General features: G+C 38.1%; 49 protein-coding genes and 1 pseudogene (1 of these 50 running past the window's edge). 35 read left to right on the top strand and 15 right to left on the bottom strand.

Annotated features, from left to right (window positions below):
• Positions 1-666, bottom strand: the 5' end (the start) of a protein-coding gene (glnE, locus tag GAB14E_RS03785; protein WP_033083942.1) for a bifunctional [glutamate--ammonia ligase]-adenylyl-L-tyrosine phosphorylase/[glutamate--ammonia-ligase] adenylyltransferase. It extends 2,193 nt beyond the left edge of the window; only the first 666 of its 2,859 coding nucleotides appear in the window; it begins with the start codon at positions 664-666; its stop codon lies beyond the left edge, outside the window.
• Positions 667-807: 141 nt separating this feature from the next.
• Between glnE and GAB14E_RS03790 the strand changes: the two genes are divergently transcribed.
• From GAB14E_RS03790 to GAB14E_RS03825, 8 genes are all read left to right on the top strand, one after another.
• Positions 808-1,785, top strand: coding sequence for a hypothetical protein (locus GAB14E_RS03790; RefSeq protein WP_033084091.1), 978 nt, complete (start codon positions 808-810; stop codon positions 1,783-1,785).
• A gap of 41 nt (positions 1,786-1,826) precedes the next feature.
• Complete coding sequence (locus GAB14E_RS03795; protein ID WP_033083941.1) at positions 1,827-2,729, top strand: DUF350 domain-containing protein; 903 nt, start codon at positions 1,827-1,829, stop codon at positions 2,727-2,729.
• Positions 2,730-2,839: 110 nt separating this feature from the next.
• Positions 2,840-4,546 (top strand): polyamine aminopropyltransferase, encoded by a 1,707-nt coding sequence (locus GAB14E_RS03800; protein WP_033083940.1) that lies wholly within the window; start codon positions 2,840-2,842, stop codon positions 4,544-4,546.
• Positions 4,547-4,729: 183 nt separating this feature from the next.
• On the top strand, positions 4,730-5,143 hold the full coding sequence (locus tag GAB14E_RS03805; RefSeq protein WP_033083939.1) for a YjfI family protein: 414 nt from the start codon (positions 4,730-4,732) through the stop codon (positions 5,141-5,143).
• Between the two features lie 60 nt (positions 5,144-5,203).
• On the top strand, positions 5,204-5,893 hold the full coding sequence (locus GAB14E_RS03810) for a PspA/IM30 family protein (protein WP_033083938.1): 690 nt from the start codon (positions 5,204-5,206) through the stop codon (positions 5,891-5,893).
• A 132-nt stretch (positions 5,894-6,025) separates the two neighbouring features.
• Positions 6,026-6,667 carry a hypothetical protein gene (locus tag GAB14E_RS03815; RefSeq protein WP_033083937.1) on the top strand — a complete coding sequence of 214 codons (642 nt, stop codon included), beginning with the start codon at positions 6,026-6,028 and terminating at the stop codon, positions 6,665-6,667.
• Positions 6,668-6,728: 61 nt separating this feature from the next.
• Complete coding sequence (locus GAB14E_RS03820; RefSeq protein WP_033083936.1) at positions 6,729-7,070, top strand: hypothetical protein; 342 nt, start codon at positions 6,729-6,731, stop codon at positions 7,068-7,070.
• 113 nt (positions 7,071-7,183) lie between these two features.
• Positions 7,184-7,441, top strand: a complete 258-nt coding sequence (locus GAB14E_RS03825; protein WP_033083935.1) for an Lpp/OprI family alanine-zipper lipoprotein — start codon at positions 7,184-7,186, stop codon at positions 7,439-7,441.
• 334 nt (positions 7,442-7,775) lie between these two features.
• Here the strand turns inward: GAB14E_RS03825 and GAB14E_RS0123400 are convergent, their stop codons facing one another.
• Together GAB14E_RS0123400 and GAB14E_RS03830 are read right to left on the bottom strand one after the other, a co-directional pair.
• Complete coding sequence (locus tag GAB14E_RS0123400) at positions 7,776-8,558, bottom strand: L,D-transpeptidase family protein (protein WP_231562099.1); 783 nt, start codon at positions 8,556-8,558, stop codon at positions 7,776-7,778.
• A gap of 134 nt (positions 8,559-8,692) precedes the next feature.
• A complete protein-coding gene (locus GAB14E_RS03830; RefSeq protein WP_033083934.1) occupies positions 8,693-10,297 on the bottom strand; it encodes a CYTH domain-containing protein in 1,605 nt (534 codons plus the stop codon).
• A gap of 306 nt (positions 10,298-10,603) precedes the next feature.
• Between GAB14E_RS03830 and GAB14E_RS03835 the strand changes: the two genes are divergently transcribed.
• Positions 10,604-11,209, top strand: a complete 606-nt coding sequence (locus GAB14E_RS03835) for a TIGR04211 family SH3 domain-containing protein (protein WP_033083933.1) — start codon at positions 10,604-10,606, stop codon at positions 11,207-11,209.
• 61 nt (positions 11,210-11,270) lie between these two features.
• Here the strand turns inward: GAB14E_RS03835 and GAB14E_RS03840 are convergent, their stop codons facing one another.
• The gene (locus GAB14E_RS03840; RefSeq protein WP_033083932.1) at positions 11,271-12,359 is read right to left on the bottom strand and encodes a glycosyltransferase; all 1,089 of its coding nucleotides are present in this window, start codon (positions 12,357-12,359) and stop codon (positions 11,271-11,273) included.
• A 14-nt stretch (positions 12,360-12,373) separates the two neighbouring features.
• Positions 12,374-13,450 (bottom strand): glycosyltransferase family 9 protein, encoded by a 1,077-nt coding sequence (locus tag GAB14E_RS03845; protein ID WP_033083931.1) that lies wholly within the window; start codon positions 13,448-13,450, stop codon positions 12,374-12,376.
• A gap of 231 nt (positions 13,451-13,681) precedes the next feature.
• Between GAB14E_RS03845 and GAB14E_RS03850 the strand changes: the two genes are divergently transcribed.
• The 8 genes from GAB14E_RS03850 to leuD all read left to right on the top strand — a co-directional run bounded on the left by GAB14E_RS03850 (position 13,682) and on the right by leuD (position 24,626).
• Positions 13,682-15,244, top strand: a complete 1,563-nt coding sequence (locus GAB14E_RS03850) for a capsule assembly Wzi family protein (protein ID WP_052094002.1) — start codon at positions 13,682-13,684, stop codon at positions 15,242-15,244.
• Positions 15,245-15,387: 143 nt separating this feature from the next.
• Positions 15,388-16,281: a glycosyltransferase gene (locus GAB14E_RS03855; protein ID WP_033083930.1), complete on the top strand. Its 894-nt coding sequence runs from the start codon at positions 15,388-15,390 to the stop codon at positions 16,279-16,281.
• Between the two features lie 12 nt (positions 16,282-16,293).
• Positions 16,294-17,409 (top strand): non-hydrolyzing UDP-N-acetylglucosamine 2-epimerase, encoded by a 1,116-nt coding sequence (wecB, locus tag GAB14E_RS03860; RefSeq protein WP_033083929.1) that lies wholly within the window; start codon positions 16,294-16,296, stop codon positions 17,407-17,409.
• A gap of 61 nt (positions 17,410-17,470) precedes the next feature.
• Positions 17,471-19,120 (top strand): glycosyltransferase family 2 protein, encoded by a 1,650-nt coding sequence (locus GAB14E_RS03865; RefSeq protein ID WP_033083928.1) that lies wholly within the window; start codon positions 17,471-17,473, stop codon positions 19,118-19,120.
• A gap of 563 nt (positions 19,121-19,683) precedes the next feature.
• Positions 19,684-21,252, top strand: a complete 1,569-nt coding sequence (leuA, locus tag GAB14E_RS03870; RefSeq protein WP_033083927.1) for a 2-isopropylmalate synthase — start codon at positions 19,684-19,686, stop codon at positions 21,250-21,252.
• Positions 21,253-21,336: 84 nt separating this feature from the next.
• Entirely contained in the window at positions 21,337-22,434 is a 1,098-nt protein-coding gene (gene leuB / locus GAB14E_RS03875; RefSeq protein WP_033083926.1) for a 3-isopropylmalate dehydrogenase, read from the top strand.
• 43 nt (positions 22,435-22,477) lie between these two features.
• Positions 22,478-23,893: a 3-isopropylmalate dehydratase large subunit gene (gene leuC / locus GAB14E_RS03880; RefSeq protein ID WP_033083925.1), complete on the top strand. Its 1,416-nt coding sequence runs from the start codon at positions 22,478-22,480 to the stop codon at positions 23,891-23,893.
• Between the two features lie 136 nt (positions 23,894-24,029).
• On the top strand, positions 24,030-24,626 hold the full coding sequence (gene leuD / locus GAB14E_RS03885) for a 3-isopropylmalate dehydratase small subunit (RefSeq protein ID WP_033083924.1): 597 nt from the start codon (positions 24,030-24,032) through the stop codon (positions 24,624-24,626).
• A 111-nt stretch (positions 24,627-24,737) separates the two neighbouring features.
• Here leuD and GAB14E_RS03890 read toward each other — a convergent pair whose 3' ends face one another.
• On the bottom strand, positions 24,738-26,549 hold the full coding sequence (locus GAB14E_RS03890) for an AAA family ATPase (RefSeq protein ID WP_033083923.1): 1,812 nt from the start codon (positions 26,547-26,549) through the stop codon (positions 24,738-24,740).
• 628 nt (positions 26,550-27,177) lie between these two features.
• Here GAB14E_RS03890 and GAB14E_RS03895 point away from each other — a divergent pair.
• Together GAB14E_RS03895 and GAB14E_RS03900 are read left to right on the top strand one after the other, a co-directional pair.
• Positions 27,178-28,524, top strand: a complete 1,347-nt coding sequence (locus GAB14E_RS03895) for a multifunctional CCA addition/repair protein (protein WP_033083922.1) — start codon at positions 27,178-27,180, stop codon at positions 28,522-28,524.
• A 259-nt stretch (positions 28,525-28,783) separates the two neighbouring features.
• Positions 28,784-29,353, top strand: a complete 570-nt coding sequence (locus tag GAB14E_RS03900; protein ID WP_033083921.1) for a hypothetical protein — start codon at positions 28,784-28,786, stop codon at positions 29,351-29,353.
• 53 nt (positions 29,354-29,406) lie between these two features.
• On the opposite strand, the gene GAB14E_RS0123395 is transcribed toward GAB14E_RS03900, so the two are convergent.
• From GAB14E_RS0123395 to GAB14E_RS03910, 3 genes are all read right to left on the bottom strand, one after another.
• Positions 29,407-29,589 (bottom strand): hypothetical protein, encoded by a 183-nt coding sequence (locus GAB14E_RS0123395; RefSeq protein ID WP_033083920.1) that lies wholly within the window; start codon positions 29,587-29,589, stop codon positions 29,407-29,409.
• 224 nt (positions 29,590-29,813) lie between these two features.
• Positions 29,814-30,446, bottom strand: coding sequence for an alpha-ketoglutarate-dependent dioxygenase AlkB family protein (locus GAB14E_RS03905; RefSeq protein ID WP_033083919.1), 633 nt, complete (start codon positions 30,444-30,446; stop codon positions 29,814-29,816).
• A gap of 34 nt (positions 30,447-30,480) precedes the next feature.
• Positions 30,481-30,891, bottom strand: a complete 411-nt coding sequence (locus tag GAB14E_RS03910) for a VF530 family protein (RefSeq protein WP_033083918.1) — start codon at positions 30,889-30,891, stop codon at positions 30,481-30,483.
• A gap of 543 nt (positions 30,892-31,434) precedes the next feature.
• Between GAB14E_RS03910 and GAB14E_RS03915 the strand changes: the two genes are divergently transcribed.
• From GAB14E_RS03915 to GAB14E_RS03935, 5 genes are all read left to right on the top strand, one after another.
• A complete protein-coding gene (locus GAB14E_RS03915) occupies positions 31,435-31,908 on the top strand; it encodes a TIR domain-containing protein (protein ID WP_033083917.1) in 474 nt (157 codons plus the stop codon).
• A 225-nt stretch (positions 31,909-32,133) separates the two neighbouring features.
• On the top strand, positions 32,134-32,976 hold the full coding sequence (locus GAB14E_RS03920) for a class I SAM-dependent methyltransferase (RefSeq protein ID WP_033083916.1): 843 nt from the start codon (positions 32,134-32,136) through the stop codon (positions 32,974-32,976).
• Positions 32,977-33,185: 209 nt separating this feature from the next.
• Positions 33,186-34,073: a hypothetical protein gene (locus tag GAB14E_RS03925; protein WP_033083915.1), complete on the top strand. Its 888-nt coding sequence runs from the start codon at positions 33,186-33,188 to the stop codon at positions 34,071-34,073.
• A 287-nt stretch (positions 34,074-34,360) separates the two neighbouring features.
• The gene (locus tag GAB14E_RS03930; protein ID WP_033083914.1) at positions 34,361-35,449 is read left to right on the top strand and encodes a hypothetical protein; all 1,089 of its coding nucleotides are present in this window, start codon (positions 34,361-34,363) and stop codon (positions 35,447-35,449) included.
• A gap of 101 nt (positions 35,450-35,550) precedes the next feature.
• Positions 35,551-35,904: an MmcQ/YjbR family DNA-binding protein gene (locus tag GAB14E_RS03935; RefSeq protein WP_033083913.1), complete on the top strand. Its 354-nt coding sequence runs from the start codon at positions 35,551-35,553 to the stop codon at positions 35,902-35,904.
• Between the two features lie 289 nt (positions 35,905-36,193).
• On the opposite strand, the gene GAB14E_RS03940 is transcribed toward GAB14E_RS03935, so the two are convergent.
• Positions 36,194-37,297 carry a hypothetical protein gene (locus GAB14E_RS03940; RefSeq protein ID WP_033083912.1) on the bottom strand — a complete coding sequence of 368 codons (1,104 nt, stop codon included), beginning with the start codon at positions 37,295-37,297 and terminating at the stop codon, positions 36,194-36,196.
• A gap of 197 nt (positions 37,298-37,494) precedes the next feature.
• Here GAB14E_RS03940 and GAB14E_RS03945 point away from each other — a divergent pair, with 197 nt between their 5' ends.
• From GAB14E_RS03945 to GAB14E_RS03955, 5 genes are all read left to right on the top strand, one after another.
• Positions 37,495-37,776, top strand: coding sequence for a GNAT family N-acetyltransferase (locus tag GAB14E_RS03945; RefSeq protein WP_052094000.1), 282 nt, complete (start codon positions 37,495-37,497; stop codon positions 37,774-37,776).
• Positions 37,777-37,827: 51 nt separating this feature from the next.
• Entirely contained in the window at positions 37,828-37,974 is a 147-nt protein-coding gene (locus GAB14E_RS24935; RefSeq protein WP_156115782.1) for a hypothetical protein, read from the top strand.
• A gap of 237 nt (positions 37,975-38,211) precedes the next feature.
• Complete coding sequence (locus tag GAB14E_RS03950; RefSeq protein ID WP_033083911.1) at positions 38,212-38,418, top strand: hypothetical protein; 207 nt, start codon at positions 38,212-38,214, stop codon at positions 38,416-38,418.
• A gap of 65 nt (positions 38,419-38,483) precedes the next feature.
• Positions 38,484-39,146 carry an NAD(P)H-dependent oxidoreductase gene (locus tag GAB14E_RS0123390; RefSeq protein ID WP_052093999.1) on the top strand — a complete coding sequence of 221 codons (663 nt, stop codon included), beginning with the start codon at positions 38,484-38,486 and terminating at the stop codon, positions 39,144-39,146.
• A gap of 75 nt (positions 39,147-39,221) precedes the next feature.
• Positions 39,222-39,437 (top strand): transporter suffix domain-containing protein, encoded by a 216-nt coding sequence (locus GAB14E_RS03955; RefSeq protein WP_033083910.1) that lies wholly within the window; start codon positions 39,222-39,224, stop codon positions 39,435-39,437.
• Positions 39,438-39,504: 67 nt separating this feature from the next.
• Here the strand turns inward: GAB14E_RS03955 and GAB14E_RS03960 are convergent, their stop codons facing one another.
• The 3 genes and pseudogenes from GAB14E_RS03960 to GAB14E_RS25375 form a co-directional block, all read right to left on the bottom strand.
• Entirely contained in the window at positions 39,505-40,380 is an 876-nt protein-coding gene (locus GAB14E_RS03960; RefSeq protein WP_197061238.1) for a DMT family transporter, read from the bottom strand.
• Between the two features lie 173 nt (positions 40,381-40,553).
• On the bottom strand, positions 40,554-40,742 hold the full coding sequence (locus tag GAB14E_RS0123385) for a hypothetical protein (RefSeq protein WP_033083909.1): 189 nt from the start codon (positions 40,740-40,742) through the stop codon (positions 40,554-40,556).
• Between the two features lie 179 nt (positions 40,743-40,921).
• Positions 40,922-41,332: pseudogene (locus GAB14E_RS25375) on the bottom strand (TonB-dependent receptor plug domain-containing protein).
• Between the two features lie 627 nt (positions 41,333-41,959).
• Here GAB14E_RS25375 and GAB14E_RS03970 point away from each other — a divergent pair.
• The 3 genes from GAB14E_RS03970 (at position 41,960) to GAB14E_RS03980 (ending at position 49,857) form a co-directional block, all read left to right on the top strand.
• Positions 41,960-45,634 carry a PKD domain-containing protein gene (locus GAB14E_RS03970; RefSeq protein ID WP_052093997.1) on the top strand — a complete coding sequence of 1,225 codons (3,675 nt, stop codon included), beginning with the start codon at positions 41,960-41,962 and terminating at the stop codon, positions 45,632-45,634.
• A 116-nt stretch (positions 45,635-45,750) separates the two neighbouring features.
• Positions 45,751-46,299 carry a PEP-CTERM domain protein gene (locus GAB14E_RS03975; RefSeq protein WP_033083907.1) on the top strand — a complete coding sequence of 183 codons (549 nt, stop codon included), beginning with the start codon at positions 45,751-45,753 and terminating at the stop codon, positions 46,297-46,299.
• A gap of 216 nt (positions 46,300-46,515) precedes the next feature.
• On the top strand, positions 46,516-49,857 hold the full coding sequence (locus tag GAB14E_RS03980) for a collagenase (protein WP_052093996.1): 3,342 nt from the start codon (positions 46,516-46,518) through the stop codon (positions 49,855-49,857).
• A 170-nt stretch (positions 49,858-50,027) separates the two neighbouring features.
• Here the strand turns inward: GAB14E_RS03980 and GAB14E_RS03985 are convergent, their stop codons facing one another.
• Entirely contained in the window at positions 50,028-52,016 is a 1,989-nt protein-coding gene (locus GAB14E_RS03985) for a RecQ family ATP-dependent DNA helicase (RefSeq protein WP_033084083.1), read from the bottom strand.
• Between the two features lie 304 nt (positions 52,017-52,320).
• On the opposite strand from GAB14E_RS03985, the gene GAB14E_RS03990 reads away from it, so the two are divergent.
• From GAB14E_RS03990 to GAB14E_RS04000, 3 genes are all read left to right on the top strand, one after another.
• Entirely contained in the window at positions 52,321-54,201 is a 1,881-nt protein-coding gene (locus GAB14E_RS03990; protein WP_052093993.1) for a CIA30 family protein, read from the top strand.
• Positions 54,202-54,587: 386 nt separating this feature from the next.
• Positions 54,588-55,367: a sensor histidine kinase gene (locus GAB14E_RS03995; RefSeq protein WP_231562098.1), complete on the top strand. Its 780-nt coding sequence runs from the start codon at positions 54,588-54,590 to the stop codon at positions 55,365-55,367.
• The gene (locus tag GAB14E_RS04000; RefSeq protein ID WP_231562097.1) at positions 55,364-56,191 is read left to right on the top strand and encodes a LytR/AlgR family response regulator transcription factor; all 828 of its coding nucleotides are present in this window, start codon (positions 55,364-55,366) and stop codon (positions 56,189-56,191) included. Before GAB14E_RS03995 ends, GAB14E_RS04000 begins: the two co-directional genes overlap by 4 nt.
• 84 nt (positions 56,192-56,275) lie before the next feature.
• Here the strand turns inward: GAB14E_RS04000 and GAB14E_RS04005 are convergent.
• A partial coding sequence (locus tag GAB14E_RS04005) for a protein adenylyltransferase SelO (RefSeq protein ID WP_033083905.1) occupies positions 56,276-57,671 on the bottom strand: 1,396 nt, incomplete at its 5' end.

The following is a 57,671-nucleotide window of genomic DNA, read 5'->3' as shown; positions in this document are numbered from 1 at the left end:
ATCACAAGTAACTTGGTGTAGAGAAGCAATAAGTTTCTGTGCTAAACGAGTAAAAAATTGTTGATTATCGATGCTTCGTCGACACCCTTGGGTTTCTCCACTTTCAGGGTAAGTAAAAATAAGGTCTATATCAGAAGAAAAGTTTAACTCATTACCGCCTAGTTTACCCATGCCATATACTAAGAGGATCTGAGGCACTCCTTGTTTATCGGTAGGAGTTCCCCATTTTTGTCGACAAAAATTGGTAAGCCAATACAAGCTAGCTAATATAAGCTCGTCTGCTAATGATGATAATCGAGCTAATGAAGTATCTAAACTTATATTAAATACTAAATCATCTTGTGCTATCTTGACCATTTGCTGCAAACGAAATCGCCTAAGGACTCGGTGCAATTGAACTTCGTCAACACAATCAGCTAATTGATCAAGCAGAAGACTATTATAATCTAGTACCATTTCTTCGCTAGGTGTTTTGAACAACTCAATAACAAGTTCAGGCGCTTGTAAGGCGCTATTTAGAATAAAATCACTTAAGGTTATCGCTTGTTTAAAAGCATTTAACTGCGCTTCGGATAATTCACCACAAGCATTGGTATGTTGTTCAACAAAGCATTGCCAACTTGTTTTTTGTTGTTGCTGTAAGAGTGGAGAAAAGGCTAAGGTCATAAGAATTCCTTATATAAGCATAAGTTACCTATAGACATAATATGTCATTAATGGTATTAATTGACACTTGTCTATGCTTAGTCGCTAATATTAATTAATTATTTCGATAACATAGCATTTTTTGAGGAGATGATGGCAGAAATGCACTTACTAAAAACACCTTTTTTATTGCTCTTGATCATAATTACCAGCCTTAGTTTATTTGGCTGTGGCGATCCCGTGAAAGCGCAAATCGAGCAGCAACTACCTATCACTAAAAAAAGAGTTACTCAATTGGGTGATGCTTTAAGTAATGGCCAAGTTCGCAATGCTAACTTAATCAATCAATATGCTGATAAAGTCATAGTCAAAAAGCCAAGTTTAACACCATTGATTAATGAGTTTCGAAAAGATGCTTCTATCGATGGCCCTATGTATAAAGCGTTACTCGATAGAGTCAATACCGCCAAGAATCAACCGCAAATGTTTGACTCGTCTCAAGCACTTTATAATGAGTTGCTAAATATTTACCAAGCAGCTGATCCGGTACTTTATTCCGATGCGTTAAGCGATCCACTTAATGTGCTAGCGGATATGTCAGATGGCCAATTGCCGCGCATTAATTCTTTATCTAAATCACAAAGTCAGCGCGCTAATAAAGCACAAGATTTTGGTACCGGAGAACAATTAATTGGCAACCCCAATTATGGTAACTGGCAAACAGGCAGTAATGGTATGTCATTTTGGGCTTGGTATGGCATGTACTCCATGATGGGCGACTTATTTGGTCGACGTACTTATTATAATGATTGGGGTAGAGGCCGTAATTACAGTTATTACAATGATTACGGTAGAACACGCTACAGTTCACCTAGGCAACTAAAAAATCAAAGTTCCCTAGATACACGGACTAAAAAGTCATTTAGTCGTAGTGGCCAGAAATTTACTAGTCCCTATAGTAAAAATAGAGCCGGCTCTTCAAGTTTATCCAGCCAGAGCAAAACCGCACAGACCAGTGCTAACCGTTTTCGCACCAATAGTGTGAAAAAGAGCAGTTATGCCAGTAAATCTAAGAGTAAGAGTTCAAGCTTTAGAAACTCAAACACCAACACTTCACGCGGTTTTAGACGCGGAAAGTAGTGAACAAAACGTGAAAAATTAAGGATAGGAACAACAAAATTATGAACTCATTGATCCAACTCGTTGGTGTTAATCAAGACTTACTTATTTATTTAGCCATTGATGTTTCCATAGCTATTTTACTATTAGGAGCTATGCGCTTTCTTTCGGGGCTAAGTGCCAAAGTAAACAGTACCGATGAATTAGCTAAAGAAGATAACTTTGCCTTTGGTATCAGTGTTGCAGGTAGCATATTAGCGCTAGGCATCGTACTTACCGGCGCTATTACCGGTGAAGCAGCAAGCAGTTATGCCATGGAAGCAATAGGAATGCTGGCATACGGTGGTTATGGCTTAATATTGATAAAAATTGGTCGTATTATTCATGATAAAGTGGCGTTGCAACGCTTAGACAAAAATGCACTCATAATCGAAAAAAACCTTACTATCGGTATTATTGATGCTGCTGGCGCTATTGCGACAGCCCTTGTTATTCGAGCTGTGCTAGTTTGGGTAGATGGCTTAGATTTAAGTACTTTTATTGCTATAACCAGCGGATTTTTTGTCGCACAAACAGTACTAGTTATTGTCACCCGTATCCGTGAAAAACAATACGCTAAAAATAACCAAGAAGACTGCTTACAAGAGGCATTAAGTAATGGTCAACTCGCCTTAGCCATTCGTTATAGTGGTCAAGTGATTAGTACCGCATTAGCCGTAACTGCCGCGAGCTACTTTCTAGTTTATAGCCCTGATACCTTAGTGGTGAATTTAATTGGTTGGTTAGTCATTGGCGTAGTTATGACTTTATTGGTCGCACTGCTGACTGCCATTGCTAAGCGAATTGTACTTTGGGGCATTAATTTGGTTGAAGAAGTTGATCAACAACATAATATCGGAGTTGCCAGTATTGAGATGGCTACCAGTATTGCTATTGCCTTAATTTTAACGGCGCTAATGGCATAAGTAAATAATCAAATAGACCATCAACGATTAATTATTCGTTGGTGGTCGCTTGTTAAAACAGCCATAAATACTTCTATAAATCTGCCTCTCCTATTAAAACTAAAGCGAATATGTCTCAAAACACCTTACTTCAGAAAAAGTCTCATCTGCTCGACGATACCTTACTCATTTTAACCATGGCAGTACTCGCTGGCTGTGGCCTTATATATGAATATTTGTTATCTCATTACGCAGGTCGAGTATTAGGCGTGATGGAAAGTACTATCTATACCATGATTGGTTTGATGATTGTGTCGATGGGACTGGGCGCTTTTGCAGCCCGAAATGTGCGCTGCGCTTTTAACGGCTTTGTTTGGCTTGAGCTCATAATTGCTTTGATTGGTAGTTGCGCCATTTTAATTATCGGCGCTTTAATTGCTATCACGCAAATATTTCCGGAGCTGATTGCTAACATGTTATCGCTACCGCCAGATATGAAGCCACAAGGTGGACTTTTTCAACAACTAAGTTGGCTTGCCTTTAATAGCCCCTACTTTTTTGGCGTGATACTCGGTTTTTTTATTGGTATGGAAATCCCTTTAATTGCGCGCATTCGTGAGCAAATTCATCAGCAACACCTGGCTAACAATTTAGGGACTATTTATGGCGCTGATTATGTTGGTGCTGGTATTGGTGCTGCTATCTGGGTCATTTTTTTACTGAGTATTGATATCAGTAAAGCCGCGGCACTCACAGCTAGTTTAAATCTTATTGCTGGTGCCTTTTTTATCCTACGCTATTGGCAGCATCTAAATTGGCGAAAAACATTTGTTGGTTTGCACTGTCTATTAGTTTTAGTGATTATCTTGATGTTTAATTTCGGCAACCAATGGCTTAATCAAATGAACAGCCTGCTCTACCTTGATAAAGTGGTGCACACCGACAAAACTCGCTACCAACAATTAACCTTTACCGAACGTCATATGGGACTTGAGCAAGACAATATCATCAATTTCTACTTAAATGGACGCTTACAGTTTTCTTCCATTGACGAACATATTTATCATGATTACCTCGTTGCACCTGTAATGGCCGGCTCTGCACGACATGACAATATATTAATTATTGGTGGTGGTGACGGTTTAGCCCTACGAGATGTGTTAAAATATAACCCTAAAAGGGTGACTTTAATCGACTTAGATAGCGAACTTATTGATATATTTAAACAGCCAAAAGGGTTGGTAAACTCTCGTTTAGCAAGTCAAATATTACATTTGAATAAACAGAGCTTACAGGATGAACGTGTCACTATTATTCCAGCCGATGCTTTTATAGCTATCAACGAGTTGTTAAAAGACCGACAAGTGTTCGATGCCATTATTGTTGATTTGCCCGATCCAAGCCATCCCGATCTGAATAAACTCTATTCAGTCAACTTTTACGCTCGACTTAAATTATTACTTGCGGGCGATGGGTTGATAGCCATTCAATCAACGAGTCCATATCACGCTAAAGATTCTTTCATTGCTATCGGTAATACGTTAGCCGCAGCTAAGTTTGCCCATGTAGAGCAGTATCACGATAATGTGCCTAGCTTTGGTGAGTGGGGGTGGACCATAGCCTCTAAAAGTGGCGCTAGCCCATTAACAAGATTAAACAAACTAATTAACTTGCCTGTAGCGCATCAATGGTTAAATTTAGCTATATTAAAGGCGGCTTTTATTTTCCCAAATGATTTCTATCAAAATAAAGCCGAAATCGGCATTAATATATTGGGTAGCCATACCATTTACCAATTACATCAAAAGGCTTGGCAAGATCAACAAGGCTTGAATTAATCATTAATGCCCAAATGGTTATTAATTAGTATTAAAACTTAGTAATAAACCTGAGAAATACTAAACAGTAACAATTAGTTTATAAAAACACCTTGACATAATATGTCAAGGTGTTAAATTTAACTCAGGCGACATAATATGTCATCTAACTTTTTCATTAAAGAAAGGAAGGATAGGAAATACATGAATATTCATACTATAGCCGATCACTTAAACAGCTTGGCAGATAATTCAGACACAGGAATGAGCTTTGATTGCCAACCAATATCTGGCGAAGTTGACGTCTTGCAAATAAGCATTTTAGGGCGTGAAGAGTTACCAGTTTTTGTTTCAGTAACCGAAGATCAAATTCTTTGCATCAGTTACTTGTGGGGCAGCGAGGAAGTTAAACCCGAATGTGTTAATGCTATGCATGAGAGCATGTTAGAAATGAACATCCCTATGCCATTATCATCATTTTCAAAAATTGGTGATAAGTATGTGGTGTTTGGCGCTCTATCTATCAGTTCTAGTTTTGATGATGTCGAGCATGAATTAGCAGTATTAAGTAATAATGCTGTAGAAGTTATTGATGATATGAGTGAATACTTACTTTAGTTTAAAACTATTAAGAGTCACCTTTAATTATCCCCTAATTGGGAATGAGTGGAGTAAATAATGAGTATATTTAAAAAAATCATGACCGCAATTCGCGGCGGTGCATCAGAAGCTGGTGAAGCAATTATCGATGCCAATGCAACTCGTATTTTTGAGCAAGAAATTCGTGATGCAGAAAATCATTTAACCAAAGCCAAACGTGACTTAACGGGTGTGATGGCTGAGCAAATGTCAGCAAAACGTGAAGTAGACCGTTTAAGCCGTGAAGTTTCAGAGCATGAGGGCTATGCAATGCAAGCGCTTAATAAAGGTGATGAGACTTTAGCAGTAGCAGTAGCCGAAAAAATTGCTAACTTAGAAAGCAGTTTAGCTGATCAACAACAAGCTCACGATAGTTTTAGTGGCAGTGCTGATCGCTTGAAAGAGTTAGTGAAGAAAAGTGAACGCCAAGTTGCAGAGCATAAACGTCAGCTTTCTATGGTTAAAACCACTGAAAGTGTACAAAAAGCAACATCAGCAATTACTGATAATTTCTCATCAAGCAACTCTAAGTTGTTGAGTGCAAAAGATTCATTAGAACGAATCAAAGCCAAACAACAAAAGTTTGATGATAAAATGAAAGCTGCTGAATTGCTAGAGTCTGAAGACTCTGATACATCACTGCAAGCACAATTAAAAGCAGCGGGTATCGGTTCACCAGATAGCAGTGCTACTTCAGTTTTAGAACGTTTAAAAGCTAAACAGAAGTAAGCTAAACTAAGCCAGTTAATTTTGTTAACTGGCTTTTTTGGCTTCATATTATATATGCCTTACATCTGCTCGGCTTAGTAAGCTTTTATTTCGACTCCACTAAGCGAGTCTCCGCTCAATTCAGGTAATCCTATGAATTTTTTTAAAAAGATATTTAGTAAATCATCGAACGAACCAAGGAAATTATCCAAGGTTAATCAATTACTCGTTGGTGATATTATTGTACTAACTGATAGTTTTGCCTTACCTGAATCATTGCGTGGTCAAGAATTTCAAGTAAAAGCCGTTAATAGTTATGAGTTTGAAAATAAAGTACAAACTGAATGGGCTTTACTTGGCACTAATAGCTTAGAGATATTTTTATCACTTGAAGTTGATGATATTACCGAGTTAAAAATATCATTAAAAATTCAACACGAAGATGTAGAAAAACTATTTGATTTAGATAAGTTTGCTGAAGTATTTGATGAACCAGGCGAAGCTTTTTTAGATAAAAAATCTGATAGTGACATCACCGCGATGTGGAGTAGCGAACAATATCAGCAAAGTGTTTTTGCTAAAGTAGGTTTTTTTCACCGTAAAGATCATCGCAGTGAAACCCTATCAGCTTACGAAGGCAAAGATAGCGGCGAGCAATTCGAATTATATAGCCTCTATAATGAAGATCAGAGCAAAGGTATTGATGTTGAGGTCTGGCAAGACGGTGATACTGAAGTGTGTTTAACTTTATTTAGGCCGCTTAGTGATATAATTGATATGTACCCAGGAAGTTAAGCAAAAATCATTCACTAACAATTCAAAAATTACTCATTCGGAAAGTTATTTGGAAGGTAAGATGGCGCGAAAAATCCCCGAGAAATGGCAATCATCAGTTAAAGCAATAAAAGCTGTGCAAGTAGCTTTTGATATGGATGAAAAAATTCAATTATCAATCCGTAAGCAAGCCCTTGATGCTGGCTTAAGCCCCTCAGATCAAATCCGTGATATTTTAGGGTTACCGATTAACAAAAGACCAAAAAGACCTCGCTTAACTGTAAGCTTGGCGCCCAGCGATTATCAAATTCTCGCTAAAAAATATCAATTAGCCGCGGAAGATCAATTAGAAATTAAGAAAAAATTAATGGATGATTTAATCGCCCATATAAACTCTGCTAGTCACGATGAAATTGAATCTTGATTTCCACAATAAATACAAGATTTAATATCAATATGTAACTGCTTTGTTAAAGTTTTCTTTTGTGCCATACTGCAATGAATGGAATAAATAATAACTTCACTTGGGATATCATTATGTTAAAAAAAATTACCGCAATTTCTTTAGCCTTAACACTAACAGCTTGTGCAAATACTGATGCACTTGATGCTAATATTACCTCTTTAACAAATAAAGTTGATGCTTTGTCAGCCCAAGTTGCTGATTTAGAAGCACAACAACAGGCTAGCGCAGCAGATGTACAAGCAGCAAAATCAGCGGCAGAGCAAGCAGCTAGCGATGCTAAGGCAGCTAACGAACGTATTGATAACGTTGTAGCTTCTTATAAAAAATAATATTTATTACCAGTTTAGTTAGCAATAATAATAAAAAAGCACCTGTCGGTGCTTTTTTATTATCTAACCTGAAATCTAGATAATGAGTATTTTGTGTTTAAGTAAAAACAACAACTTACGGTTGTTAAGAACAAAACTTGCAGGGTTAAGTAGATATATGCTCTATCAGTGTTTCAATTTATTCAATTATCAAGGCAAAACATTTATGAATAACGGGTTATTTATCGACGTTTTAACGCTGAGAATTGGATAAAGGGGGACATTGGGCAAGTGCTTCTTATCCAGAGCCCTGTTTACCCGGCTTTTATTGCTTATCCAGAGCTTAACTTCAACGTTATTTAATCAGTTCAACGACTAAACCATGGGGTTTCTCAATAACTGGTAAGAGTTGCTGCCAGTATTCACGCTTAGTGCCAACAAATCGCTGCATAGCTTGGGTTAAGATTACATTACCTTTACTTACCTCAAGCTCGCTTAACGGTTGATGTATTTCTATTAATTGTTTCTCGCCATTTTCATAAGACATTTTTACGGGTTGGTTGATCACTCTTACTTTAGTTTCTAGAGGGACATTATCAAAGAGCCATTTAATGTCATCATCATACATTCTAATGCAGCCAGAGCTAGCACGCATGCCTATACCAAACCGTTTATTCGAGCCATGAATTAAGTATTCACTGGTACCTAAACGTAAAGCATATTTACCAAAGGGGTTATTAGGACCAGCAGGGACTTCTTTAGCCAGGTATTTACCATACTGGGCAAAGTGTCTATCCTGCATTTCTTTTGTCGGCCGCCAAATAGGATCCTTTCTTTTTTCACCAATAGTAGTACTAGTTAAAGGTGTCGATAAACCCTGCCTGCCAATACCTACAGGGAAAACATGTACCTTATTCTCTTTCGGCAAAAAGTAGTATAAACGTAATTCCGGCAAGTTGATCACTATGCCTTTACGCGTAATAAAAGGCAGCAACATTTCGTTAGGAATAACAAGCTGTGAACCTATCTTAAGTAAAAAAGGATCGTGCTTTGGATTAGCTGCTAGCAAAGCCAAAAAACCAACATTATATTGCTCTGCTAATTGCTGAAAATAGTCACCCTTAACTACTGTGTGCATTTTAGGCTCACCTATCAGCCGCTTATTCACATCCCCTAAATCATAGGTGTTTGCCATTAAAGCTTTATTGAACAACAGTAAGATAAATAAACTTAGTGAAATCGAAGTTAATCTCTTATTTTTTATCATGATATCTATGGCCAATAGGGTTTCATTGTTAAGGCTTTAGCACTAGATTGATCTAGCGCGATAATTAAATTTTCACTTTTACTAGTTAACCAGTTTGATAATTTTATTTCTGGCGTAGGCAAGTGAACTAGCTGTTCTTGTAATAAGTTCAACGATTGTAGCTCACTAATACCTTGCTTAATGTCTAACCAAGGCATACTAAACTTTTTAACTTGTTCGCTTTCTAATTCAGCAAACAAGCCACTAAACCAACTTGTGGTTAATAAGGCTCTAATTAATGAACTATGAGCAGTTAAATATAGCTTGGTAGATGAACAGCCCAAGGGCTGCGTCAGTTTAACCAACTCATTATTCAACACTTGAGTGCCATTAGTTAACTGCTGCACAGCAAAATCAACTAATGAAGGGTCGCTTGGTGACTCTTTAGTATTTGCTCTATTTCTTTCAAGTAATAGAATGAGTAAACTTAACAGTAGATTATTAAAGCGCTCGCTGTGCAATAATGCTAAAACTTGTGACTCAGATGGGTAACGGTTTTGAGTCAGTTGCAACTTAATGATTAATTCTTGATTAACCGAAGCTGCTTTTTGATATGAACTTTGTTTACTGGTTAGCAATTGAATATAATGAGCATTATCGACCCAATGTATGGTCCGAATAAAATAACTAATTTCACTGCGAAGCGCTTTCTGCTCATCAGTTAATAACTCACTAAAAAGCCAAAAACCATGTCGAAGTAACGCAAGTAATTCGCTTATTTTACTAAGTTTACTTAATGATGGCTTTTCAACGTAACTATCAACACTATATTGTAACTGAGTTAAAGAAAACTCTATACCATGGTTAAAGGCACAATTTAAATTACTGTCTGTTGGTAAATTTATCATCGAAAGAGATAACTGCTCAACGGGTGTCTCAGTAACGCATTTAGTCTCAACGAGCTCAGTTGATGAAATACTCTGATGATATAAGGCATAACCACGAGCAGCTTTGGTTAACAGCCCTGGCCGCAAAGGTAATTGGCTAAATAATATTTTAGTCAGCTCAAATAACGCTTGAGCATCACCACTAACTAACTCTAGCTCAAGTTCATATATACACGGTTTGTTTGCACTTGCTTGACAAGCAATCTCGCCGTAATCAAAGGCAACCTCGACTTGAGCATTAGTTAAGCTAACCAGCCAAGTATGCCTAGTAAAGTTAGTAGTGAAAAGTTCAACTATTTGTTGTTGTAATTGATTAACATCTGTACCTGCTTGCCAAATGCTCTTTGAAAATAGGTCTAAAATCGGTTTCGCATCGTCTATATCAACATTGTATTCTGGTCTTTGGTGCAAACCACCAATAACAGAACCTGAGGTTTTTATAGTTTGTTCAAACTGCTTATCTTCACCTAAGCGTTTAGTTCCTCGGGTACGTAAGGCAATTTTATTTTTACGAAGCGCTAGGTTTTCAGTATCGAAATAGTGATTACTTAGTTGCTGCTCTTGATGAACAAAGAGTAATTCATGTTCAGAAAATAACTGACTAACCTTAGCCTGTATTTGTTCCGATGTTGCCAATTCACGACTTTTAAGCAAGGAATACTTTAATTCTATTTCAATAACCATTTTGTCCTAATTAAGTATCTGACCAATAACTTAACAAGCATACCGTTAGTGTATCAATATGCCAATAGAGAGTGCTCTCTTAATTACTGTAAACTCAAGTAGGCTGGCTGCTAGGCTACGAAAGACTTACTAGGTGGATAAGAAAGCCGATTTGATTGCCTTAGCCGTCCCGTGTTAACAAAAGCACAAATGACATATGCTTTGAGCTAACTTTTGTGCAGCTTGATATCATTCTTAGCTTGCCATCAAAGCGGCAAACACATAATATCTTGTCTTCCTTGAATTATTTACTACATTGGTTTTTCTATGAATAACGTTATCAACGTCATAGCACTTTTTGCTATCACTTTATCTAGCTCGCTTTTTTTATCTGCTCAGGCAGCCGAAAATAATTACAAGCAGGGCTATATCTCTGATGAGTTATTCATATATATGCACGCAGGTCCCGGCACCAACTATAGAATTTTAGGTACTATCATCGCTGGCTCTGACGTTAAAATCACTGGCTCTGAAGATAATGGTTACAGTGAAATCATTGATGATAAAAATCGTGCAACCTGGGTTGAAACTAAATATGTAACTACACAGGCTGGATTACGATTTGTTGTCGCTGAGTTAAATGGAAAGATTGCTAATAGCAGTGATTTTACCAGTCAACTTGATGGCGAAGTAAATGAACTAAAAAGCAAAGTGAATCTACTCACCAGTGATAAGAGAAAGCTGTCATCTGAGCTTAAAAAGTTAACTGTTACATTAGAAAAAACCCGCACTAAAATTAAAGATCAGGATACCAACATTAAAAGACAGTGGTTCTATAATGGTGCTCTGGTACTAGGTATTGGATTGATCTTAGGCTTGATTTTACCAAAAATATTTACTCGACGTCGTGGTGCTATGGAAAACTGGTCATAGCTTTATAAGTAAACTTCAGTACCTCAAAACTCAATTTGAGGTACTAATCAATTAGCGATATCTAACCCGCTAAATTTAAGTATTTTTTAGCAATATTACTAGCCTTTACCTTATTAAGAATATCAGCCTCACTTAAATCAAGCTCAGTTATTAAAATGCGATTTATCGCTTCTGCTAGCGCCTCTGGCTCTCGCCTAGGTACTAAATAATCACCTAATGATCCCGTTAATATTTCATCTGGACCATGAGGGCATGCAGTGCTGACAACTTTAGTATTAACGGCAATAGCCTCTAACAATACAGTTGGTAAGCCCTCATAATCAGAGCTAAGTATTAATGCTCTTGCATTTCTTATCCAATTATAAGCATTAGCTTGAAAACCGGGCAATATAAGTCTGTCCGCCACGCCGTATTTACTCGCCATTTTAAGTACTTTTTTTGGCTTATTACAAAGCAGTACTAACTTAACCTCTTTTGATACCCGTGAAAAAGCTTCAAATAAAATATCATGGCGCTTTTGCTTTGCTAAGCGGCCAACATGAATAATATATGGCTCTTGTGGGATAGCATTATCTACTATTAACGATTTGTTCTGAATATCATCTATATCAAAGGGGTTGTAAATCGTAGCAATGCTTTGTGCTTGTATGACATCACCTTGCTTTATTTCCTGCTCAATCCCCTTAGAAACACAGATTAAATCTTTGCCTGACAGATTTTTTTTAGATTTATATAAGTACCAATAAGCAAAAGGCCCTAATTTTTTTTGTCGCTGTAACTCTTCTTCAACACTGTTGTGAATAATATAATAAACCGAACGAATACAGCTTTTGGCAAGTAAATTATTACTACGATCTAAATTAGATAAGACAAGATCGAAGGCCGTCGATTGTTGTTCATAATCAAAAAACCAACGTTCAATTTTAGCAACACTGCTTTTAAGTTGCCACAACCTATCTACTTTCGAGGCCTTATGATTAAAAAGGTAACAAACAGTAATGCCCTCAGGCACAACATAATCGCAACGGTTACTTAATGATAAGATGGTAACTTTATGCCCTTGTCTAACTATTTCTGTAGCTAAACTGATCATTACCCGTTCAGCGCCACCACCTGTTAAACCATCGATGACTATGACAATATTTTTCATTTAACTATCAGCCTTTATTGTGTTTTTTGATCAAAAGTAAAAAGTGAAGCTATATCCTCAACGATCAACTCAAGAGCATTTAACGGCGCTTGTTTTGCCATATTATTAAGCAGAGCTTGACGTTCATTTTGTGTAATTAATCGTTTAGCTTGCAACACTAAACTTTCAGATAACGGCGCCGCCGCCAATACTAGCCGCTTTGCCTGACATAATTTCAAGCGCATCGGTTGATCCGGGGAAACAGGTGCCGCGACACAAGGTTTGTGTAAAGTGATACATTGTAATAATGTATCGCCGGCACTAATAACACAGGCTTGAGCGGCAATTATTAATGAAATAAAGTCTTTATTTGTTATACTTTTAATACAGATTATATCATTATTTTCAGGAAGTTCTTTAGGGTAGTTATCGCCAAAAATAACAATACATTGAATACCTGTCTGTAAGTAAAACTCCTGTGCTGCTTGATAATAGATATCTGCAGCAAGCTTCCCTGAAACTAAGTGTCCACCTGAGCCAGCATTGAAAACAAGATAATTTTCTCTTACTAAGTCATAGCGTACCAGTAGTTTGGCTTGGTATTCATCACTACTTAACTCGAAGACCGGTCCTAAGTTCTTAGGTGCTTTTTTATTAAAAAGGGCAAGCTTAACTCGCTGCCATAAACTTATCGGCTTTATGCAATAGTCTGGCTGCGCCACCCAGTGAATATCAGTACTTGCTAAACGGTTTAATTTCAAACCTCGACTACGTTTTTTATTATGCTGGGAGATAAACGCAACTTTAGCACCAGTAGCCTTAGCTTTTTTGAACTGTGCAGCTCGACCTGATGCATCAAAAATCACCAGGTTGGGGGAAACTTGCTCAATAATACGGTTAACTGTTGCGGTATCTTTTGTTGGAGAGTTCTGGCAGCCGTGAACTATATAAGGACAATCATTAAAGTAGCTGACTTGCTTATTTAATATAAAGTGGATACTGATATTTGGCCAACGGATTTTCAGCGCCTTAGCAATAATGAGTGAACGCATGTACTCACCTATGCCAGACGATGAAGAAACAGGGATGAATAAAACGCAGTTAAGTTTCATTGATGTTTATGCCAAGTAAAATAAGAAGAAATAAAGTCAGGCATATTACCTGAAAATAAGCCAATGCTCTAACATCTGCCGTTGTTTATTTTTGTTATTTTCCGTAAACAGTAGATGAGTTAACAGGACAACACTGATACAATCGGCGCAATTTTATTATCGCAGTTTTTCTACATATTCTTTACTGTAGTTTCTTCATTATATATACACTGCACTATTTAGGACTATTTAATGTTTTTAAAGCCTAGTTTGGCCTTTTTTGGCACGCTTATTTTAACTGCTCTTTTCAATGCAAGTTTTGCTGCCCCTTGGGTAGAGCCGGATGATCTTGCCTTAAGAAGCGATATTCAATTGCTTGCAGACAGTGGCATAATAACCGCGCCGGTTACGACTTTCCCACTGATGTGGAATGCCATCAAAGATGACATTTTATCAGTTAATACAGCTTTACTTAATGATGAACAGCTTCAAGCGCTGAATCACGTTAAGTATAGTTTTAAGTATGCATCAAGTAATCAAAATACCACTAAAAAAACTATTTATTTAGCCAGCAGCGCTAATCGTTTTACCAGCTATGGTAATGATAATTTTGATCAAGGAAACTTTGAACTTTCTGATGAGTTTTTTGTTGGCAACCTAGCAGGTAAATTACAAGTTAATTACCGAATAGGATTAGATGACAATCCAGAGTTAAACCAAGGTAGCGATGCCAACTTTGACGGTAGTTATTTGGCCTACAAGATAGGTAACTGGGTATTGAGTGCAGGAGCTATCGAGCGCTGGTGGGGACCAGGTATAGATACTAATTTAATAATGACAACCAACTCAAGGCCCTTACCGGCCTTGAGTATTACCCGTGATAATTCTGAAGCTTTTGAAACGCCTTGGTTAAGTTGGATCGGTCCTTGGACACTTACCGCACAAATGGCGCAATTAGAAGAAAGCCGCGAAGTACCTGATGCCATGATGTGGAGTACACGTGCAACTTTCCGTCCTCTTCGAGGATTAGAAGTTGGCGCTTCTTGGTCATTTCAATGGGCAGGCGAAGGTCAACCAAGCTCAATAAAAGACTTCTTTAAAATACTTTTAGGTGGTCAAGAGTGTGCCAATGGCGATCCTAATTGTGATCCTTCTAACAATACCTATCAAGGTAACCACTTAGCTGGTTATGATATACGTTGGTCTGATACTCTTTTTGAATTGCCTTATGCACTTTATTTCCAAACTATAGGTGAAGATGGCTCTCCTAATGCAGGCATAATTACCGATAAAGCTGATATGTATGGCATTGAAACGCGCTTTAAACTATTTAATCAGCGTATATTGGCAAACCTAGAGTTTACCGATACTCAAGTCGCTTGTGGTGGCAATGATCCAACACTAAATTGTTTTTATGAACATAGTACTTATAAATCAGGCTATCGTTATAATCACCGCACTATTGGTTCAACTTATGATAATGATGCAAAAACTATCGTCGCTACTTTTCTAGTTCAAACAACAACTGGCAACAGCTGGCAATTAAAGTTCAGAAAAGCACAATTAAATACCGATAACATTGATCGATACCTTGATAATATTAATCTAGGAAATCCAGTATCAAAAGTGGCTGAAGATGTTTTGCAATTTGATGGTCAATATAAATTTATCGCCTTTGACTCTCGCTTTACCCTTGGCATGATAGTGACTAACTCCAAGTTTGCCAATAATAAAGATGACAGTATTGATGAAGATCCTAATTATAAAGATGGTACTCAATTTGATGCCTATATAAAGTGGGAATATCGTTTTTAAAGCCTTAGCTAGGCTTACAGTTAATTAGTATTGCTAATAGGCTAAGTAAATAATAATTAACAGCTAATTTTAAAAAATATAAATGATGATATACTGCATCAATCGATAATTATAAATATATATAACTAAGAAGCGAAAAAGCCATGAAAACGAGCAAAACATACGCGCCTCGCTGGTATAATACATATGCTATTCACTTCTTTCGTCTAGTTATAACTCGTATTTTACCTGTTTCTTGGTTTAGAGCCCCCCTGCCCGCACTTAAAGAACGCAAAGCTGTTGATGGTTTTTTCGAATTAGAAATTGTTAGTCATTGTTGGGGATATTCAAATATGCTCACCTATCAATTGAGCTCTTTTGTTAATTTCCCGCCAACCAAGTGTGCGCTCACTGTGACTGTTTTTTATGCTAAAGAAGACGGTAAAAGCCAAGCAGTATTGGATTTTTTCAGTAAAAAATCGGTTGCAAATGTCACTTGGAATTTCCAAGTATTGTCTAAAGGGAAACTATTTAGACGTGGTATCGGCCGTAACATGGTTGCACGTGCTACAAAAGCCGACTGGTTATGGTTTACCGACTGCGACATTATCTTCCATAAAAACTGCTTAGATTCTTTAGCTGAACAACTACAAGGTAAACGAGAAAGTTTGTACTACCCTCAACAAGAACGAACCACTGAGATGTTAGCGCAAGACGATCCTATGTTACGTCAAGATAGTGAACCTCAACTGGTTGATATCGACGCTGATGGTTTCAGTTTACATTCACGTGATAAAGCTAAAGGTGCATTTCAAATTGTACATGGTGATGTAGCTCGCGCGATAGGTTATTGTGAAAAACTAAAAATGTTCCAAACTGAAGATGAACGCTGGCGTAAAACCTATGAAGATACTGCTTTTAAGTGGTTAATTTCTAGTGAAGGCATTCCATTAGATATTGCTGGTGTATTCCAAATCCGTCACGTGCAGAAAGGTCGTTACACCAAAGACTCTAACGTATCAAGAGTTCGCAGCAAAATTAGACGTTTACAAGAATAAGAGAGTAAAAATATGAAAGTATTAACTGTATTTGGAACTCGACCAGAAGCAATTAAAATGGCCCCCCTTGTCCATGCTCTAGCTGATGATTCACGTTTTGAGTCTAAAGTTTGTGTCACAGCACAACACAGAGAAATGCTTGATCAAGTCATCGACTTATTCAAAATAACACCAGATTTCGACCTAAACCTAATGAAAGCAGGTCAAACGTTAAATGATGTCACAGCCGGAATCTTAATAAAATTAAAGCCCATCTTAAACGAGTTTAAACCTGATGTTGTGCTGGTACACGGCGATACCGCAACAACTTTTGCCTCAGCGTTAGCTGCTTATTACGAACAGATACCTGTTGGACATGTAGAAGCAGGTTTACGTACCCAAAATATATATTCACCCTGGCCAGAAGAGGGCAATAGAAAGTTAACCGGCGCCTTAACAAAATATCATTTCGCTCCGACAGAAACATCTAAAGCAAACCTAATATTGGAAAACTATGCAGAGCAAGATATCATTGTCACTGGCAATACCGTCATTGATGCGCTATTGATGATACAAGACAAGATAACACAAGATAATGAATTAACTGCAAGCTTAGCCGCTAAATTCAACATGTTAGATAAGTCTAAGAAATTAATTTTGGTTACTGGGCACCGCCGCGAGAGCTTTGGTGATGGTTTTGAAAACATTTGCCAAGCCTTAGCACTTACTGCAAAGCGCTACCCCGATGCTCAAATACTTTACCCTATGCATTTAAACCCTAACGTTAGAGAGCCAGTAAATCGCCTACTGCAGGGTATAAACAATATATTCTTAATCGAACCACAAGAATATTTACCTTTCATTTATTTAATGACGCAAGCGCATATTATCTTAACAGACTCTGGTGGTATTCAAGAAGAAGCGCCCTCTCTGGGCAAGCCTGTTCTGGTGATGCGAAATACAACCGAGCGCCCAGAAGCCGTAATGGCGGGAACAGTGAAACTAGTCGGTACTGATGTTAAAAAGATTACTGATAACATAGCTGAGCTGATGGATAACGAACAAACATATCTAAATATGAGTATTGCCCATAACCCATATGGTGATGGAAATGCTTGTCAGAAAATTTTAGATGCCTTGTGCGAATAATAAATAAACAAATAAATGCTTAGCTAAAAACTAAGCCAATACTTTTTATTGGGTACCTCCTATGTCTTTTAAACAGAAAAAAACGCTAACTCAAAAAATAAAGTGGTGGTTTAACACTCGCATCGTAGGTTTTTGGCGCGTTAAAGTTTCTGGGAGCTTAAAGCAAAAGCTTGCTGCAGCACCAGATACTATAAAATTTAATAGTGATGCTAGCCCTATGCCTTCTCCAAGTAAAGATGGCATTACTGTAATACTTACCGCCTATAAGCGCTCAGAATACCTAGAACAGCAAATTGAAGCCCTTCGTACGCAAACTGTTCCTCCTACTGAAATTTGGCTATGGTCTAACCGCAGTGATGATGAGTTACGAGATTTATCAAAACTTGCCGACCGTGTAGTAGCGTCGAATAGTAACTTTCTTTTTTGGGGCCGTTTTGCTTTAGCCAACTTAGTGCGTACTAAATATGTCGCCTTTTTTGATGACGATATATTGCCACAACCGCGTTGGTTTGAAAATTGTTTGAAAACAATAACATCAGGTCATGATGGTATTTTGGGCGGCTCTGGTGTTTTATTGCCAACGACAGGTGGTTACTCAAGTAAACATAAAGCTGGCTGGAATGGCAACCACTACAATACAACTGTACAAGTTGATTTAGTCGGACATGCTTGGTTTATGGATAAAGCCCACGTTAATTATATGTGGCGTGAAGAACCTGTTTCATGGGATAACGGCGAAGATATCCACCTAAGTTATATGGCATTAAAACATGGTGGTGTTAAAACTCTTGTACCACCCCACCCTGAAAATGATCAGTCACTGTGGAGCTGTCGTCCTGATTTTGGTAAAATTGTTGGTCGCCTCAATGTCGCTACTTACAAAACCAAAGACCATAAAAATACCCGCAGTGAAATTGTTGATAGCCACACACGTGATGGCTGGCAAGTAGTCAAAGGGCATAGCAACTTTACCTTACCTAAAGAAAAGAATTTTACCGATGAATTACAAGTTTTTAATCAAAAGCTGCAAAACAATGAAAACTTTTCTTTAGTACGCTTTGGTGATGGCGAAATGGAAGTCATTAATGGCAAAGCTATAGATTTATCTGAAAAGTGCAACGGTGAGCACAAGTACAGTCCAGATAATAAAAAAGATGAACATTACCGCCAAATATTAGAGCTATCATTGCTACATAAAAGTGATAGCTATTTTGTTGGTCTGCCCTGTCGTTGCTGTGTAGGTGATAGCCACTGCGATAATTTACGTACACAATCCCAACAAGATGAAGCTCAACTCACTTGGGCCAACATTTTTGTTAATGCAAATTATCCAGGGTTCTTAAAAGGTACCATAGCGGCTTTACAAGGAAAAAAAATCAATATGGTTTGCCATGAAAAAGCAGACTTGGTTGGTTTACCTTTTAAAGTTACTGACAGTTTCCGCGTTGGCGCAAATGCATGGAGCAGTAATTATGACTCTATGTTAGCTGAACTTAGCAGCTATATTGAAAAGAATAATTCTGAGAATCAGGTGTTTATATTTTGTGCTGGTGTATTAAGTAATATGTTGATTTTCCAATTAAACAAAACATTCCCAAATAATACTTACCTAGATGTCGGCTCTGTTTTTGATGATATGATGGGGTTAGGGCAAACGAGAAAATACTTAAAGGGTAGTAGAAAGCGTTTAAAACAAGTCTGTGTTTGGTAATTAGTCGTACAAATTGAATCTTTTAAAGCAGAATGATGACGAAATAACTTCACAATTAGCGTGTGAGGTTATTTGAATATTTGTTAAATCTGCCTGATTGCCTAGATGGGATATTACCGCTTAAAATGAATAATTTAAAGAAGCACAATCAATTAAAATCAGTTCAATATTAGCTAAAGCTGTTTAACAAACAGCTCCGACCTCTAATTATCAACTATCATATTTCATTTTTTTCATTGACATAGACAAGCCAAATGCGCTATTAATAGTGCATAATATATTTCAACTCAAAAGAATAGTTATTAGTTTTTTTAGAATTTCTACCCAAACACTAATAACAACATTAAAAATGATAAAATTGATTAAGCACATTAATACTAACCTCCTGCTCGCACTCATCGTGCGCGGCTAGGTTTTGTTGCTTCTTCATAAGTTTAAATATTAGAAACTAATTAGAAATAAAATAAAACCCGCGCTAACAATCGCGGGTTTTTTTATGTCCGCAATTAATAGTGAAAATTAAACCGTAGACATCGACAAAGATTTAAAAAGGATAAGTACATATGAGCAATCCACAAGTTAACAATGATCAAGTAATAATTTTCGATACCACTTTACGTGATGGTGAGCAGGCATTAAATGCCAGCTTGTCGGTACATGAAAAATTACAAATTGCCTTAGCTATTGAGCGCTTAGGGGTAGATGTTATGGAGGTTGGCTTTCCTGTTTCATCTCCTGGTGATTTTGAATCAGTACAGCAAATTGCTCGAACAATTAAAAACGCCCGCGTTTGTGGTCTAGCCCGTGCTGTAGAAGCTGATATTGATGCCTGTGGACAAGCTCTTAAAGTTGCTGATCAGTTCCGAATCCATACCTTTATTTCTACTTCTGATGTTCACGTTCAACAAAAATTACGTAAAGAATTTAGTGATGTTGAAGCTATGGCTATTCACGCGGTTAAACATGCTAGAAAATACACCGATGATGTTGAGTTCTCTTGTGAAGATGCTGGTCGTACGCCAATTGATAATTTATGTCGTATGGTTGAAAGTGCGATTAAAGCAGGCGCAACGACAGTAAATATTCCTGATACTGTTGGTTATACCATGCCCTTTGAGTTTCAAGGCATTATCACTGACTTATTCAATCGTGTGCCCAACATTGACCAAGCAATAATTTCTGTACATTGCCATAACGACTTAGGTTTGGCAGTAGCTAACTCAATGGCAGCTGTGCAAGCTGGTGCACGTCAAATTGAATGTACCATTAACGGAATTGGCGAGCGAGCGGGTAATTGTTCATTAGAAGAAGTTGCGATGATCATGCAAACCCGCCAAGCGTTATTAGGGGTAAAAACCAATATCAATCACCAAGAAATTGCCCGCGTATCTAAGTTAGTTAGTACTGTCTGTAATATGCCGGTGCAATTAAACAAAGCAATTGTAGGCGGTAACGCTTTTAGCCACTCATCAGGCATCCATCAAGATGGTATGTTAAAAGCCAGTAATACTTACGAGATCATGACACCGGAAAGTGTCGGCATTGCAAAAACTAAATTAAATCTTACTTCTCGCAGTGGTCGTCATGTTATCAAGCACAGAATGGAAAGCTTAGGCTATAAGACCAGTGATTATGATATTGAAGAGTTGTACGCAGATTTTTTAACCTTAGCTGATAAAAAAGGTCAGGTTTTTGATGATGACTTAGAGGCGTTAGTATTTAAGCTACAGCAAAAAGATTTAAAGGACTTTTTCCAGTTAGACACTATTAATGTGCAGTGTGGTGATGGCGAATTCTCTACCGCCAGCATTAAACTTATTACCGGTGAGCAAGGAAATATCAAAGTTCACGCGGCCACAGGTAACGGCCCTGTTGATGCGCTTTACCAAGCAATTAAACAAAGTGTTGATATTGACTTTGAAGTTAGCGATTACAAAATATCAAACAAAGGCTCCGGTGAAGATGGCTTAGGCCAAGCTGATTTAATCATTACTTGGCAAGGCAGAAACTTCCATGGTTATGGTTTAGAAACTGATGTTATTGAAGCCTCAGGACAAGCATTAGTTAATGCGCTAAATAGTATTCACAGAGCGATGACTATTGCCGATTTAAAATCAGCAAAACAAGCTTAGTCGCTCTTAAAAATTTGATAAGTAAATAAAAAATAGTAGCGAATCAATCACTACTCAGCATTTAAAATATAAAAGGTTATAAAAATGTCCAACATAGCAATTTTAGCCGGTGATGGTATCGGCCCAGAAGTCATGGTTGAAGCTAAAAAAGTACTAAACACGGTCGCGAGTAAGTTCGATTTTGAAATAAACACTAAAGATTTCGATATTGGTGGCGCAGCCATAGATAATCACGGTAATGCCCTACCTGATTCCACTATGGCAGGCTGTGAAGCTAGCGATGCTATTCTATTCGGCAGCGTAGGTGGCCCTAAGTGGGCAAACTTACCCCCAACAGAGCAACCAGAGCGCTGTGCTTTATTAGGTTTGCGCGGACGATTCGATTTATTTTGTAATATGCGCCCGGCAACACTGCAACCAGCCTTATCTTCGCTTTCAACGCTACGTAGTGATATTTCGTCTAAAGGTTTTGACGTATTAATTATGCGTGAATTGACTGGTGACATTTATTTTGGTGAGCCAAAAGGCCGTAAAGGTGAAGGTGAAGAAGAAACTGGCTTTGATTCTATGTTTTATTCACGACGTGAAATCAAACGTATCACACACCTTGCTTTTCAGGCTGCGCAAAAGCGAAATAATAAGGTAACATCTGTTGATAAAGCCAATGTCTTAGCAACAAGTCAATTATGGCGTCAAGTGGTTGAAGAAGTTGCGGTTGAATATCCTGATGTTGAATTAGAGCACCTTTATGTAGATAACGCAGCAATGCAACTAGTACGTGACCCTAACCAGTTTGACGTTATGCTTTGCCCTAATTTATTTGGTGATATTTTATCTGATATTTGCGCCATGATTACTGGTTCAATGGGCTTGTTACCTTCAGCGAGTTTAAACGAGCAAGGTTTTGGTATGTATGAACCGGCTGGCGGCAGTGCCCCAGATATTGCTGGCCTTGGTATTGCGAACCCTATTGCTCAAATCCTTTCTGCTGCTTTAATGCTTCGTTATAGCTTAAATCAAGATGCTGCAGCAAAAGCGATTGAAGATGCAGTGTCTGATGCATTAGATAACGGCGTATTGACTGCTGACTTATTACCTGCCGATGAACGAAAAAATGCAAAGTCTACCAGTGAAGTAGGTGACTATATTTGTAAACAAATTAATGCCCATAGTAATGCCTAGAGCAATACCCTGAGCTATCTCCAAGAAAAAGAGAGCGCATAAAATGACAATTTCAAATCCGCAAACCATGTATGAAAAATTATGGCAAACACATTTAGTTGAAGCTGCTGACGGAGAAACACCATTACTTTATGTTGACCGTCATTTGATTCATGAAGTGACTTCGCCACAGGCATTTGCCAACTTACGATTTCATAATCGACCAGTACGTCATCCTGAACGCACTATTGCTACTATGGATCATAATATTTCAACGCGTTCAATTAAAATTGATGCCGCCGGTGAAGGCGCTGCCAATCAATTGCGCGCATTAGCAATAAACTGTAAAGACTTTGGTATAGAGCTTTTTGATATGGGCCACAAAAATCAAGGTATCGCCCATGTTATTGGGCCTGAGCTAGGTTTGACTTTACCCGGTACTATTATTGTTTGTGGTGATTCACATACAGCCACCCACGGTGCATTTGGCGCCCTTGCTTTTGGTATTGGTACCTCAGAGGTAGAACATGTTTTTGCTACCCAGACTTTACGTCAAAATAAAGCAAAAACCATGAAAATCGAAGTTAAAGGCCAAGTTGGTGCCGGCATTAGCGCTAAAGATATTATCTTAGCGATTATCGGTAAAACAGGTAGCGCGGGCGCAACTGGTTATGTGGTTGAATATTGTGGTGAAGCAATTGAAGCGCTTAGCATGGAAGAGCGCATGACTGTTTGTAACATGAGTATTGAGTTTGGTGCTAAAGCTGGCTTAATAGCACCGGATCAAATCACTTTTGATTACGTGGAAGGTAAAGAGTACTCGCCTAAAGGTGATGTATTCGAACAAGCAGTGGTTGATTGGAAAAACTTAAAATCTGATACGGATGCAAGCTTTGATGCGGTAATAACATTAGAAGCAAAAGACATCAAAGCGCAAGTTACTTGGGGTACAAACCCAGGACAAGTTATTAGCGTTGATGGCGCAGTACCTTCACCTGACGATTTTAGTGACCCGGTTGAAAAAGACTCTTGTATTAGTGCCCTTAATTATATGGGTTTAACAGCTGGCACCAAGATGACAGAGATCCATGTAAACAAGGTATTTATCGGTTCTTGTACTAACTCTCGTATTGAAGATTTACGTGCCGCCGCGGGTGTTGTTCAACAATATCAAGGCCAACAGGTAGTAGATACTGTTGAAGCTATCATAGTTCCTGGTTCATATCGTGTTAAAGAACAGGCTGAAAGTGAAGGTTTAGATAAAATATTTACTGATGCTGGTTTTCAGTGGCGTTTACCTGGTTGCTCAATGTGTTTAGGCATGAACGATGACGTGCTTGATGAAGGTGATCGTTGTGCATCAACCAGTAATCGTAACTTTGAAGGTCGTCAAGGTCGCGGCAGCCGTACTCACTTAGTGAGCCCTGAAATGGCTGCTGCAGCAGCTATTACCGGTCATTTTGTTGACCTAAACGCGTAACGATTATCTTTTTGATATTTTAAGCAATTAAGGTGTCAATAGTGCTCATTGACTAGCGTCAACCTCGTGCTATTTCCAGTTACTAGATGAAATAGCTTTAAGAGAAATCGCTACTAAGAATTTTTAGGAGTAGAAAATGGAAAAATTTAACACTCATACTGGCTTGGTTGTGCCACTAGATATCGCGAATGTCGATACCGATCAAATCATCCCTAAGCAGTTTTTGCAAAAAACTGAGCGTGTAGGCTTTGGTGTGCACTTATTTCACGATAGCCGCTACCTTGATCATGCAGGTACGCAGGAAAATCCTGACTTCATTATCAACAAAGCAGAATATAAAGACGCCAGCATTCTATTAGCGGGTGAAAATTTTGGTTGTGGCTCAAGTCGTGAACATGCTCCTTGGGCGCTGCAAGAATATGGTTTTAAAGTTATTATAGCGTCAAGTTTTGCCGACATTTTTTACGGAAACTGTATCAACGTTGGTCTTTTGCCAATTAAATTAAGCGAAGCAGAAGTAGAACAGTTATTTAAATTATCAGCTGATGCTAAATTAACCTTAAAAGTTGATTTGCCAAATAATGTTATTACTTGTGGCGAACTTTCGTTTAAGTTCAGCTTAAATGAGTTTCAGCAATATAGCTTAGTAAATGGTGTAGATAGTGTTGGCTGGACTTTAAATAAGCTTGATACTATCAAAGCTTTCGAGGCTAAAATGCCTGCTTGGCAGTAAGTTTGTTAACTCGATGAGTTAACCTTATTACGCACATTTCAAAAAAGCCTAGCTAAGTACTTACTTAACTAGGCTTTTCTATCTGTACTGATAAAAGACACGTTTAAGCAACTACCAATTAGTCAGCGCTGGTAAACTGAACTTCTCACCTTGAAAAGCAAGGATCACTTGTTGCGGTAATATTTTAACTACAATTAAATTATTGGCTATGTTATCACCTTCAAAACGATCTTGACCATTTACTTTTACCCATCCCTGCCCGTCAGAGACGTAAATGTGTTGCTCAAATTGCAAGCTAGGCAATGAATTTTTTAGCTTCTGTGACATTTGAGTCAGTGGTTTAATACTTTTAGCATCAGTTATGTCATTGGATAACTGTTCATCTGTGACAAGAAAGTCTTCTTGATAATGACTTTTCACCTGACTTTCCCCTTCAGTGTCATCAATGGCTGCTTGAAAACGCGCCAGCAAATCACTAGAAACGCCCTTCACTTTAGTAACTTGGTAGTTCATATCAGGATTGGGGACAGCTTGCTTAGTCTGTTTTTTGTTTTGCTTAACTTGATCATTTAAAGCCAATTGCTCTGCGTTTATGGTTAACGTTTCACTTACCTGATTATTACTGGGGTATTTTTTTGTGACAGCCAATTTTATTGCTTCATCATTATCGAAAGTACTTACTTGTACGGAGTCTTCACCCGATAACGCAACAGGCAATGGATCAACCACATAGAGTTTATCGCCTACATGTATTTCATTTGTTTTAGAGATATTATTCCACTGACGTAACGCTTTAAGATCGACCTTATATTTATTAGAAAGCTGATACAATGTTTCGCCTAAGCGCACAGTATGTAAAACTTCTGGAGGATAAATAACATAATGTTTCTCCTCAGTAAAGGAGTTAGAAATATCATTTAATGCACCCTCATACACATCGGTAGATTTGGTGTTACTCACTTTTTTTTCTATATTCGTTGTCAGTACTTCACTATCAGTTTTTTGACTTTGCCCCCACCAAATTCCGGTTAGCGTAAACAAAGCAGCGATACTTAATACTGTAAATAGTACTAGCGCACTGCTATAGCGACTTAGAGGTTTATTACCCGTTATATCCTCCCCCAAAACTCTTTTCGCCGCCGCTATAACCGTTTTATTATTAACTATGCTGTCATTTTGGTTATAAGCCAGCATCAACGAACTATGACACAATAAATTAGTTAATCTTGGTATACCTTGCGACAGTTGATGAATTTTATTTAGCGCCGATTTATCAAAAAGTGGCCGTACACAATCAGCAATAGCTAACCTGTGTTGGATGTACTGATCTAGCTCTTTTTTTGTTAACGGTAGCAAGTGATACCTTGCCGTTATACGTTGTGCTAATTGACGTAAATCTCGACGTTGTAATAGCTGTTGTAACTCTGGCTGACCAATTAAAATTACCTGTAACAATTTTTTAGTATTGGTTTCTAAATTGGTTAGCAAACGTAATTGTTCAAGTACTTCGGGTTGTAAATGTTGAGCTTCATCAATGATCAGTAACGTATTAATCTCATTTTCATGATTTGTCAGTAATTTCTCTGAAATTTTGTCGGTTAGAGTTTTTAAACTCGCCTCAGCTCCTTGATAATCTATTGTTAACTGATCACATAAAGTTGCCAGTAATTCTTGACAAGATAAGGTCGGATTAAGAATAAATGCTACTTGAGTATTATCAGGTAACCGCTCCATTAAACAGCGACTTATCGTTGTTTTACCCGTACCTACTTCTCCGGTTAATAAGGCAAATCCCCCGACCTCGCCCAAACCATAAGTTAAGTGCGTTAGCGCCTCTTTATGTCGATCACTCATAAATAGATATCTAGGATCAGGAGAGATTGAAAAAGGTAATTCACTTAATGAGAAAAATTCGCGATACATGACATGAGCTGCGCAGGAAAATTAAGTTACAAAATTAACTGCTTGCTTGATGGATGTCAAAGTTCTATTAAAAATTAGAGTAAATAAATAACATCGCGGAAAAAATGATAATAATTATCATTACTAATGTTTACAATTAATAATTTTAACAATTAATACAACACGTTAAAAACACCCATCATTCTATTAGTACTTATCATAAGCAGCCAAGTACACAGTCAAATTAATCAAAAAAACCAAAAATAACAAAATAACTTAACAAACATTGCGCAACAAAAATCGAGTGTACAAGATATTGAACGAATTACCGGCCTCAGTCATCATAATCACTCAAAACAGATAGCCGCTTAGTTAAAAGTATCTTCTGAAAATAAAAATTCATTGGCCCCCCCTGTTCCGAGTATGGCGCCATCCACAGCAAGTAATTCAGGATAAACCTTGCGAGACCGATCCCTTTAATGATGATTTACGGCGTAAACTATCAATTTAAATGATCCATTTTAACAAGTTACCAACTAAGCTGAATTTAAAGGAGAGCTGTTATTACTACTTTTCCTTAACGGCAACCTCTGAATTTATTACCACCTTATGATACACTTACTCTACATACCATCATCTTGGTTCTACTTTGTTAACCAGCAACTCTAACAGTAAAAATAGCCAGCTTAATACTTTTTTAGTCGGTGGTGCCGTACGCGATAAGCTACTAAACCGTCCTATTAAAGACAAAGATTATTTAGTGGTTGGTAGTAGTCTTGAAGAAATGCTAAACCTTGGTTATCAACAAGTAGGCAAAGACTTCCCGGTGTTTTTACACCCCAAAACAAAAGCAGAGTATGCCCTAGCCCGTACAGAGCGAAAGCAAGGCCAAGGCTATACCGGCTTTAGCTGTTATTTCGCCCCAGACGTCACCATTGAACAAGATTTATTAAGACGCGACCTAACAGTAAATGCCATGGCTATGGCTGATAACGGCGACATTATCGATCCCTACAATGGTCAAAAGGATCTTAACGATCGTATTTTACGTCATGTCAGTGACGCTTTTGTCGAAGACCCATTGCGTGTATTGCGTGTGGCTCGCTTTGCCGCCCGTTATCATAAATACGGTTTTACCATTGCTAATGAAACACTTATCCTTATGCAAACAATCAGTGGCAGTGGTGAATTAAAAAGCCTAACGCCTGAACGTGTTTGGCAAGAAATGCAATTAAGCTTGGCTGACGGCGGAGCAAATTCTGATATTAATTCAGGTAACCCTGAAGTATTTTTTCAAGTACTACAACAATGTAATGCCCTAGAAGAATTATGGCCTGAACTGTCCGCTTTATGGGGCATCCCTAACCCTGTCCTTTGGCATCCTGAAATTTGTAGTGGTCTGCATACAATGATGGTATTGCAGCAAGCAGTTTTGTTAACACAAAATACTTCTTTGCATAATGCTTCTTTACATGAAAATAAAACCGCAATTCGCTTTGCTGCTTTATGTCATGACTTAGGTAAAGGTATTACTGAAACTCATTTATTACCTAGTCATAAAGGTCATGAGAAAGCGGGTTTACCTTTAGTAGAAAAAATCTGTCTGCAATTAAAGGTGCCAACACACTACAAACAGCTGGCGCTTAAAGTATGTGAATTTCATTTACATTGCCATAAAGCCTTTGAGCTTAAAGCCAGCACCATGTTGAAAATGTTTAATCAGCTTGATATTTGGCGTAAGCCCGAAGAGTTTGATTGTTTTTTAATGGCTTGTAAGGCTGACTTCCTCGGTCGTCTAGGTTTTGAAAATCGCCCATATCCCCAAGAAGAATACTTAAAAGCGGCAGTAAAAGCTGCTAGAAAAGTCAGCGCAAAAACCTTTGTTGAGCAAGGACTCAAAGGGGTAGCTATAAAAGAGGCTATGGCAAAAGCAAGATTAAAAGCCATTGAAGAAGTTAAAATAAATCATCAACACTTAGCTCCTAAACCTCACTAAACAGCAGTATGCATCAAGAACTAAACAAGTAAATATAAAACGATGCAGTGAAACCAGCAATGATTCAAGGCAGCTGGCGTAGAACAAAACTGCACAAAATTACAGCTACAAACTATTGCAGACCATTTACAAACGACTACAGCTTGCCCCCGCTATTTTAACTATCCTATTTACATCAAGTTTGTACTTGGTTTGAGTAACTTATCTATGAGTTACTCTGATTTAAGCAACGCTTATTGAAATAAGTAAGGTGGTTAACATGACAATGAAAATAGCTTCTTCTACAGATAACTTCATGAACGTTCAGCCAGTTATGTCAAGCAAGCCTCATGGTGAACCACGTTCAGATTTAAATGATATTTTAACGCCCGAACAAAAAAACACCGTACTACAAGGTGTCGATGACAAAATAGCTGAACAAGTTGACAATGTGAAGTCGAATTATCAAACGGCTAAAGATATTGATTTGATGCAATCTTACTATCAACAGCAACAAAAACTCTTTGATATCTACTTACAAACAAGTATTGATAGTAATGTTGAAAACAGCTCAACTCCAAGTAATAAAAATACAAGTGCTGTAAGCAGTTTGACCAATACTTATGCGGAGTTATATCAACTGCATCAAAATATCAAAGAGGGTGTAGTGCAATTACCGGGGTTTGAAGTGCCAGCTAAAGACGTAAATATATTGCCAGTAACTCAGGTCAATCAGGCTGTTGTAAGTCCAAGTAATTCTGCCAACCAAGCATCATCACATAAACAAATGGGCGCTTATAATAGCTTAATGATGCCAAGTACCGCATCTTACGTACACTTAAGTGCATAAGTACTTTACCGCTCACTCGCTATAATTTGTTAAAGCCACGGTTAATAGTGCCATTATTGCTTAATCACTTTAAGTAAGTTTAATTCAAGTAATAGGCACTGTGGTAGCCATAACCAAAGCGTTAGTGCTACCACATAAGCAATATTCATATCATAAAATAGCCCAATTAGGCTCGCCACATAAATTACGGCTCGATTACCATACAACAGGTAATGACGTTTCTTTTCAATTGTCATAATAATCACCACTGATAACGGTACATAAACTCAGATAAAACAAGCCAAATTTAAACCTACTTGCTATACCTTTTTATCGACCGACACTAACAAAAAATAAGAATTAATTAGCTCGATATACGATTTTGACACTTATGCACTTTTAATTTTATTTAAAGCATCTATAAAGAACAATGCATTTATTAAGCCAAAAAATATTAATGGGTTAAATAGAATGGTTAATGTTATTTAAATTCGGCTCTATCTATGGTTCTAAAGGTAAGGTTTATCCGTGGTTCAAATACTTTTTTAGTCGGGGGTAATCTATGGAGCCAGTTTTTCTGAGTAGCGCCTTTCATTACTAACAAGCTGCCCGGTTTCAGTTGTAGGGCAACAACTTCTTTTGAGATCTTATGTTTAAAGGCAAACTTTCGCTCTGCGCCAAAACTTAGTGAAGCTATTGCGCCATTTTCTTTTAAATCTTGCTCGCCATCACTGTGCCATGCCATACCCTCTTCACCAGAGTGGTAGAGGTTTAATAGGCAAGAGTTATAAGTCTCATCGCTATGCTGTTCAACTAACCTTTTAAGTTTTAATAACTCTTCAGTAAACGGGATAGAGTGCTTAGTAACGCCTGAGTAGGTATAGGCAAAAGGTTTACCGTCAACAGTATCCGCGCACCAAGCAACTTTTCTTTTCGTTTCAATGAGTTTACCAAATACTAACGCTTGGTCACAGCGCCAAGTTATGTTATTAAGTAACCGATCAAAGTAGTAGTCACTATCACTAATCGGCATAATTTCGCCGTAGTAATTAACCTCACCATCGCTTGGTAAAATATTAAGCGGTTCATCGAGTAAAGCAGAAAATAAATCCATGATCTATTAAATAACCTTTGCTGTTGCTATCCCCTTAATTGCCCCAAGGGTTAGCTGGTCTTGATGCGGCAGCGCGTTCACGGGTTTTCTTAGCCTGTTTAATTCGCAACTCTTCGGCATCTTCTAAACTCAATTCTTTCGGTGGTCTTTGCTCAAGTCCTGATGGCACTATGCGGTCACGCGGTGGCAGTTCAAAGTTAGCATCATCGGCTTTTGGTAAGCTGTTATATTGATACATATAAAAGGCTTCAACTTTTTCTTGTGCCCATGAAGTTTTCTTTAAAAACTTTATGCTCGACTCAATACTGGCATTTTGCTTAAAGCAATTTAGGTTCATATAAGCCGCTAAAATTTCAAAACCGTAATGGTCAACTAAAGTCGTTAACACTGTTTCAAGGCTAGTGCCATGTAGTGGGTTATTTTTATAAATATCTTTATTGATCATTATTATTCCTAAACGGCCTAAATTGGCGAGTTTCTCTAGGTTTACTGTCACGAAGTAAGCTAATTATACCACTTGCAACTATGATGTCATGGCAAATCCTATTGCAATAAATAAAAAAGCCCCTTGTTTACTTTCTCAAGTAAGGTAGGGGCTGGTATTTTATCGCTTAAGTAACTAAATCTTTATTGAATAGACCTGACCTAGTCAAATAGCAACGCCATTAAGTTTGTGATCTTGTGGTGCACATAAAAAACAAATAGGACAACGCCGCCTAGGAGTATTTTAACCAACAAAAGTGAACAATATTTTATTGGCATGGTTGTTAATTTCCCCCCTACAAACATCCTTTCAAGAGCCTTTGATATTATTACCACAGGCTTTTTTCATGAATATTAAGTACTTATTGATTGACATGGCGTGTAATGTTATTGAATTGGTTGTTAAGTTAAAGTTAACAGATAAAGGGATAGGTAGGTTTTCTAAAACATACTCAATAGACCGCTATGTCTCTCAACAATAACCAATTAGCTTAGGAATAAAATAATGGAATTATCTAATGCATTTGTAGGTTTTAGTAGTACAGATATTGATGATTACAGGTTGATGCAAGCATGGAGAACTAACAATAAAATTGATTTGGACTTTAATGATTGTCAGTTGAATGATGCTTTAAATTCTGAAGATGAAGAATTTATAAAAGCAAAGTGTCGAGAGCGTATAAATATGGCCGATAAATATGTCATGCTCATTGGCAAAGATACAAAAAGCAAACATAAGTACGTTCAATGGGAAGCTGAAGTTGCTATTGAAAAAGGCTGCACCATTATATGTGTCAATTTAGATGGTTCACGTGAAATGGTAAGGGCTACTTGCCCAGCGGTAATTCGTGACATGGGCGCTATTTTTGTCGCTTTTTCTCCGAAGATTGTCGCCCATGCGATTGAAAGTTATAACATGCATGATAATTATGGCAATTATTACTTTAAAGATGAGCTATATGAAGAATTAGGATATTAAATTCGTCAGTGAACCTACAAAATGGTCTGCACTAATCAGCCAAAACGGTCACCTGATTACCTAAACTGAACTTTGGATAATGAATAAATACTGCGTATCCAGAGTTCAGGTTACTTAAGTTAAACGGCTATGTTAAGGAACCCAGGTAATAGCTTATTTAACTAAGCCACCAACGTTGAAGTGTGTATAATGCGATCAGTTATTCTCACTAGATAGACAAAAGATATGCTCGGCTACTACCTTCATACTATAAATGCCAAAAAAGCGCTGGAGGCCATTGCTCAAGGACTGTCCTGCGTTTTCCTCTCTACTGACCTGAATATTTCAGAGCAGGAATTTTCCATAAGTGACCAGGGGCTAATCCTCGACCAAGATAATCAACTTTCCATTAATGAACTAAAAAAAATAGTCAAGAAGACACAACGGATCTACCTCTGCAGCGATGGCGATATGGTTCCGCTGGAAGACCGCAGCTCTGGTTACTACAAACTCGTTCCTACAGCGGGCGCTCCACTGTTAGAAATTAGCGGTGTTAAGATGCATATATCCAAGGGTACTGACCCCTTTACTAGTGCTTCTGAGATGGCTCAACAAGCCGTGCGCAAGGGTGATAAGGTACTGGATTGCTGCAGCGGGCTGGGTTATGCGGCCATTGCTGCCCACCGACTAGGCGCAAGGGAAGTACTTAGCATAGAGCTAAGCCAAGAGGTAATAGGACTTCGAGCTCAAAACCCTTGGTCAAGCGATTTAGGTAACGAGGGCATTGAACAACGTCAAGGCAGTAGCTTTGAGCTGATAGGCACATTACCTACTATTTCCTTCGATTCTGTCATTCATGATCCACCACGATTCTCTCTCGCTGGCGAGCTTTATAGCGAAGAGTTCTACCGGGAAATCTTCCGGGTGCTTCGCCCAGGCGGACGACTTTTTCATTACACTGGCAACCCACACGTAGTAAAAAAAGGCAGTAGCTTTGTCGATGGTGTCATCCGCCGGTTAAAAGCGGCCGGCTTCAAGAACGTGGTAAAGGTCGAGCATCTGATGGGAGTCAGTGCGCAGAAAAAATAGCATAAAGAAAATCTGTTCATTAGCCACCGCTGTCCAGATTCACTTTCGGTAAAAAGAAGCTTTATAATGCTGACAATAAAGCTTAAGTAGGGATTAATAAGCAATTACTAAATAATAGCAAACCATTACCAAACAAAAACCAAACAGCTATCGAGCGATTTTAGAACAGTTATCAAGTAATCGTTAAATCATAAATAAGGCAGCCATTAATGTTTTCAACTTTTTTAAAAGCAAAACCCGTTATTGATGAAGCAAGCAAAGAGTGGATTTTTGATACTTTTTATTGGTCCATGCAGCAACTTGATGGCGATTTTTTCAAAAATAGCAGTGAGTTGATATTACCAAACAATAATTTTTACCCTGGTAGTTCAAGCAGTGTTGAAGAAATGGCTGGGACAATATTTTCCAATACCCTCAAATACACTGGCATGACTAAGTGGCCGCTAAAGCTAGTACCTGCTGATAACTTTAGGCAAAAACCTATGCCACAGTTATTTTTTCAGTCACCACTGCGTGGTGAAAGCGCTAAAATAAGTGCTTATGCAAACTCGAATGGAAGTTCAAATATCAGCTATAAAGTAGAAGGTGAGGCTGTAGCTCCTGACTTAGACACCAGCATAGACATTGCCTTTCACTCAAGTCAACTTAACCAACCACAAGATATGATTGCTTATTTAGTACAAATACAAGCGGGTATTTTAGTTAACCAACATGCCGTGCTTCCTTCTGATACTGATATCTCTAGAAAAGACGCTCCCGGTGGCAAAGACGCATTAGCGCAAACCATAGATTTAGTTGCTTGTTTTATGGGCTTTGGTGTTATTTTTGCCAATACTGCCTACCAATTTAAAGGCGGCTGTGGCTCGTGTAATAACCGTAATCTTAACCGGCAAGCCGCACTGCCAGAGTTAGAAACAGTTTATGCCTTGGCGTTATTTTGCGTAATAAAGGCTATTGATATTAAACAAGTAAAAAAAGAATTGAAGTCTCATTTATACAAACCATTTCGCCAAGCACATAAAGAAATAACCCTGTACTTACAACAAACAGCAAATACTGAGCATGCACAACTGCTCATTGCTAAACGCAACATTTAGGTTGTCATGCTGCCCAAGCATCACAATTGCCTGGAATATAATAAAAATCACTATTGAAAGACAATAGTGATTTTTATTATAACTAGGGATAAATCCCGCGCCAAAAAAACCTATTCTTGACTTAATTAACGCTGAAAAACAAAGCAAATTAATTTTTAGATTTTGCCTAAGAAGTGGTGATAGAATCATATTCTAACAAGCTATTAAATAAGGATATTAAAACAGCATTCAGTTTTACCCTGCCTATTTATCAAACCACCAAATACTCATTAATAAAGGAAATATAAATGAACTTTGTTCGTAAAATAACAACTATTGCTGTAACTGCTGCACTCGTTTCTTGTGCATCAACGCAAGTTGATAACACCCCTAAAAACCCTACTTCTGTTGTTACAGCAAAATTTACTATCAATGGCTTATACCTACCTGATCATCAAGGCACACAAACAGTTTATACCCGCGAAAATATGCGTGCGATAGATCAACAAGCAGAATTTGACAGTTTTTACATGGGTTGGGCTGATTACGATTACACCACAATCTTTAGAATTAATGACAACTTGTTGTGGGATGTAGACCATGATAAAGAAAGCTATCAAGAATGTCCGCTAAGTGGCTGTAATGATGTATTTTCAGAATTTATGGCTAAAACTCAAGACTCTTCAGATGAAGAGCAAGAATATGAAACTTATGAAGAAAGAAATTGTGAGGTTACCTTAGATAAAAATGACTTCACTGTTATAGCGACAAATAACACTCGCCAAATTGGTGGCTTGCCATCGAAAGAATACACCGCAAAGTGGACTACTGAATTTAAAGATAAAAATGGCAAAGTAGACCTTAACTTACTGCAATTTGTATTTTGGACAACAACACCAACAGCAGAAATTAAAAGTGCCTGGAAAGTTCACCAAAAAGCCACTGATAATTACCTTAATACAGTCGGCGATAATAACGTTTTAGTACGCTTATTAGGTAAAGATGGCTACAAAGCAATCAGTGCTTTTAGTGGCGACATTGAAAAAATCGATAAAGCGCAATTTAATGAGATCACTAAAAAACTGGCAACCATTAAAGGGTATCCACTATCAATAAAAATGGAATGGTTCCAAAAGAGTGAAGCTTGCCCTGTTGCTAAGAAAAAACGTGCTGACAATGCCGTAGATTTTTCTCAAGGTTTAGGAAATGCGGCAAGTAGCTTCTTTGGTAATATAATAAAAGATGAAGCCGATAAAGTGGTCGATGGTGTAGTAGCTGAATGGCAAAAAGATGCCCGTGTACGTTACATTTATGAAGTAACTTCAGTATCTGAAAAGCAAATCCACGATAGCCAATTTAATATCCCTAACGGTTATAAAATAGAAGACAGACAGTAAAGCGATACCGCTATAATATTGAGCAGTGTTCGTATCTTAATATAATAGCGGTTAATTACCACTAAATGGCATTGATAAAACAATGAGGTGAAACGACTTTCATGAATTACGATGAATTTAATAAATTTTGTGGCAGCTTAACGGCAACAACCTACGTAATGCAATGGGGCAACTCACATGTTTGGAAAGTTGGTGGTAAAGTCTTCGCTATTGGCGGTTGGACAAAAGATAAAAAATCGGCATTTACGTTTAAAACCTCAATAATAAATTTCAATTTTTTAAGTGAGTGTGAGGGTTATAAACCTGCCCCCTACTTTGCTAATCGCGGGATGAAATGGATACAACAATTCGATAGTGAACCAACAAAAGATGAAGAGTTACAATACTACCTTAGCGAATCTTATCGATTAGTTTCTCTTGGCTTAACAAAAATAAAACAAAACAGCTTGGTTTAAATCAAAATTAAAATGTGGCGATTTGCTCTCTCTCTTATTAAGCTTACAAGCTGTAATTGTTCTGCCTGCATTTGCTTTGCTGCCTTGTAGGCTTACTTTGCACAAAAATCACTAACCGTGTTTAATAAATAGAATCCCTTCCCCTACAGGCACTAGAGTTAGAGGCTGTAGTTGTGGTCAAGCATCCTATCCTTGCAAGTTTACGTCTGAAGAAGGTATTGGAGATGCTAGAAATGAGAACCCTTTACCTGCTTAATTGCACAAATTAACTCAAACTAATCCACATGTATTACTTTGAGAGCTTACATTGGTGTATATGATTTAATAAATCACCTTTATATTGGCTGTACTCTTTTACAATAGGTAAAATTTTTATTCCCATTGGTTTAGCCAACTTTTCAACTAACTGATTATGTAAGTTAACGCTAACTATTTTGATGAAGTAGAGTTTAACAACCAACTCTTCTTGCTCTTCTGCGGACAGTTCTTTTCCCTTAGACACCTGATGAGCCTTTTCAATCCAAAAAAGGTAAGCATGCCGAGTCTCACTATCGCTCATTAGAGTGAGTCGACTAATTCTATAATGTAATTTATCATATAAAATAAGATCATTGTCCAGTATCGATAACATAAGCAGCTGTAAACCCGCGATAATTTGACCAGTACGTCTTGAAATTTTTTGTGATACCTGCAATGCATTTATCAAATACTCTTTAGCTAAAATATACTCTTCTTCTATTATCGCCATGTTTCCTAATGAGTTATAAATAGAACCTATAAATATTTCATCATTATGTTGTTTTGCTAATTGTAAAGCGTGAGCAAAAGTTGCTTTGGCCTGACTATATTTCTTCAGATACTTTAAGCTCGTTGCTTTACTGATGAGTAAGCTTATTTTTTGTTTATAGTTTTTAATCCCTTGATTAAGCCCGCAGTCAAATAACCAGATAGATTCTTGGGGGTACCCTGACCGGCGTAAAAATATGCCCAAACTACTTAACAAAGAAACAAATTTATCGGTTTCTGTCTCTAACTCTGGATAGGCGAGCATTAACCGTACAGTACTTTCAACTTGCTTTAAATCATTAAGACTAATGGAAGCTCTTAATAGGTTTTGATGCCAAGTTAATTGATTATTAATACTTAACTGATCAATTTCATTCAGGTACTTTTTAAGTATTTTTGAAGAATTGGAAGGCTGAACACCTAAGTAATCTTTTGCCTCAGCTAATTTTTCCAATAAAACTTCTGAGCTAAACTCGGCACTTGCCGCATGAGTCACAAAGAGAATAATGAAAATAGTGAGTAGTCTAAGCATAATAACAAATATTGATGTAATAGCTTTCATATAAGAAATCGATTTGTTGTTTATGACGTTATTTAAGCTTTTCATCCAGCGCCAAAAGAGTCAAATACAGTTCAGATTATAGCAGGTCATAATGCTTTATCTAGAAAGCTGGCTCTGATCACAAAAAGAAAGTTCATCGTTTTAAATAAGTCATACTTCTCGTCGGTTATTACTTAAGATAATAGCGGTAATGACTAAATTATCAATATGCAAATCAAAGGTACACTTAAAGGACGTTAGCTGTGAGATCAAAACATGGCATACCTGATAACCATGAAAACCTGATCGGCTTTACCCGTGTTATCATAGACTTTACTTTTAAAGATATTATATTTGATGTCATTGTTACTTTAGAAAGTAGCGGTAAAGGTTTAGGCCAACAGTTGATGAATTTGCTCAAATCTCATCAAGCAGTAAAACATTTCAAATTATATTGTTTACCTGATACGGAATCGTTTTATGCTGACTTGGGTTTCTCTACTGATGTTGGTGGTATAAAGTTAATGCGCTGTATTAATGACTAACATGTCGTTTTTTGATACATAAAATTTACATAAAAAAGGTTAAGTCCGTCAATGGAAAATATTTTTGCCCACTACGGGATAGATTGGTTAGCAATATCGTTAAGTTTATATGGCGCTTACCTGCTGGGTAACAAAGTTAAAGTAGGTTTTATTGTCTTTGCCATATCTAACGTTTTTTGGTGTGTTTTTTATGACTAGCTACGGCATGTCCTTAGGAAATCTCGCCTTTTTATTGCTTAACATTAGGGGGTATATTCATTGGAAGAAAGTAAGCTTTGAGCAAACAGCAGATTATGTCAACAACTAAAAACAACTCTACTCAGGCAAAGCACTGTTTAGCCTTGGTAAAATATTCTCAATACTAACAATTAAAATTCATTCAATTTGGCCCATACTGCCACCAATTAGTATGGCGTTATATGTAAGGAAAATAATATGTCACAAGCTAACAATAATAAGGTACTCATGTCCTCAGTTTCAGGCGCTTTATTTGGCGCGGGTATTGCCGGAATATTCATGGCTTCATATTTTTTTATAGACCAAATGGTGTTTAATAATGCCCACGACTATGCAATATTTTATTTAATCTCTGGCGCTATCGCGATTTTTGCCTCAACAGAGATAAAAAAAGTTAATAAATAAATGCTACCCTGCGCACATAAGTAAATTATGTAACTGTTCAGCCGTTATACATATTGGAGAATAAATTGAATATTCTACTGGTCAGTGGTAGCCAAAGAGACAACTCAAAAAGCTTTGCTGTAGCACAATATCTACAAACTAACATATTGAATGACATACAAGAAATTGACTCAACAATACTCGATTTATCACGATACCCTTTCTTATTAGATCATTATGGCATTGCTAAAGACGATACCGTTAGAAAGGATTCAGGTAAAGATGACGCTACTGCCTTAGCCAATAATAAAGATGAAGTTTTAAGTCAGTTATATGCTTGTGATGCTGTGGTATTTATAGCACCTGAATGGGGCGGTATGATCCCCCCTGCCCTAGTAAACCTATTACTGTTAACCGCTAATGGCTCTGCCAATGGTTTACCACTAGGCCACAAACCTGCTTTTGCCGTAGGAGTTTCAGCTTCTGGCGGTGGTAGTAATCCTATTTCGTTATTAAAGGGTTATGCGGCAAAAAACAGCCACCTTACTTGGTTGCCCTTACATGCCATCATTCAAAATGTTGATGATTTTTTAACGCAAGATTGGGCGCCACAATTGCATAGTAGGTTCTCGCAGGTACAATCACGTTTACTGGTTGGTTTAAAGAGCTTAACTATTTACGCCAAGCAATTATCTAGTGTGCGAGAAGAGTTAGTTGAGCTATCGAAAGTGCATCCATTTGGCCAGTAGCTGATTACAGAAAATAAGATAATAAAAAAGTGTGTAAAGCACTTTTTTACAGCAAACAATTATAAAGAGTGTAATGTGAAAAAGCTAATTGGCTATGTGTTTTTAGTTTTATCCTTTCTGGTTTGGGCCGTTATTGCAACCTTACCTTTTATGGATATTTCTGCAAGTGAAATGGCTACCGCCACAACTGTATTGGTCATTTCTGGTGAGGTGTTATTTCTGCTCGCAATCGCCTTATTAGGCAAAGAAGCCTGGCTAAAAATCAAAGCTATTTTTATAAGTAAACAATAACCAGGAAATGTTTTAAATAAGTGAACTTCAACGCCTAAGGTTATGTTCGTACTTATCTCCCCAGAAACTAGCGCTTCCAAAGCACATTTACTAACGCGCCTACCATAATAAAACTACCACCAATAATGGTAGTCAATACCGGTACTTCACTAAAATACGCCCAACCAATAAAGACCGAGAATAACACTTGTACATACGAGTATGCTGTCGCTTTACTGGCATCAGCGCTATTGAGTGCTTTGGTCAAACCTACTTGACCTACTTGGGTGAAAATGCCAATTAATATCAACAAGCCTGTCGCCGCTAAACTTGGCACTACAAAATCACTGCCCAGCATTATCATGGAAATGGGCAAGGCAACCAGTGGGAAATAAAAAATAATAACTGAGCTATCATCGGTTTTAGTTAGTTTTTTAATAATGATATAAGCAACCGCACTACCAAATGCGCCCAATACGCCAGCGCCAATACTTAACCAGGGATAATGTACATGGCTATCTAGTTGCAGATTCGGTTGAATAATAATAAAGAGGCCAATTAAGCTAATAACAATACAGGCGATAGTTGAACGCTGTATTACTTCTTTTAAAAAGAACAATGCTAACACTGCGGTAAATACTGGGTGCAGATATTGTAATACCGTTGCTTCAGCTAAAGGTAGTGTTGTTACCGCATAATAAACAAACATCAATGCAAAAGAACCAACAGTACCGCGCGCTATCAGCAGGATTTTATTATGCCCCCAGATGGAAATTTTTTTACGCTTAATGTCTGCATAACTAATAATGCCTGACACTATGGCCCGAGCGGCAACAATTTCCAATACCGGTATACCTAAACCACTAACCTCTTTCACACAAGCTGCCATTAGGGCAAAACCCAAAGCCGAGATCAACATATACCAAACGCTCATTGGCAGTGAATTTTTAATGGTAGTGAACATTTACTAGGGTACTCGAGTAAGTAAGAAGGTGAGTTAACTTGGTGATTAGGCGCTATTCTACCTGATGAAAGCTAATAAAAAAGACTTTAGGTCAATTAACCTTAAGCCCTATGATTTATCAACAGATTGAACTAAGTTAAATATTCGCTAACTCACTTATTTTTAAGTAAACCCTAGTAGCTAATGCTGTATTCAACCGCAACTCTACGACCGGAGCCGAAGAATTGATTACGATACTTTTCCCAAACCACTTCCTTATTCATTTGTAAAACCAGTGGTTGATATTCTTCATTGAGCAAGTTGTCTACATCAAAAGTTATACGACCAAATTCAGTATTAAAGGTAGAGGTTGATTCAACCAAAGTATAACCATCAGAGGGTGACTCGTAGAAACTATAACCTTCAGGCCCTTCAGCTACATTTTTTTCACAATCGCCAACTTAGTTTGCTTGAAGACGTAATGCGGCAATTTCATTAAATTGATAATTAGCATAAAGCCAACATCAGACTCGCTAGTTCCCGAAACCGTTTGTGAGAAACTCTAACCGGTATCAGATAACTCACTAACAAAGGCTTCTGCGCCCATAGTAGTTTGCATTTCTACATTGGCAGTCGATTTTTTGGTAATGACATTGATGATAGCGCCCGCTTCACCATAACCGTACATAGCACTAGCACCTTTAATGACTTCGATGCTTTCGATAGTATCAACTGAAATTGACTGTAAATCACGACCGCCGGCACGCAAGGTCGTTGAAATTTAAACCCCGTCAATCATGACAATCGCTTTGCCACCACGGAAGTTTTGTCCAAAAGTCGACATGGGTTCTGTACTTGGCGAAAAGCCCGGCACTAAATTAGAAATAACTTCGCTTAAATTACGGGCCACAGCTTTTTGTAAGGCTAAATCTTCTTGAGAAACGATAAAAACCGAGTTTGCAGTGTCAGACAGTTCCTGTGCAAAAGGAGAAGTTGTGATAATAATTTTTCAATATTGTCAGATTCTGGTGAAGTCTGCTGAGAGGGTTGCGAGAAAACAGGTGTGACAGCGAAAGCCGCAGTTAATGCTGCAGTAACAGCAAGGTTTACAATGGATAAATTCATGTTAAAAACACGTAAACTAAGTAGGAATAATAATCGTTACTATTTAGTACATTGATACAAGTCCATTACACCATTAGTTACAACTTTTAACACTATTAATAGAACATATTGATCTATTCACCGTTTTACATGTTTAAACTGCTTTGTTTTTGTTTATGTTCTGCTCGCTACTCCCTGAATACATTGGCTATTAATTTTTACTGAGTATTCTTTGTCCATCATTAAAACACCTCATTTGTCATACAAATAGAAAATATAAGATATACAATATATTGATTATTGTTTATGATGTTTTTCGCTACAAAGTTCGCTTAATTTATAACCATAGGTTTTTCAGACCTTTTTTTGTAGCTAGTTCAAAAACAAAAACAACAAATCATTGATATCCAATACTTTTATAGTGAATTCTCAACTTACGGATAAGATAAGTAGCTGGCTATCAAACAAAAAATATAATAATAACCAAGGATAGAAAATGAGTCTCATCAACAATAAAGTCATGAGTCTGTCTATGTTAATGATGTTATGTGCATCGTTAACTGCTGTAGCGGGAAAGCAAACGCCTAATAATGGTTTAGCTAAAGAATTAAAAGTTAAAACAAGCAAACAGTCGACATCTGCAACACAAAAAACAACGGTTAAGGGAAATACCTTAGCAAAAAGTCTACTAAAAAGTCGAAATGCTAATCCGTCTCGCTTGAATGCTGCAAACCAAGTTTGTGCCATAGACGAAAACGGTCAAGACTGGGATAAATTACAAAAAAAGTTAAACAAAGAACTTAAGCAAAGAACTTTGTTTGCAGCAAAATCAATAAAATCATTTTCAACCAGTCGTATGAGTAAAAGCAGCACCTTCGCTGCCAATGCGGGTGTAGCCGACAACGGTGTTGCTGGACGTTATTATGTTCCGGTAGTTTTTCATGTTTATGGTGAGATGTTCACCTGTGATGATGCGACACAAAGCTGTTTAACCGACGCTAAAATAGTTGATGCTCTGCAACGCTTGAATGAGGATTTTCAAGGAACCAATACTCAAGATGGTCCTATTGCTCCGCAGTTTCAAGCTATTCGTGACAACTTAAATGTTGAGTTTGTCTTAGCAAAAAAATCTCCAACTGGCGCTGATACTACAGGTATTGTGCGCTATGGCCGTGAGCAAGCAGGTTACGGTAATGGCAGTGGTGCAGATGCTGAAATTTCAGCTGATGCTTGGGATAATTTTAAATACATGAACGTTTATATTATGAACGACTTGTATGATGATGGCTCAACCAATAACTCCGGCGTTGCTTGGTATCCTGATATCAATATGACTCAGGCCAATACTTCTCGTGTGGTTTACAACGGCTGGTATGTTGGTGACAATACTGATGAAAACTTCCGCTCGGTATTAACTCATGAATTTGGTCATTGGCTTAATTTACCTCATACTTTTGCTGGTAATAGCTGTTCATTAGCCAACGAAACTTTTTGTGGTTTAACGGGCGATAGAAGTTGTGATACCCCACAAATGTCTTTATCAACCGACATGTATGAAAACTCGAAAAACTGTCTTGGTCAAGCGACCAATACCGAGAACTTCATGCACTATACCAGCAACTATGCCATGTTCACTCAAGGCCAAGTAGCTCGTATGACTGCAGCCTTGCATGGTGACGCACGTTCGACTCTTTGGTCAAACGACAACCTAATTGCTACCGGTTTAACTGCTTACACTAGCAATGCAGATCATCCATGGGATGGTATTTCAGGTACTGATAATGGTCCAACAGGTGAAGTTATCGCCAGCTTTGACAATTTATCAGCTGAAAAAGATGCGGTAGATACTTTTGTTGTAGATGCTCCTGCTGGCACCGAAGCGTTAGCATTCTACCTTTCAGGTTATAGCCAAGACCCAGATATGTATGTATCTGCTGGCCAAGCCCCAACCCAGTTAGCTGATGGTTCATGGCAGGCAGACTACATTTCATTTTTGTCTGCAGCAACACCAGAGTTTATTGGCGTATTAGGTCCAAAAACAACGGATTCATATCACGCTACAGTGCATGCTTTTAGCGCTTATGATCAAGCTAACTTACAAGTTTTAGCGGTTGAAGATCCTTTATTGGCTGCAGGCAGTAAACGTTACCACGTAATTAAGCAAGCTGGCATATGGTCTGCTGCAGGTGTAGCGCCGAAAGAGTATCAGTTTACTATCCCTGATAGCGCCGAGAAAGTAGTGATTGTTTTTGCCGGTGCTTATGGCGGCGATCCAGATATGTATGTTAGCCGTAATAAAGTGGTTGATACTCAAGCAGCTGACTGTGCGCCATTTAGCGCGGCTAAACTAGCTGAGTATTGTGAGTTTGCCCAAGGTGGAACTTTTAATATATTAATCGACCCATTTGCCGAATATTGGGATGGTGAATTACATGTTTATTATGAAACGAGTGATGACAGCAACCAACCACCTTTCGCTAACACAGCGCCTACTTACCAAGCAATGCTTGATCATGAAGTACACTTTAAAGGTGATTCTTCAACAGATGTAGATGGCAGTATCGTTAGCTACCTTTGGGACTTTGGTAATGGCGAAAGCAGCACTGAAGTTAATCCAGTTCATGTTTATAACCAACTAGGCCAGTACAATGCGAGTTTAACGGTTACAGATGATATGGGCGTGAGTAGTACGACTAATACAAGGGTTGATATCACTTTATATAATCCAAACGATGCGGTTTTATGTGACGGCTGTAGTCGAGTATATTTAACTGAAGAAATTGGTTTATCTGCGGCTAAAGGTAGTGAACCACGTACTTATAAATTCAGCATACCAACGGCTGCATCTTTAGTTGTAATTGAAATTGTTGCTGGTTCAAGTGGCGATCCTGATTTACACGTTAGTCAAAATAAAGCGGTATCTATTGACTCATTTACTTGTCGTCCTTGGGAAGGTCCTGGCGCAATAGAGAGCTGTCAGTTTACTGAAGGTGGCATATTTAATGTCATGATTGACCCTTTTGATGCTTACAGTGATGTCACTTTCAAAGCTTATTACGACATCAGAGATGATGCTGACCATTCAATGCCTAACGAGTTGCCAATTGCCCAAGCAGGTGCAAGTTATACCGGTTTTACTGGTAATGCCTTATTGCTAAGCAGTGCAGGTTCAATGGATGAAGATGGTCACATTGTTAGCTACTTGTGGAACTTAGGTGACGGTAATACTAGTGACTTAGAAAATCCTGAACATAGTTACGCACAAGCAGGTCAATACAACATTAGCTTAACGGTTACCGATAACGACGGTGCAACATCTAGCGCAACAGCGACAGTTATTATTAACCCAGCCGGTGATATGGATGGTGACGGGGATGTTGATAGAGATGATATACGCGCTTTATCTTTAGCAGTACGTCGCGGTGAACAACTAGACCCTGCTTTTGATATTAATGGTGACGGTGTTGTTAACTCACGTGATGTACGTGCAATGCGCAGTGTTTGTTCATATGAGCGTTGTTCTTCGATTGCACCACCACCTGAACCACCAACAGCAGTTGCTACTGGCAATGACAACGTCGAGCAATTCCAAAGCATTAGTTTTAGTAGCAATGGTTCAAATGATAACTATGGACGCATTGTTAGCTACTCATGGGATTTTGGTGACGGTTCAAACAGTAACCTAGCAAATCCTAGTCATGAATATCAACAAGTGGGTAGTTACAGTGTGGTATTAACGGTAACTGATAATGATGGTATGACCGCCACTGATACTATTGCCCTTAATGTAAATTACGGCGCTTTAGTAGATAGCTGTGCAAGTCAGCCAGCGTTTACTGATGGCACATTAGAAGCTGGCAGTGTTACATGTTTGGGAGATGACAGCCGTCAAAGCTTCTCTGTTCCTGAAATAAATAACCATAACAGTGTCGCGATTACTGTTGCGCACGGTACTGGTAATTTATCACTGTATTATCGCAATAGCGGCTGGGTAAATCTTAATAATGCCAGTTTTGATGCCTCTTCTACTGACGCAAATAATCAAGCATGTATCTACCTTGAGCTAGATGCTGACCTTGATTACTGGAGCTATATTGAGCTTACAGGTGCCAGCTCTGGTGCAACTATAGTGGTTGATTTTGATACTCAGGGTTGTCGCCCGGCTCAGTAATTACAAAATTAACATTATAAAAATAAAAAGAAGCCAGTCGCAAGGCTGGTTACTTTTAAAAATAACGAATAAATAAATTATTAATAACAAAACTAAAACAATATAAAGGAAAAACCATGAAAAAATTTATCGCTATGCTTACTTTACTGATCGGCTTTAATGCTAATGCAGGCTTATTAACTATTGACCTTTCAGCTGATGAAGTTTCAGTAGGCGAGTCAGTATTGGTTACTATTAACGCACAAGATTTTGACGCAACTGATTACTTTTCATTTGATTTCAATTTTAACAGCGCTGTGATGTCTTATGATGATTCATCATTAACTAGTGAGCTAACTTTAGCTGATAATGATCCTATGTTTAATGGATTATCAGCAATGGTAGAAAATTATGGCGTATTTTTCGAATTTGCTACAGATGCATCATGGGCAGAAGGTAACTTTGTCTTAGCAAGTTTTAATTTAATTGCTGATTCAGAAGGTTTCACGGACTTCTCAATAACTGACTTCTTTAACCCGTCAACATTTGATGATTACACTATCGCTTTTTCTGGTGCAAGTTCAGTTAATGTGAACCCTGCTGTTGCGGTATCTGAGCCAAGTGCTGCATTTATGATGATGTTAGCTGGTTTTGCTTTAGTTAGCAGCCGTCGTAAAACTAAGTAACTCATCACATATATAGCGAAGTAAACCGCTGAATTAATACTTAAATCAGCAGCTAAATATGCAATGTAATTTAGCACTATAGAATGTATTTTATTAACCGAAAAAGTTGTTTGGGCAGCTTTATCGGTTCATAGATACTCCTACCTGAAAACTATAAAATTCATATAAATCAATTAAAAATCAATTAAAACAACAAAAATTGAAACAGGTCTCACAATGAAAATATTACCTAAAAAGTCGCTACTTGCTAGCGCACTATTATTGTCGATGAATATCGCCAATGTGCAAGCTGTAGAAATGTGTGGAGAAAAAACATTGCCACGTCAAGGCGAAGTTCCAGCTAACGAAATGCACTGTATTACCGATTATGGCCATTACTTATATGTCGATGTTCCTTATGATAATAGCGATGTAACCATTACTACTTCTGGTGGTACTTTTACCGGCTCTGATGCTGATATAAGCCTTTATCCAGGAACTTGGTGGGGCGACGGCGCTGTTGAAGCGAGTAGTACTAACCCAGATACCAACGATGAGAGTATTTCATTTGTATCACACGCTGGTAAACGTTACTTTCACATTGGCGGCAACATTCAGCAAACCAGTATAATTGTTAATATTAGCGGTGGTGATATTCCAGAGCCACCACCACCTATGGGTGATTATATTGTTTACCCAAGCCAGATTACCGTAGATGTTCCTGCAGCACTTATTACTTCTAAAGCCCAGTATGGCGCTAGCATTAGTGAAATTTTAGCCTCAGACTATAATGGTTTTAAAGTTATTGCCGGCGCTACAATTGATCCCATCACAGATGTTGCTCAAGCCATTCATTATCTTGCTGGAGCAGATGATTTAGCTGATCCGGATCTTAACCAATTATTATACTTTTTAGCCTCTTATAAATATTATTCTGAGCAGATGACAGACTCAGAAGCACAAGCTTTAAGTACCGCATTATTAGCTGTTACCCAAATGACCGATTTTGTCAGTCCTGCCGGCAGTGTCATACAAGAAGGTTATGCTTATGCATTAACAAACCTTGAGCGTTACTCGGGCGCAGCATTTTATAAAGATCAGTTACCGCATTTATTAGGCCTTATTCAATACTATTCATTGCAAAGTAACCCATTCTCTATCAGCAATGGTGGTGATACCACGATGGCATTAATGGGTGCTATTGCTTCTGCCGCCTATTATGGTGATGCACCAGTTAAAGCCACATATAACGAGAAAATGTTAGATGTATTATCTGTTATGCGCTCATTTGTATTTTTAGGTGAAACTTCACTTGATATGCGCTGGTCTACAGAAGATGACAGAAAATGGATAATGCCTCATTCGTTTAATGCTATGGGCAAAATTTCAACTATTGCTACCGATGAAGCCAAAGCTCGTTTTGATAGCACTATTTTAGAGGCGCACGGTAAAGTCACTGGTGACATTTCACAAGAAACGGCTAGCATTATTGTGACTAAAAACTACCTAGATAACGCAGGACGTAGTTGTGAAGCAGGTGATGCATTATTTGGTAGCTGTATTGTGCCACCTAAAGTAGAAGATATTTTAACGGTAAATCATGCTTGTACTGATAACATTACCATACGTGCACAAGCTACAATTAGCCCAGCAACGCTTGCGCAATCATGTGCTGATATGGCACTTCAAGAAAGTGAATTTCATGCCTTCTTTGATACCGCAGGCATTCCCGTAACCGGCGATTTGAATGAACATATCGAAGTAATAGCTTTTGCTAGCCCTGAAGATTATGAAAAATATGCTGGCGAATTCTTTGGTATCAGTACTGATAACGGCGGCATGTATTTAGAAGGCACACCAACAGCTCAAGGTAACCAAGCTCGTTTTATTGCCATGCAATGTCCTGACTCTTGGCTTGGTGGCTCATGCCAGTACATTGATCAAATATATAACCTAAGACATGAGTTTACTCATTACCTTGACGGTCGTTATATTAAAGCCGGTTCTTTTGGTGATTTTGATTATTCCGTAGCTTGGGCTGAAGGTATGGCTGAATATATGGCTATGGGTAAAGATCATGCCCGCACCTTAAACACGTTAAAAGGTGAAACGATTCCTCCTTTATATAACATCGTATTTATGGATTATGAATACGATAACTTATATCAATGGGGCTACTTTGCCATGCGTTATTTAGGTGAACAGCATAAAGACGATTTAAACCTTATCGTTGCTGCCTTACAATCAGGCAATAACAATGCCTATGTCGCTAAACTTAAAGAAGTAGTACTGCGCACAGATTCAGGCTTTGAAGCTTTTGTACTAGCAAACTCTGAAGCAGTGGCGCCAGTTGCTGCAGAAATGCCAGCAGCAGATACCATCGGCAGTTGTAATTTACTCCAACAATATCCACGTTATTTTGATGCCAGTAAAACTAACTTTACCTTTACTAATACTACCAATACGCCAGTTTCACTATTCTGGGTAAATAGCACAACGGGTGAAGCTAACTTTGGCAAAAACTATAAAACCTTGAACCATGGTGATACTTACACATCAGCTAGTTGGACAGTAGGCGATCGCATGATGTTAAGTGATAACAACATGAATTGTTTAGGTGTTGCTGTAATGGCAGAAAATGATAATACCTTCACCATTGAAGCTGATTTAGTGAAAGATGTTATTGTTGAGGAAATCCCTGAATTAAATCAAATGGGTAGCTGTGAATTAGCACAACCTCATTTAATCATGAACGAATCTCATGAATTCACCATTACCAATACCTCTGACACGCCAGTGCGTTTATTTAGAATTGATAATACTACCGGTGAAATCATCACCACCAGTGGTGCTAATGACTTTACTCATGGTTACGGTGTATTAGCACCAGGGGCAAGTTATAATAACGATGTTTGGTATGGTGATCGCCGCTTAATGGTTACTGACAGTAATTTAAATTGCTTAAGTATTGGTGTATTAAATAATGCAGTAAGTAGCTTTACTGTTGATGAAGCTACGGTGGCTAAAGCCGCTACCCCAGAAGTTATCCCTGCTGCAAATGTTATTGGTAGTTGTGAGTTAAAAGCGCCACATTTGGTTGGGCCTTTTGAAAGTGACTTCTCCTTTGTTAATAACAGCGATCACACTGTGCGAGTTTATCGTGTAGATAATGTTACTGGTGAACTGAGTGAGAGCTTTGGTTTTACCACGCTAGCCAAAGGTGATACTTACGACAGCACCTCAACATGGAAATGGTTTGGTAATCGTCGTGCCGCTATTACAGATGAAAGTGGTAATTGTGCCGGTGTCGCTGTGATGACAGAAGAAGATACTAGTAACGATTATGAAATTACTAATGTGCTTTTTGATGTCGATGTACCTGATGCTGTAATTGGCGATATGGATGGCGATGGCGATGTTGACAGAAATGACATGCGAGCGTTTTCTTTAGCGATTCGACGTGGTGAAACATTACCTATATCATTTGATTTAAATAAAGATGGTATTATCAATTCACGCGATGTTAGGTTAATGAGAGGCATCTGTACCTACAACCGTTGTAGTGCAACACCACAGTAGCCGTTTGATATGGTAGCAATGTTAACTAATTAGACATTAATAAACATTGCTGCTTTTTTGCTATATAGTATTTTCTGTTAAACATTTACAGTTAAATTACGGTTATAAAAAAGTGGCTATTATTAGCCACTTTTTTATTTTCTACTTACAGTTAATTTATTTCGCGATACTTAATAACCTAAACTTGTCAGCTTTTCACGGATAGCTTGATATCGTTGCTGCTCACAACTTCCGAACCCTGATAATTGCCTGACTTTATTACGGCCAAATAATGGCACTGTCATGCCAGCAAAAAATCGGCTGTAACTCTCAAGAGATAAAGGCTGGTTAATCTTACCCGAAAGTCGCTCGGCTAACTCAGTCATCCCCTGTTTTATCACTTCATCACTTGGCCATGGTATTTTCGCCTGAGAGTGCTCTAGCACTGCGACTTGTCCACGACAAACACTGCAATGTCCACATTGATAATTGACAACATCTTGAGTAAAGTCTTGGTCATCAAAGTACTTAGCTAAGTTAGCCGTTAAACAGCTGCTTAGTTGAAAAAAACGTACTAAGGTAGCAATACGTTTTATTTCTTTTTCTTCATTTTCTTTAAAGTAATCACTTAAGGTTTGGCACAAGCTAGGGTCTGCTAACTCATTAATATTTATCTTAAACACCTCAGTCATGCCTTTAGTTTCAAGTACTATAAGTTGCTGCTCTTGCAAATATTCCAGCGCAGCAATAACCCTATTTCGCTCGATACCTTTATCTTGTAATAAGGTATCAAAATTTAAACTACCCCAGATTTTTTTAAACTCGGTAGCATTAAAAATACGCTGGAGAAAATCTTTGCGTTGCTCATTAAAACTATTGATTATTTCATCTTTTGGCTTTAATAATTTAATTTTAAAGTCAGCAAAATAGGCATATAAGGGTTCAATAACGCCAGCTAATTCTAACTGTACCAATAAAGTTTTCAGTGGTAATTGTTTGATGTTGACAGCATTCGATAATTGCAAAATCTGCAACTCCCACTTGCTATCATAGGAATTACTGACCACTTCATCTTTGATAGCATTTAGCATCATTTCGATGCCAGCATATTCTGGGGTATCACCATAAACAAAGTTTTCCACGGTATTTAAACCATCAAGGTTTGCTAAAGTAAAACAATTTGATGGCTGTCCATCTCGCCCTGCCCGTCCTATTTCTTGGCTGTAATTTTCAATGGATTTTGGCAGATCATAATGAATAACAAAGCGGATATCACTTTTGTCTATGCCCATACCAAAGGCGATAGTTGCGACAATCACTTGAATTTTCCCCGCCATAAAGTCTTGTTGAATCTGACTGCGAGTATCACTATCAAAACCCGCATGATAAGCACAGGCATTAATGCCTTGTTGCGATAAATATTGTGCAACCTTTTCAGCACTATGTTGCAAGGTAACATAAACAATGCCTGCGCCTTGATGAGCGTTAATAACTTGCTCGAGTTGTTTATTCTTATTTGATTCAGCTACAGGCAAGACAGTTAAATCAAGATTTGACCGATAAAAGCCCGTTTGCACAATATGTTCGTCTCGAATAGCAAACTTAGCGGCCATGTCCATTTTTACTTTACGCGTAGCCGTAGCGGTAAGTAATAATACCAAGGGAATTTTTAACGCTTGGCAGTAACTCGGTAGTTTTAAATAATCGGGTCTAAAGTTATGACCCCACTCAGAGATACAATGTGCTTCATCAACCACTAACATAGACACAGGCACAGATTCTATAAATTGTCGGAACCTTTCATTTTTGAAACGTTCTACTGACACCATCAAGACTTTAATATCACCATCACGAACACTTGCCATCACGGTTTGCGCTTCATTGCCTTTTAAGGTCGAATCAATGCTAGCGGCTTTTATGCCTTTGCTAGCAAGAAAAGCCAATTGATCTTTCATTAAGGCTAATAATGGTGATACCACTAAGGTTAAATGTGGTAAATGCAACGCGGTTAATTGATAACACAAGGATTTACCTGAGCCCGTTGGAAAAATGGCTAAGGACGACTGACCATTTAATAATTGCGAAATGGTTTGTTCTTGTCCTGGACGAAAGCCATCAAAACCAAAGCTTTTTTTGAGTAATGGCGTTAAGTCTCTCACTTGCCTGATTTGCTGAGTCATTGGTTGAGCTTGCTGGCCGAATGTTGGGTTATTCATGGGTATTATCACATTAAAGGTAGTCATATATTCATCTGTTCATCATACCTTGCATCTACAGGGAATACTCAGACCTACCCATTTAAAATATTAAAATAGCGCTTTATGTCGATTCAAAGGCAAATAATGTCAGTTCAAATAAAGTACACCGACAAACCCTCTCTAATTCGCTAAATTTATCCCATCAACAGACAAGTGTCACAATGATTAAACATATAAAATTGCACATATAACACATAATAATTAACAAAACATAAGGGATTAACCAATGAGAAAGTTATCACGAACAATAACGAGTCTATTTGCTGGCCTTAGCTGCATAAGTAGCCTAAGTGTCCAAGCCATAGATTTACGTATAGACAATGTTCGCTTGTATCAAGCCGAACAAAGTACTTTTAGCCAGCCAAGTACTCTGTATATTGAGGATGGCAAGATTGTTGAAATAACAACTAATACCACAAAAAGGCAAACGACAGTCAAAGCCGCTGATAAGGTTGTTGATGCTCATAATAGCTTCGCCCTACCGGGGTTAATTGATTTACATGTTCACCTTGGTTCATCTGGTAGTAACTACGGTAAAGACTTTCAATACTTACCGGTGGACGCTCATTTTAATTCGAACTTATATTTAGGTGTCACCAGTATTGTCGATTTATTTTCCTTCGATATTACCCTTAACGAGGCAAAACACTTAACCAGCTATAAAACCTCACCAAACTTATTTTATGCCGGGGTATTATTTACCAATCCGGGTGGACATGGTACACAGTTTGGCGGCAGCGCACTGGAAGTAACCAGTGATGACGCTATAGAAGATTTATGGCAACAACATATGGCCCGCAAACCTCATTTAACCAAAGCGGTTATTGAAACCTTTGGTGGTCATGGCGACTCATTAACTGATAGTCAATTAACAGAAATAGGCAAACGCTCAAAAGCAGCAGGGTTACCATACTTTGTGCACGTCTCTACCTTAGTCGATGGTAAAAGAGCCATTAAAGCAGGTGCTACAGCATTGGCTCACGGTATAAATACTGAGGCAGTAGACGATGAATTTATCGCGCTTATGATTAAACATAATGTCGCTTACATACCAACGTTGGCAGTGTATCAAAATCACAGCGCTGAGCATGAGACCCAGCAAATTAGTAGCAACACAGCCTTATTGGCGACAGTACCCGATAAACTTCAACACTGCTTATTTGATAAAGTGCCTGAGCCATCAAAATGGAAAAATATTGCTTGGCAAAAAAGACAATTGGCATACCAGAATATTACTCTTGTTGCCCAAGCCGGTATTACCATTGGTACGGGATCTGATGCAGGCAATCCTTATACTTTACATGGCAGCGGTTTGCATAATGAACTGCAGGCGCTGAGCAAGTCAGGTTTAACAAACGCACAAGTAATAAACGCGGCGACAATCGATGCGGCAAAAATAATTAATGCACCAGAGCTAGGCCAATTAAAAGTAGGATTTCAAGCAAGTTTTATTTTACTAACACAGAACCCGCTAAATGACATCAGCCAGGTAAGTAATATCCAAGCGGTGTATAAATCAGGTAATAAGGTCGATAGAAAAGGCCTAATTGCTCAAAACAAAAAGATAGCCCTGCTTGGCGAAGAATGTAACGCCGCAGCAATTATTGCTACCACAGCTAAAGAAATCATTGATAACTTTGATAGTGAAATTAAGTGGCAAGCGATTAGCGATACCATGATGGGTGGACAATCAACGTCAAAATTAGCGCAGCAAGATGATATGCTGTCAGTTGATACCTTATTAGGAAAACCTGGTGGTTTTGGTGCATGGGCTGGTATGCAGGTTATGTTTGAGACCCCCGTTGACGCGTCTCAATATAAGGGAGTGAAAATAACTTACCAAGGATCTAAAGTTCCGTTTGGCATTTCTGTTTATCATAACGAAGTACAAGACTGGGACCATTTTTCTGCCACCCTACAGCCAAGTGAGACTTGGACAACAGTGAAGGTACCCTTTGCTCAGTTGCAGCAATTTGGCTTTGGTAGCCAGAAAGATTGGTCGGCAAAAAGCTTAGCGGGTTTGAGTTTAGTATGGCGCACTATGCCAGGGCAGCAATTAGCGAGCAACAAAAACACCTTACAAATAAGTAACATTAGTTATTTTTAATTTGCTAAGCTAACAATAGTTATAAGAGGATAGAAAGATATCTAAATCAATTCTTTAGGTATCTTTTATTACTGTTATTCAATTATTATCGATAACTATCATCACTAACTTTTCATCATTAAATATACAAAATAGAGCACTTCATGTTACAACAACCCTTTTTCAAATATAGCTTTTTTATCTTACTTCTGGTTGATCTAACTTTTACAGCTGGTTTGATAATGTTTGGTGTTACCTCTATCTCATTAGATACACTGTTAGCGACTGCGATATGGTTCATTTGCTTTTATTGGTTACCTGCTTGGCTGGCAGCTTTTATAATCTTATCAATAAGGTCGAGGGGCTTTCACAGTGTTTTTCTCGAATGCTTCATTGCTGTGTTGTCAATGTCATTGGGTCTGAGCATAACCAACCAGCTACTACTTTTTACTTTTGATGGTTATCCTTCTATGGGCAACTTTGTCTTCTTTGGTGGTTTTACCTGGGGAGTACCTATTTATTTTATTACCCGCTATATTGAGAGTAAAGGTAAAATATCACAGGAAAAACAGGCGAGAAAACAAGCGCAACTGCAAACCTTAAGGTATCAATTAAATCCGCATTTTATGTTCAATAGCTTAAATACGATTTCAGCTTATATACATTCAAACCCCAACTTAGCTGATGAAGTTTTACATGAATTAGCCGATATTCTTCGTTATTCATTAGATACTGGCGAAGCGAATAGTGTTTCCCTGCAACAAGAAATAGCGATAATCGACAAATATTTAAAGATAGAAAAAGCACGCTTTGGTGACCGCCTTACAGTTAACTTAGATATTCCAGCTGATTTGCTCAATGCACAAGTACCGCCACTTATTTTACAACCCATTGTTGAGAATTCAGTCAAACATAATGCTCAGCAAACCCAGCTGACCATCACCATTAAAGTAGAAAAAATTGCTAAACATAAAGATGATATTATAAGAATATCAATCAGCGATAACGGCTCTGGGTTTAGTGAAGAAGTATTAGTCAAAGGCTACGGCAAGGGTGTTGGTATGAAAAACTTGCAACAACGCATGCAACAACTCGCCCACGGTAAGGTCAGTTTAACTAATGTCTCAAGTGACATGACTTCTACAAGTAATACTGGTGCCACTGTAATGGTGGAAATGGCTCTATGAGTAACTTACTGGTAACTAATAATTTAAAAGACAAGGCGATTAAAGATATGCCAGATAAAATACGCATTATTTTTGCTGACGATGAAAAACCAGCCAGAGATAAACTCGCCCATCAGTTAAGTCTTATTACAGATATTGAAGTGCTTGGTTTTGCCACCACAGGTAAAGAGGCTGTTAAGCTTATAAATGAACTTGAGCCAGATTTAGTATTACTTGATATCCAAATGCCTGAAATTAGTGGCATGGAGTTATTAAGTTTACTTGATTATAAACCGCTGATCATTTTCACTACCGCTTATGATCAATTTGCCATACAAGCATTTGAACAATCCTCCACTGATTATCTGTTAAAACCCTTCCCATTGGGGCGATTAAAAGATGCTATTGATAAGGCTAAAAAACAGTTTTTGGCTAACTTACCTGCCGAAGACTCTCAACAGGGTCAACCAGCACAACAAACACCAAATTATCAACTCAATGATGTTGCGCCTATTAAACGCTTAGTTAGTAAAAACGGCGAACGCATGACCATATTATCACCAAGCGACTTACTTTTTATCAAATCTGCTCAAGGTAATTGCTTAGCTTGGGATGGTAAGGAAAATCATTACCTATCGGAGAAACTCGATTTTTTAGAGCAATCATTGGCGCCCGCAGACTTTGTTCGTATCCATCGAAGTTATTTAATTAATATTGATAAAATTAAAGAGATCCAACGTTGGTTTAATGGCAAGTTAATGGTGATTATGAATGATGAAAATAAAACAGAACTCAGCACCAGTCGTGCTGGTGCTGATAAGTTAAAACAACTATTAGGCTTGTAACCTAACCAGCGACTCAAGCGGCTTGGCTAAAGTATTAGTGTTAACAAAGCTTTTTTCCTAACCGAACTACTGCCCTATCAAAACTTAGGTGCCGCAGAAAGTATGGTAACTTTCATCGCCATCACTCGGTGCATCTTGATAAGCATGAGTTGTCGTTAATTGCTGATAAGGTTGTTGAATTACGGTTAAAAACTCTTGTAAATCGGATAAATCACCACTTTCTAGGTAAGAAGTTTGGCTCGATGCTAAAATAGCTTCAACATGATGATTTCTTGGAATAACTAACGGGTTATTTTTTGCCATTAAATCTTTAGCACCACTAACATCTGCAGCAATTCTTACATACCAACGGCTGAGCCATTGCTGCCACTGTTCTTGATCATTACCTATTTCATTTACTGTTTCACTGCTTGATTTCTTGCTTTCACCATCACTTTGTTGAGCAGCTTTCATGGCAAGGACGTTATCCACCTCAGCTTGATTTAAGTTAGCTGCTAAGCTGACAAAAGATTGGGTATAATCTAGTTTCATTTTTGTCATGATCCCTAGTAAATCATTGACCAATTCAATATCACCCTCGGCTAATTCCGCAATGCCCAACTTATTAACCATCATTTCAAAATAACGATACTGCAAGTCATCAGCAAATTGCTGTAACAAGGGTGTGATTTTGATTAAAGCAATGTCTTCATCTTCATCAACGAGTGGTAATAAACAATCAGCCAGTCGCGCCATATTCCATTGTATTATTTTACTTTGATTACCAAAAGCATAACGCGCATTTCGATCAATTGAACTAAAGACTGTATCACTATGATAATGATTCATCATAGCGCACGGACCGTAATCAATGGTTTCACCTGATATGGCGGTATTATCAGTATTCATTACCCCATGGATAAAACCAACTCGCAGCCATGACACAACTAAAGGAACTTGTTTGTTCAGTACTCCAGCAAAAAAGTTAACTACTTGCTCGCCGGAAAGCGCTTCACTTCCAGCAGCTTTCAATTGAGGAAAGTGACGTTCAATGGCAAAACTGGTCAGCTTTTTAAGTGATTCAATATCTTTGCGCGCTGCAAAGTACTGAAAAGTACCAACACGAATATGACTAGTGGCAATGCGGGTAACAACCGCGCCAGGTAATGGCCGCTCTCGATAAACAGCCTCTCCTGTAGCAACAACAGCTAAACAACGAGTAGTTGGTACACCTAGGGCGAACATAGCTTCACTCATCATATATTCACGCAGCGCTGGACCTAGCGCACAGCGACCATCACCTTGACGAGAAAAGAAGCTAGTACCAGAGCCTTTTAATTGAACATCCCAAGACTGGCCTTGTTTATCCGTAATGTCACCTAATAAATGCGCACGACCATCACCAAGCTGAGGATTAAAGTGACCGAATTGGTGACCTGAATAAGCTTGTGCTATCGGCTTACTACCAACAATCAACTGATTACCTGAGAAGTATTGTGCC

Origin of the sequence: Colwellia psychrerythraea (genome assembly GCF_000764185.1) — a bacterium.
Taxonomy (GTDB): domain Bacteria; phylum Pseudomonadota; class Gammaproteobacteria; order Enterobacterales; family Alteromonadaceae; genus Colwellia; species Colwellia psychrerythraea_B.
The sequence above is the reverse complement of the archived record's forward strand: the minus strand, read 5'-3'. Positions and strand labels throughout refer to the sequence as shown.

What these genes read in the sequence shown, in the direction of transcription:
- GAB14E_RS03790 (WP_033084091.1), top strand. Translation starts at nt 808, where the DNA reads ATGCACTTACTAAAAACACCTTTTTTATTGCTCTTGATCATAATTACC.
- GAB14E_RS03795 (WP_033083941.1), top strand. Translation starts at nt 1,827, where the DNA reads ATGAACTCATTGATCCAACTCGTTGGTGTTAATCAAGACTTACTTATT.
- GAB14E_RS03800 (WP_033083940.1), top strand. Translation starts at nt 2,840, where the DNA reads ATGTCTCAAAACACCTTACTTCAGAAAAAGTCTCATCTGCTCGACGAT.
- GAB14E_RS03805 (WP_033083939.1), top strand. Translation starts at nt 4,730, where the DNA reads ATGAATATTCATACTATAGCCGATCACTTAAACAGCTTGGCAGATAAT.
- GAB14E_RS03810 (WP_033083938.1), top strand. Translation starts at nt 5,204, where the DNA reads ATGAGTATATTTAAAAAAATCATGACCGCAATTCGCGGCGGTGCATCA.
- GAB14E_RS03815 (WP_033083937.1), top strand. Translation starts at nt 6,026, where the DNA reads ATGAATTTTTTTAAAAAGATATTTAGTAAATCATCGAACGAACCAAGG.
- GAB14E_RS03820 (WP_033083936.1), top strand. Translation starts at nt 6,729, where the DNA reads ATGGCGCGAAAAATCCCCGAGAAATGGCAATCATCAGTTAAAGCAATA.
- GAB14E_RS03825 (WP_033083935.1), top strand. Translation starts at nt 7,184, where the DNA reads ATGTTAAAAAAAATTACCGCAATTTCTTTAGCCTTAACACTAACAGCT.
- GAB14E_RS0123400 (WP_231562099.1), bottom strand. Translation starts at nt 8,558, where the DNA reads ATGCACACAGTAGTTAAGGGTGACTATTTTCAGCAATTAGCAGAGCAA.
- GAB14E_RS03830 (WP_033083934.1), bottom strand. Translation starts at nt 10,297, where the DNA reads ATGGTTATTGAAATAGAATTAAAGTATTCCTTGCTTAAAAGTCGTGAA.
- GAB14E_RS03835 (WP_033083933.1), top strand. Translation starts at nt 10,604, where the DNA reads ATGAATAACGTTATCAACGTCATAGCACTTTTTGCTATCACTTTATCT.
- GAB14E_RS03840 (WP_033083932.1), bottom strand. Translation starts at nt 12,359, where the DNA reads ATGAAAAATATTGTCATAGTCATCGATGGTTTAACAGGTGGTGGCGCT.
- GAB14E_RS03845 (WP_033083931.1), bottom strand. Translation starts at nt 13,450, where the DNA reads ATGAAACTTAACTGCGTTTTATTCATCCCTGTTTCTTCATCGTCTGGC.
- GAB14E_RS03850 (WP_052094002.1), top strand. Translation starts at nt 13,682, where the DNA reads ATGTTTTTAAAGCCTAGTTTGGCCTTTTTTGGCACGCTTATTTTAACT.
- GAB14E_RS03855 (WP_033083930.1), top strand. Translation starts at nt 15,388, where the DNA reads ATGAAAACGAGCAAAACATACGCGCCTCGCTGGTATAATACATATGCT.
- wecB (WP_033083929.1), top strand. Translation starts at nt 16,294, where the DNA reads ATGAAAGTATTAACTGTATTTGGAACTCGACCAGAAGCAATTAAAATG.
- GAB14E_RS03865 (WP_033083928.1), top strand. Translation starts at nt 17,471, where the DNA reads ATGTCTTTTAAACAGAAAAAAACGCTAACTCAAAAAATAAAGTGGTGG.
- leuA (WP_033083927.1), top strand. Translation starts at nt 19,684, where the DNA reads ATGAGCAATCCACAAGTTAACAATGATCAAGTAATAATTTTCGATACC.
- leuB (WP_033083926.1), top strand. Translation starts at nt 21,337, where the DNA reads ATGTCCAACATAGCAATTTTAGCCGGTGATGGTATCGGCCCAGAAGTC.
- leuC (WP_033083925.1), top strand. Translation starts at nt 22,478, where the DNA reads ATGACAATTTCAAATCCGCAAACCATGTATGAAAAATTATGGCAAACA.
- leuD (WP_033083924.1), top strand. Translation starts at nt 24,030, where the DNA reads ATGGAAAAATTTAACACTCATACTGGCTTGGTTGTGCCACTAGATATC.
- GAB14E_RS03890 (WP_033083923.1), bottom strand. Translation starts at nt 26,549, where the DNA reads ATGTATCGCGAATTTTTCTCATTAAGTGAATTACCTTTTTCAATCTCT.
- GAB14E_RS03900 (WP_033083921.1), top strand. Translation starts at nt 28,784, where the DNA reads ATGACAATGAAAATAGCTTCTTCTACAGATAACTTCATGAACGTTCAG.
- GAB14E_RS0123395 (WP_033083920.1), bottom strand. Translation starts at nt 29,589, where the DNA reads ATGACAATTGAAAAGAAACGTCATTACCTGTTGTATGGTAATCGAGCC.
- GAB14E_RS03905 (WP_033083919.1), bottom strand. Translation starts at nt 30,446, where the DNA reads ATGGATTTATTTTCTGCTTTACTCGATGAACCGCTTAATATTTTACCA.
- GAB14E_RS03910 (WP_033083918.1), bottom strand. Translation starts at nt 30,891, where the DNA reads ATGATCAATAAAGATATTTATAAAAATAACCCACTACATGGCACTAGC.
- GAB14E_RS03915 (WP_033083917.1), top strand. Translation starts at nt 31,435, where the DNA reads ATGGAATTATCTAATGCATTTGTAGGTTTTAGTAGTACAGATATTGAT.
- GAB14E_RS03920 (WP_033083916.1), top strand. Translation starts at nt 32,134, where the DNA reads ATGCTCGGCTACTACCTTCATACTATAAATGCCAAAAAAGCGCTGGAG.
- GAB14E_RS03925 (WP_033083915.1), top strand. Translation starts at nt 33,186, where the DNA reads ATGTTTTCAACTTTTTTAAAAGCAAAACCCGTTATTGATGAAGCAAGC.
- GAB14E_RS03930 (WP_033083914.1), top strand. Translation starts at nt 34,361, where the DNA reads ATGAACTTTGTTCGTAAAATAACAACTATTGCTGTAACTGCTGCACTC.
- GAB14E_RS03935 (WP_033083913.1), top strand. Translation starts at nt 35,551, where the DNA reads ATGAATTACGATGAATTTAATAAATTTTGTGGCAGCTTAACGGCAACA.
- GAB14E_RS03940 (WP_033083912.1), bottom strand. Translation starts at nt 37,297, where the DNA reads ATGAAAAGCTTAAATAACGTCATAAACAACAAATCGATTTCTTATATG.
- GAB14E_RS24935 (WP_156115782.1), top strand. Translation starts at nt 37,828, where the DNA reads ATGGAAAATATTTTTGCCCACTACGGGATAGATTGGTTAGCAATATCG.
- GAB14E_RS03950 (WP_033083911.1), top strand. Translation starts at nt 38,212, where the DNA reads ATGTCACAAGCTAACAATAATAAGGTACTCATGTCCTCAGTTTCAGGC.
- GAB14E_RS03960 (WP_197061238.1), bottom strand. Translation starts at nt 40,380, where the DNA reads ATGTTCACTACCATTAAAAATTCACTGCCAATGAGCGTTTGGTATATG.
- GAB14E_RS03970 (WP_052093997.1), top strand. Translation starts at nt 41,960, where the DNA reads ATGAGTCTCATCAACAATAAAGTCATGAGTCTGTCTATGTTAATGATG.
- GAB14E_RS03975 (WP_033083907.1), top strand. Translation starts at nt 45,751, where the DNA reads ATGAAAAAATTTATCGCTATGCTTACTTTACTGATCGGCTTTAATGCT.
- GAB14E_RS03980 (WP_052093996.1), top strand. Translation starts at nt 46,516, where the DNA reads ATGAAAATATTACCTAAAAAGTCGCTACTTGCTAGCGCACTATTATTG.
- GAB14E_RS03985 (WP_033084083.1), bottom strand. Translation starts at nt 52,016, where the DNA reads ATGACTCAGCAAATCAGGCAAGTGAGAGACTTAACGCCATTACTCAAA.
- GAB14E_RS03990 (WP_052093993.1), top strand. Translation starts at nt 52,321, where the DNA reads ATGAGAAAGTTATCACGAACAATAACGAGTCTATTTGCTGGCCTTAGC.
- GAB14E_RS03995 (WP_231562098.1), top strand. Translation starts at nt 54,588, where the DNA reads ATGTCATTGGGTCTGAGCATAACCAACCAGCTACTACTTTTTACTTTT.
- GAB14E_RS04000 (WP_231562097.1), top strand. Translation starts at nt 55,364, where the DNA reads ATGAGTAACTTACTGGTAACTAATAATTTAAAAGACAAGGCGATTAAA.